The following is a 56478-nucleotide window of genomic DNA, read 5'->3' as shown; positions in this document are numbered from 1 at the left end:
CCGCTTAAATTGTCCTACAAATGGCTGACCCTTTCGGGCTGCCCCGCCCTTGTCGACCAAAACCGCCCGACCCCACCAAAATTGCGAGGATTTGACATGGAATACCGCACGCTTGGCCGTTCCGGCTTGAAAGTTTCGACTCTGACGCTGGGCACCATGACCTTCGGCGGCAGCGGACCGTTCGCCGCCGTCGGAAATTCCGACCTCGCTGAGGCATCACGCATCATCGATACCTGCATCGATGCCGGCATCAATCTCATCGACACCGCCAATGTCTATTCGAACGGCCTGTCGGAAGAGATCATCGGCGAGGCGCTTGGCGGCAAGCGCAAGAACGATGTGCTGATCGCCTCCAAGGCACGCATGCGGATCGGCAAGGGCCCGAACGACGAAGGCCTGTCGCGCCATCATCTGATCCGTGAATGCGAGAAGAGCCTGAAGCGCCTCAGGACCGATGTCATCGACATCTATTTCTTGCACGAATGGGATGGCACGACGCCGCTCGAGGAGACCATGGCGGCGCTCGACACGCTGGTTGCGCAGGGCAAGGTCCGCTATGTCGGCTGCTCCAACTATTCCGGCTGGCAGGTGATGAAGGCGCTCGGCATCAGCGGCAGCCAGCACCAGCCGCGCTTCATCACCCAGCAGATCCACTACACGCTGGAAGCGCGCGAAGCTGAATACGAACTCTTGCCGATCTCGGTAGACCAGGGCCTCGGCGTGCTGGTGTGGAGCCCGCTTGCCGGCGGCCTCTTGTCGGGCAAATACCGGCGCGACAGCCCGACCGCGCGCCAGCTTGCCGGCTGGTCGGAACCGCCGATCCGCGACGAGGACCGGCTGTGGCGGATCGTCGATGTGCTGGTCGATATCGGTGCGGCCCGCGGCGTCTCGGCGGCGCAGGTGGCGCTTGCCTGGCTGCTCGGTCGGCCGGCGGTCAGCTCGCTGGTGATCGGCGCGCGCAACGAGACCCAGTTGAAGGACAATCTTGCCGCCGCAGCGCTCGCCCTCACCGCCGAGGAACGCGACCACCTCGATGCCGTCAGCCGCCCGCCTGTGCTCTACCCCTACTGGCACCAGCAGTTCACGGCGAAGGACCGGTTCGGTCCGGCCGATCTGGTTCTCGACCGCAGCGATATCTGAGGCAAACAGCTAGCCCGAGATAAACCGCCAGACCTCCGGATCGGGTTCGATCTGGCCGCTGAGCACGAAATATTTGTAGAGCACGAGCAGGCTGATCGCCTGCTCGGCCCGCTCGTCGGCGAATTTGCGGCAATAGGCGTTGGCCGCCGCGACGATGCGCTGGGCCTCGGCGGGATGCCGCTCGAGATGGTGCACCCGGTCGGCCAGATCGCTGAAATCGGGCGCCAGCGGCACATAATGGACGTCGGGCTCGAGCTGCCCCTCCGCGAACCATGTCTCATAGGTTGGCGGCGGCATCAGGCAGAGCGAATTCGAGCTCATGATCCATTTCAGATTGGTCGCGACATCGTTGCCTTCGAGCGAGATGATGTAGCGATAGCGTCGCTGCTGATCGATGGTGAGATAGGGCTTTCGGTATTCCGCCGGTGCCGTTGCCCTTGGCGTGCCGACATCGCAGATCGGCAGATCGCGGGCGGCCTCCAACAGCAACGTGCGGATCGGATTGTTGAGTTCGCCGCGCCAGACGACGAGCGGATGCTTGTCGGCGAAGGCGACATCGTCGGCCGGCATGTGGAAATGACGGAACTTGTTCAGCTTGAACAGGACGCCGTTGCCATTGTCGCCGACGATCGGCCGGTCCTTGACGATCGACGGCATCTTCGGCACTTCGATGACGTCGCCGAATTCCAGGTCGATGCGCAGACCCGGATCGAAATAGCGGGTGAACTCCTTCAGGTCGTAATAGTACATGCTGCGGTCCGATGGCAGCCGATTGATCGGCACGGCCTCGGGGCTGGGTGCAAAGGGCTCCCGCAGCGTGTTGTAGTAGTTGAGCCGCTCGCGGACCGATGCATCGGAAAGCCTGGCCTGATCGAGCAGACGGCCGAGCCGGCGCCGGAACAGGACCGGCGGCGCGATGTCGCGCATGGCGTTGCGCGCATAATAGATCAGCTTCTGTGCGTTTCTTTGAAGCGTGGCCATCGGTCGTTTTGATTCGAAATCGGTCGGCGGCGGCTCCAGCAACTGTCCCGCAGCCTTTTCTAAACCATTGTGTTAGCCATCACGCAAGTCCAGAACCGCTGGCATCTGCCCTCCCGGCGCTGTTGTGTTTGCCGGCCAATGCTTCTAGGCAGGATCAGGCACAGCGAAAGGAAACGATATGGCGCGACCACCGAACTACGGCCAGGAACGCAAGGACCGCGACCGGCAGAAGGCTGCCAAGAAGGCGGAGAAGCTGGCCGCCAAGGTCGCAGCCAAGGAGCGTTCCAAGCCTGAGAACGAGGCCGATTCCGAAACCGATACAGAGACTGAAGAATAGCCAGGAAGAATGGCAGACAACCGGCCCGCTACGGGCCGGTGTGGCTGCGATCAGGCCGCCTTGTCGCTGACGAAGACGTTGACTTCGCGCGCCGCGGCAATGAAGGCGCGCCTTGCGATCATCGCCGGCTTGTCGCCGGCCAGCGCATCATGGCAGGCCTGCAGCGCTTCGCGGTGCTTGGGGCTGCGCTTGCCCGGCCAGCTGTTGAGCAGGTAGTCGGAGGCCTCGCGGGCCGTGCGCAGGAGCTGGTTTTCTCCCCCCGCAGCTGCCCTGACGGTCACGGGTGTTTCAAATCGGTTGTTTTCCATGGCCGCTCCTTACGCCATCGGCGCCCATGAAGCGAGGCCGAAAGCAGATGGCGCCGGGCGTTCTGTCACTTTCGTGACCAATATCAAGCGGCGACGACGGCAAATCCCCTGGCGCGCAGACCGCGCCGGTCATTGTGCAGCGACGTCACCAGGCGGTCGCGGCTGCCGACAATATGGGCGGAAAGCCGCGCTGCCGCCGCGTCGGCATCACCCGCCCGCACCGCCGCCAGGATGGCGTGATGTTCGCTCCAGGCGCGGCCGAGCGCTGCCTCGTCACGCACCTCCAGCCAGCGCGCCCGCGACAGCCGCGTCATGGCATCGCGCACCGCCTTGAACAGGAACTCATTGCCGGAGAGCCGTGCCAGTTCGATGTGGAAATCCATGCCAACGCGGTGCCATTCCTCGCGCGGCGTGGCGGTGTCGCACGAGTCCAGCATCGCCTCTATGACATCGACCGCGCTCCTGTCGGCCAGCGCCGAAGTCAGCCTGACGGCCGCAACCTCGACCGCCTCGCGATAGACGGCGATCTGTTCCAGTTCGGCAAGGTTGATCGGCGATACCGTCCAGCCGCGTCCGTCGCGGCAGATCAACCCTTCCGTCTCAAGTCGCAGCAGCGCTGCCCTGACCGGCGTGCGCGAGGCCCCGAAGCGGCTCTCGATCCAGCGTTCCGTCAGTCGCTCGCCGGGACCGACCTCAAGGCCGAGGATCATTTCGCGAAGCGCTTTTTCGACGGTCTGCATCTGTGACATCTTTGCTTCCCTTGCTGCGATCGGCCTCGCATTGAGGTCTGGCCGATCACGTTTGAGAGCGCCGGATTGACAGCAACCGGGCTTTGCGTCCATGAGGATACCAGCTTGGTATCCCAAAACGGTATCCGCAGCAAGCGGACAGGACATGACATGCCGCAAGACAGCGAAAAGCAGGCGATCGAGGCGCCCTCCACCTACAATGTGCACTGGCGGCGCAACCTGTTCGTGTGTTTTGCCGGATCGTTCAGCACACTGGTGGCGATGACGCTGCTCCTGCCGTTCCTGCCGCTCTATGTCGAGCAGTTGGGCGCGGTCGGCCATGCAGCGATCGTGCAATGGTCGGGCATTGCTTTCGGCGCCACCTTCTTTGCCGCTGCCCTCGTCGCGCCGCTGTGGGGCCGACTGGGCGACCGCTACGGCCGCAAGGTGATGCTGGTGCGCGCCAGTTTCGGCATGGCGATCTGCATGTCGCTGACCGGCATGGTGCAGACGGTCTGGCAATTGGTGCTTTTGCGCCTGCTGATCGGCTTTGCCGGCGGCTATTCCTCGGGCTCGACCATACTGGTCGCCATGCAGACGCCGAAAGAGCGGTCCGGCTGGGCGCTCGGCGTGTTGTCGGCCGGTATCACCGCAGGCTCGCTGGTCGGTCCGCTGCTCGGCGGCGCGCTGCCGCCGCTGATCGGCATTCGCGCAACCTTCCTCATTGCCGGTGGCTTCATTTTCCTGGCGGCACTGGCGACGACATTCCTGATCAAGGAGATGCCTCGTCCGCCAACGCAGGCAAAACCGAAGGAGAAGCCGAAGGGCGGCTGGGCGCAGATCCCCGACAAGCGGCCTGTCGCCGCCATGCTGGCCACCGGCATGCTGTTCACCTTCGCCAATATGTCGATCGAGCCGATCATCACCGTCTACGTCCAGCAACTGGTCGTGGACGCCAGCCGGGTGACGCTGATCTCGGGCGTCGTCATGTCAGCGGCAGCACTCGGCGCCATCCTGTCGGCGTCACGGCTGGGCAAGCTCGCCGACCGCATCGGCCACTGGAACGTCATCGTCGCATCGCTTGCCGTCTCGGCGCTGCTGCTGATACCGCAAGCCTTCGTCACCGAGAGCTGGCAGCTTGTCGGCCTGCGGTTCCTGATGGGGCTGGTGCTGGGCGGGCTGTTGCCCTGCATCACCAGCGTCATTCGCCACAATGTTCCCGATGGCGTCGGCGGCAATGTGCTGGGTCTGGCGATCTCGGCGCAATATGTCGGCCAGGTCGCGGGCCCGTTGCTCGGCGGCTTCGTTGGCGGCCATTTCGGCATGCGGACGGTGTTTCTCGGCACATCCGTGCTGATGGCTGGCGGCGCTGTCTACAACTGGCTGGTCCAGTCACGCCGCACGCGCGACATGCTGGCGGTATCCGGAAAATCCTGACAGGTTGCGCCGCCTATCGCCAATCGCAGGAGCCTAAGACATGAGCATCGCCGACCATCCGGCAGAAGGCAGCGCCCGCATTCTGGTCCTCGCCGGCGGCCTGTGTGGCGCAGCCGGCGTGGCACTGTCTGCGGCGGCCGCGCATCTGGGCGGCGCTTTCGTCGGCACCGCCGCATCCTTCCTGCTCATGCATGCGCCGGTGTTTCTGGCCGTCGGCCTCGCCGGCGCAAACCGGATCCTGCGGATCGGCAGCCTGGTGCTGCTGGTCGGGCTTGTTCTGTTCTGCGGCGATCTGCTGGCGCGCGATTTTGTCGGGTCGCGGCTGTTCCCGATGTCGGCGCCGATCGGCGGCAGCTTGCTGATTGCAGGCTGGCTGGCGATCGCGGCCTCGGCGCTGGTGCGTGAGCGTTGAACAGGCAGGCGGGGCAAGAACCCTGCCCCGCCTGGTGTCTTCATACGAGGCTCAGTCCTGCTGGCGTTCCGGCAGCAGTTCCCGCTTGCGCTTTGCAGGCTTCAGCCGCTGCCGTTCCGGGCGTTCCGCAGCCGGCGAGATGCCCCAGTAGTTGCGATAAATGTCTTCGAACAGATGCTTCACGGGATGCATGTTCGGTCTCCTCTTAAAGAAATTTGAATCGATCCAATCAGCCGGCATGAAAATGCCTTGCCGATCAGCCGCGCTTGCGCTCCACAAGGAAGTGCAGATCGCGCTGCCGCGGGCCAGTCCGGCCACGGCGCTTGCGGGTGGCGGCATTCGAGGCGATGCCCAGTCATTTCCGTAGATATCTTCGAACAGATAATTCACGGGATGCATGGCACCCTCCTCTTGAACCGATCCAATGGACAGGTGGTCAAATATCCTTGGATCGATTCAAATATAGGCCTTCACCGGCCTTTGATCAAGGGAAAATTTGAACCGATCCAACGAAAGTGTTAGATGAAACCATTCAGGAGACGAAGATGGCGTCATTGACCACTGGGAAAACAAGGCCGGTAAGGCTGGCCGACATTGCCAAGGCAGCCGGCGTCTCGCACGGCACCGCGTCCAACGTCTTCGCCCGGCCCGAGATCGTGCGCGAAGAGGTGCGCGAGCGGGTCAAGGCGGCGGCCGAAGCCATGGGCTATGCCGGGCCGGATCCCAAGGGCCGACTGCTGCGCGCCGGCAAGGTCAACGCCATCGGCGTGGCGACCGACGAGCCCCTCTCCTATTTCTTCGACGATCCCTTCGCCCGCGTCATGATGGCCAGCATCTCGCAAGCCTGCGACGCGACTGGCGCCGGGATTTCGCTGGTCTCCGCCGCCAACAACGAACAGCTCGCCTGGAACATCCAGAGCGCGCTGGTCGACGGTTTCATCGTGTTCTGCATCGAGGGCAGTTCGCGGCTGGTCGAACTGGCGCGCGAACGCAAGCTGCCTTTCGTGGCGCTCGACCTCGATTCGGAGAATGAGTCGGTCGCGGCGATCGGCATCGACAACGTTGCCGGCGCCAGCCTTGCCGCGCGCCATCTGGCCGAGCTTGGCCATCGTCGCTTTGCCGTTCTGGCCCTGGAATCTGCCGACGCCGGCTTTGGTCCGGTCACGCAAGAGCAGGTCGAGACGTCGTCCCTCTATTCCGGCACGCGCGACCGTCTGCGTGGCTACTTGGGCGAACTCTCCCGCTTCGGCATCGACGTCTCGCAAGTGCCTATCTACGAGACCCTGAACGACGAAGAGAGCGTGCGCGCCGGCCTCGAGCATATTTTCGCGCTGCCACAGCGGCCGACGGCGATCCTGGCGATGTCGGACAGGATGGCGCTGCACGCGCTCGACTGGCTGCGCGAACACGACATAGCCGTGCCGGGCGACGTTTCCATCGTCGGCTTCGACGGCGTACCGGAAGGCGCTGTTTCCAAGCCACCGCTGACCACAATCGCGCAACCGATCGTCGAGATGGGCCGCCTTGCCGTCAAGGCGATCCTGGACAATGACGGCTCGCACCAACGGTTGTTGCTGCCGGTCGATCTTGTGGTGCGGGCGTCGTCCGGTCCGTCCCTCAGCTAGAGCAGCCGAGCCGGGATCACCGCCTCAGCCTTGCCACCACGGGCGACATGCCGAAAGGCTGGCGAGCGGCCGGCGCTTCGGTGCGGACCTGTTTCTTGCCCGACCAACCGACCCCAGACAGCCATTCGAGATAGAAGGCGAGCGCGAACTGCATGGCGATGCCGGCCGATATCAGCAAGGCGTCATAGGCAAAGCCGCCAGGATTGATCAGCCTCATCACCTGCGCCACCATGGCGATCACCGTGCCGGCAAGGAAGACCGGCAGCGACCGCTTGCCGAGCAACGAGAGCGGATGGTCCGGGCTGAGACGGAACAGGTTCGACACGGCCGGCAAGGCGACGATCAGATAGCTCACCGCCAGAACGTGCAGCAGGCGCGGCAGCGACAGGAAGGTCTTGTCGAAGCCGCCGATCACCACAGGCAGATCGAACCAGGTGATCTGGCCCCAGAGCGGGCTGTGCACCCAGACCAGCGCTGCCGCGACATAGGCCGCCGCGGCGCCCACCAGCCAGCGATTGACGGGAATCGTGCCGCCGCGCCGGACATGCAGCATTCCGGCCAGGCCGATGTTGAACAGGAACTGCCAGGACAGCGGGTTGAGGAACCAGAAGCCGGGCTCCGGATAGTTCGGCGGCGCGATCTGCCAGATGCCGGCGACGAACCACAGGGCACCGGAAAAGACCAGTGCCGGCAGCGGCCGGTAGCTGACGAAGAGCAGGAAGAGCGGCGCCATCAACAGCAGCGCCGCATAGACCGGCAGGATGTTGTTGTAGCCGAGCTGGTGGCCGAGCGTGACGATGCCGACCATCACCTCTGGCGTGTTCTTCATCAGCGGTTCGATGTTGATCAGCTTCAGCAGCTCAGGCCGGTGGGCGAAGACCGCGGCTGCGCAAAACATCGCCATCACCGCCATGGTGGTGACGATGTGGGCGGTGTAGAGGACGCCGGCGCGGCGCCACATCTTCAACGTCGCCAACAGCCGGCCACCGGTCTGGAACTTGTTGCCATAGGCGAGCGCCACGGACATGCCCGAGATCAGCACGAACGCTTCCGCCGCGTCCGAGAATCCGAAATTCTTGTAGGTCAGCGTCTCGAAGACGGTGCCCGGCACGTGGTCGATATAGATGGTCAGGAGAGCGAGCGCGCGGAACACATCGATACGGGTATCGCGTTCGGCGCGATCCGGCGGGAGTTGCGTAGTCATCGACAAAAGGCCTCAAAGCGAGAGCAAGGATGCTCGTGTTGTTCATGCCGGGATGCGACCATCGGCGCACACCGCTTCGATTCCTCCCGCAGGAAGCATATCGGCGCAGAAACGGTCTGAAATGGGCCTGGTTCAATCACATTTCGCGGAGCATGAAAATATTCCGTTTTGAAGCCGGCAAATGACCAATATATCTACGAAATCAAAGAGATATGAGCGTGCCCGAATATACCGAAAAGCATGGTGTTCTGCACCAGGATCTGGCCTTCCCTTACCGCCTCCTGAACCCGGAAAATGCCAGCGGCGAATGCCTGTTTTTGCTGCACGGATCGGGTGTTGACGAAACGACGATGCTGCCGATTGCGACGCAGATCGCACCCGACGCCACACTGGTCGCGGTGCGCGGCCGCATTCCCCAGGAGGACGGCTTTCGCTGGTTCGAGCGGATCACCCCGACCCGCTTCGAGCAGGCAAGCATCCGTGCCGAGACGTCAGCCTTTGCCGCATTCGCCAGCGAAGCCGCGAAGCATCATCGGCTCGATCTCACGCGGGCTACATTCCTCGGCTATTCCAACGGGGCAAATCTGGTCTCGAGCCTGATGCTGCTCAACCCGGGCCTCGTGCGAAAAGCGGCGCTGCTGAGAGCGATGCCCGTGCTTGACGATGCGCCGTCAGCCGACCTCAGCGGAACGCGCGTGCTGATCATCGCCGGCGCCGCCGACGAGACCTACGAACCGTTTGCGCCCGCGCTGGTAACGCTGCTCGCCAAAAGCGGCGCCGAGGTCGATGCCCGGATCGTGGCGTCCGGCCATGAAATCGGCGACCCTGATGCCGTGATCGCGAGGCAGTGGATGGCGGAACCGATTGCCGGATAGCAAATCATAGCTCACTGCAACGTGCCGGCAAGCGCGGCCATCCCATCCGAGAGTGGCCAGGATTGAGAGAGCCACCGACGTTCGCGACCGCGCCGCAATCCAGGCAAAGTAAGTCGAGTACCCCACTCGCCGCTGCCCGTGCAAAAAGCGCGGTGGACGAGCTTCTTTGGAGCTATCTAGCGGAATGTGCTATGATTCGTGTCGTGGGCAAGAAGGCAAAGCAGAAAGCCGAACCGCAGGCAGATCGCGAAATGGCGATCGAAGCCGCCTACTTTGCCCGCAAGTTCGGCCTCACCAAAGAGGAAGCGCTCAAAACCCTCCAAGAGGCCAGCGTCGTGAAACTGTTGCCTAGCAGAAATCCGGCAAAAGCCCGATAAGGGCCGGCTTGGGCGACAGGGTTTTTGGCCAGAAAATCAAACGACACTTCAGGGCTCCGCGTCAGCCGCCCAGGCGCGTGACAAAATAGGTGAGCGCCGAAATTGCCGCCGTGGCCGGCAAGGTGACAACCCAGGCGACGACGATGTTACCGGCAATGCCCCAGCGCACGGCCGAGACGCGGCGGGCAGCGCCGACGCCGATGATGGCGCCGGTGATCGTGTGGGTGGTCGACACGGGAATGCCAAGCCAGGTAGCCGCGAACAGGGTGATGGCGCCGCCGGTCTCAGCGCAGAAGCCCTGCATCGGGTTCAGCCTTGTGATTTTCGAGCCCATTGTGTGAACGATGCGCCACCCGCCAAACAAGGTGCCCAGCGCCAGCGCCGACTGGCAGGTGAGGACGACCCAAAGCGGCACGTAGAATTTTTCGCCGAGCATGCCTTGCGAGTAAAGCAACACCGCGATGATGCCCATGGTCTTCTGCGCGTCATTGCCGCCGTGGCCGAGCGAATAGAGCGAGGCGGAGAAGAACTGCAGGACTCGGAAGGTGCTGTCGACGGCGAACGGCGTCTGGCGCACGAACAGCCAGGAAACGGCCAGGATCAGGACCAGCGCCAGAACAAAGCCGGTTGCCGGCGACACGACGATTGCGGCGACCGTCTTGCCAAGCCCCGTCCAGACGATGGCACCGACGCCGGCCTTGGCAATGCCTGCGCCGACCAACCCGCCGATCAGCGCATGCGAACTGCTCGAGGGGATACCGGCAATCCAGGTGACGATGTTCCAGACAATGGCGCCGACAAGCGCCGAAAAGATCACCGCCGGCGTGACAATGGTGACATCAACTATGCCTTTTCCCACGGTCTCGGCGACATGGAGGCCGAAGAACATGAAGGCGATGAAATTGAAGAAGGCCGCCCATAACACCGCATATTGCGGCCTCAGCACGCGGGTGGACACGATGGTGGCGATGGAGTTCGCCGCATCGTGCAGGCCGTTGAGAAAATCGAAAAACAGCGCGACGGCGACAAGGCCGGCCAGCACGGGAAAGGCGATGGTGGCTTCCATTGCCTAAACGTTCTCGATGACGATGCCGCTGATCTCGTTGGCGACGTCCTCGAAGCGGTCGACCACTTTCTCCAGTTGGCCATAAATCTCGCTGCCGATCAGGTAGGCCATCGGATCGCTGCGGCCATGCCGCTTGAACAGGTCCTTCAATCCTTGCTCATGCAGATCGTCGGCGCGGCTTTCGACGCGCATGACTTCTTCCGCGATGGCGTTGAGGCGCACCGTATGCGTGCCGACTTTGCTGAGCAGCGGGATCGCTTCCGCAACCAGCCTGGAGGCGGCAACGATGACGCCACCCATTTCCTGCATCAGCGGGTCGAACTCCTTCTTTTCGAACAGCTTCACCGTCTTGACGGTCTTGTGCATCATGTCGATGGCATCATCCATCGACTGAATAAGGTCCTTGATGTCGCCGCGATCGAAGGGCGTGATGAAGGAACGCCGCACCGCCAGCAGGACTTCGGCCGTGATATGATCGGCCTCGTCCTCGAGATCGATGATTTTCTGGCACCAGCGCTCGATATCCTTGCCCTGGAGAAGCTGCTCGAGCGCCTCGGCGCCACCGACTACGGTACGGGAATGCCGTTCAAACAGATCGAAGAAGCGATCCTCGCGCGGCAGCAGCTTGCGGAACCAGCCCAGCATCTCGATCTCCCGTCGCGCCCGTCCACCCCATCAACTCACATAACGCCGCAACGAGCCACTGAAAACAGTAAGCCGGCTGAAAGATGTGGATTCGGTCGATCGCAGGTGCGGCTGGACAGCTAGACGCGCTGACCAGCCCGAAGCTGCAGGAGCTTGCCTGGTCGGTTTCCGCGGACCGCTGGGCACCGTCGCGGCAGGCGCTGATGCGATCGCCGGGGTGCGCCCGGCGGAGATCGAGGCCGTACTGCCGATGCCCTCGGCCGATGTCATGCTGGCACTGCTCGCCCAGATGGAAGGCTAGCCAAAAACCCTGCCTACCCCTGCCCCATCCGGTTCCAGGCATCGAGGCCGGCGATCTTGTAGGCCTCGGCCAGCGTCGGGTAGTTGAAGGTATTGTTGACGAAGAAGTCGACGGTGCCGCCGAGATTGATCACCGCCTGGCCGATATGGATCAGTTCGGTGGCGCCCTCGCCGACGATGTGGGCGCCGAGCAGCCGGCGTGTCTCGACCGAGAACAGCAGCTTCAGGAAGCCGGTGTTGACGCCCATGATGTGGCCGCGCGAGGTTTCGCGAAAACGTGCCACGCCGACTTCGTAGGCAGCGCCGCTCTCGCGCACCTGTTCCTCCGACTGGCCGACGGTGGAGATTTCCGGCACCGCGTAAATGCCATAGGGAAAGGTTTCCGGCGGCGGCGGCAACTGCACGCCGAAGGCATGGCAGGCGGCCACCCTGCCCTGCTCCATTGAGGTCGAGGCGAGGCTGGGAAAGCCGATGACGTCGCCGGTGGCATAGATGTTGGGCACGGCGGTCTGAAACGTCTGCGGATCGACCTTGATGCGGCCTCTGGAGTCGGCCTCGATGCCCACCACGTCGAGGCCGAGGCTGCCGAGATTGCCGCTGCGGCCGGCGGCATAGAGCACAACCTCGGAGCGGATGGTGCGGCCGTCGGCGAGCGTCACTTCGGCATAGTCGGGTTTTGAGACGATTTCCTTGACCGTGCTGCCGAGGCGAATGGTCATGCCGCGGTCGCGCATCTGGTGGATGAAGTCGTCGACGATCTCGCGGTCGACGAAATCGAGGATGGTGTTGCGCGGCTCGACCAGCGTCACCGGCACGTCGAGGGCAGAAAAGATGGTGGCATATTCGACGCCGATGACGCCGGCGCCGATCACCGTCAGCGTGCGCGGCAAACGGTCGAGTTCCAGCATCTCGTCGCTGTCGAAGACGCGGACCTTGTCGAAGGGCACGTCGCGCGGCCGGTGTGGCCGGGTGCCGACCGCAATCAGCGCATTGGCAAAACCGACTTCCGAGTAGTCGCCATTGTCCGCCGTCAGGCTGATTTTGTTGGGGCCGAGGAATTTCGCCGTGGCGCGCGCGCTTTTCACCGCATTGCGCATGAACTGGTGCTGCAGCACCTCGACCTCGTGGTCGAGCGTCTTGTGCAGGCGATCGACCAGATCGGCGATGGAAATGTCCTGCTTGACCCGGTAGCCGCGGCCGTAAAAGCCGCGCTCGCGCCAGCCGGAGAGGTTGAGCACCGTCTCGCGCAACGTCTTCGACGGGATGGTGCCGGTGTGCACCGAGACGCCGCCGAGGCGCCGGCCCCTGTCGACCACCAGCACCGATTTGCCGAGCTTGGCCGATTGCACCGCGGCGCGGCGGCCGGAAGGGCCGCTGCCGATGACCAGCATGTCGTAATCCATGTAACCCCGTCCCCTCGGCGTCTTGTTGCGCCGCAGCAAGCTAAACTGGGAAGAGTGTCATGTTCAACTGCCCAGACCGCAAACTCGTGCGGTTCGGCCCAACTGCGGCGAATCTTCCGGCGTAATGTGACAAGTGCTCAAGAAAGCTTAACCCGACGGCAACGGCTTGCGTGCAATGGTCACTCTCGAGGGGATCATCGGGGTGACTGATTTGAGCATTTTCAAGAGTGAGACGCTGCCTGGCGCAGAGGCGCGTTTCTGGTCCAGTCCGCGCAACCGCGAAATCCTCGCCGATCTGCGCGAGGGACTGTTCCGTTTCATAGCCCTGGCTGTCGCCGCGCTCTTTGTCTATCGCGGGGTGAGCCATCTGGTTGTCGATCCAGCGCGTCTCAACGTGTTGCTGCTGATGATCTCGGACTCATTGACTTTCATCTGGTTGCTGACGGCGCGGCGACCCTTGGTGCGCGACTGGAACCCCTTCACCGTCTTCATCGCACTGGCAGCCGGCTTCGGCGCCGGTTTCATCTCGATGGAGGCCGGCGTTCCAATCATCCCGCTCTATATCGCGGCGCCGATCCAGTTCATTGGGCTTTGGATCGTCATCTGGGGCAAGATTTCGCTTGGCCGCTCCTTCGCCATCCTGCCCGCCAATCGCGGCGTGGTAACCGGCGGCGCCTACCGGTTCGTGCGGCATCCAATCTACGCCGGCTATTTGATCGGACACATTCTGTTCCTGCTGTCGAGCTTCTCGATCTATAACTTCACCGTCTATGCCATCATCACGCTCTTCCAGATCCATCGCATCCTGCGGGAGGAAGCTATCCTGGCAAGGACGGAGGAATACCGCGAGTATATGGACAGGGTCCGCTACCGTCTTTTCCGCGGCATCTTCTAGGGAAGTTGCGCCGGACGCCGAAGTGTCCGTTTCTTGAATTCGCCGTCGCCCTCACCATTTGAAAGGGCGACGGGCATTCCCATCGGGATGCCATGGCGAGGACATGATATGAACGCGCGCGTACTTATCGGCGAAATCATCACCAGCAGGCTTGACGACGTCAGGGCCTATGACGGTGTGCGCACGCGGCGCAGCCTCGCCTTCATCATCGACTATTGCATCGTGGCGCTGCTCACCATTCCGTTCGCGATCCTGGTGGCCGTGCTCGGGCTTTTGACATTCGGTCTCGGCTGGGCGCTATACTCCATCCTCGTACCGGCGGTCGCCATTCTCTACATCTGGAACACGCTGGGCGGTCGCAACCAGGCCACGTCGGGCATGAAGATGATGGGCATTCGGCTCGATCGCCTCGACGGCAGCCGTATCGACGGGCTCACCGCCGTCGTCCATTCGGTGCTGTTCTGGGCGAGCACCGTCATCCTGACGCCGCTCGTTCTCCTGGTGACGCTGTTTTCCGATCGCAAGCGCACGCTGCACGACCTGCTGCTTGGCACGGTTGTCAGCCGCAGCGACCGTTGAACCGGCGCTCAAATGGTCCCAAAAAGCATTTGTGCGCAAATGTGAAGGCGTCCGTTCACCTGCGCCTTCACAATCCTGTTGAATTTTTCGCCAGCCGAGCCAAAGGTAGAGCGATTCGCAGGAGTGTTCCCAAGGTTCGATGACGCAGCATCCGACCCAGTCGCCGCAGTTCTTTCTGACCGCGCCGTCGCCGTGCCCATATCTTGAGGGCCAGTTCGAACGCAAGGTGTTTACGCATCTTGTCGGCGACAAGGCGCCGGAGATGAACGACCTGCTGACGCAAGGCGGCTTCCGGCGCTCGCAGAACATCGCCTACCGGCCGGCCTGCGAGACCTGCCGCGCCTGCGTCTCCGTGCGCATCCTGGCGCAGGAATTCACCGCCAGCCGCAACATGAAGCGGGTGATCCAGCGCAATTCCGATCTCATCGGCGCCATGCATGACGCGCAGCCGTCAACCGAGCAGTACTCGCTGTTCCGCGGCTATCTCGACGCCCGCCACCGCCGCGGCGGCATGTCCGACATGACGGTGCTCGACTACGCCATGATGGTCGAGGACACCCATGTCGACACCAAGGTCATCGAATACCGGCGCCGCGGTCCCGACACTTTCATCACTGGCAAGGGCCAGGGCGAGTTGATCGCCGTGGCGCTGACCGACAAGATGGCCGACGGCCTGTCGATGGTCTATTCCTACTTCAATCCCGAGTTCGAGGACCGCTCGCTCGGCACCTTCATGATCCTCGACCATATCGCCCGCGCCAGGGCCATGGGCCTGCCCCATGTCTATCTCGGCTATTGGGTCAACGGCTCGCGCAAGATGAACTATAAGATGCGTTTCATGCCGCAGGAGCATCTCGGCCCGAAGGGCTGGGAACGCTACGACCACGAAGCGGTCACGCGCTAACTGCTCTTTCCCCAAGTCTGGGCCTAAACATTTTCAACTGAGATGATGCTGGTCTTTCCGCCTGTTGGCGGAGAGTGTGCGATCGCGCCGGGCCGGCCATCGAATTCATTGCGAAAGTCGCTTCATGTCATCCCACGATGCTCACACCAAAGGACTTCTGCTCACCGCGCTTGGCGGTATGACGCTGACCGTCGATATTCCGCTGATCCGGCTCGCTCATGGCGAGCCATGGACGATCCTGCTGTTGCGCGCCGGGTGCACCCTCATTGCCGGGCTTCTCATCTGGGCGGTGTGGCGCTCGTTGAGCAACAAGGCGCCACAGCTCGTTCCGGGACGGCTGGGGCTGGCGGTGGCAACGCTCTACGGCCTCGGCTCGATCGCTTTCATCACCGCCGTCTACAACACCTCGACCGCCGACCTCGTCTTCATCCTTGCCTTCACCACCATGTTCTCGGCGTTACTGTCCTGGGTGTTCCTTAGGGAAAGGCCACAGCCGCTGTCGCTGGCGGCGCTGGCATTGATGATCATCGGGATCGCCATCATCGTCGGCGACTCCATCGGCAATGGCTATCTGTTCGGTGACATCATGGCCTTGTGCTCGTCGCTCTGCGTCGCCTGCGCCATCACCATCTCGCGCGCCAGCGGCAAGGATATGGGTTTTACCGCGCTGATCGGCGTCATCTTGCCCTTGGTGCTGGCGGTGTTCATGGTCTCCAGGACCGGCTTTCAGGTCGAAGCGCCCTGGTGGATCATCTTCAACGGCGCCGTCATCATGCCGATCTCGTTCTTCTGCCTGGCCAACGGACCAAAATACATTTCGGGCCCCGAAGTGGCGATGTTCTATCTGCTGGAAACGGTGCTGGCGCCGGTCTGGATCTGGATGATCTTTGCCGAGACGCCGTCACGCAACAGCCTGATTGGCGGCGCGATCTTGATCGTCACGCTGGTCGCGCATTCGCTGTGGCAATTGCATGAGGGACGCAAGCGCCGCGCGGCGCTCGCGGTTGCCTACCCGGCCTAGACTTATTCGAACGTCGCGGTTGCCGATCCCCATCATTGCCCCTATTTAGTTTTTTCTAATGGGCAATCCGGGGGCGGAATGCATATCACGCTTGTCTTGAAGGGAGCCATTCCCTGCGTCGGCTATGGCGGTATCCAGCGTCAGGTCAACTGGCTGGCGACCGACCTTGCCAAGCTGGGCCACCGCGTCGTGGTCATCGCGGCGCCGGGTTCAAGCCATCCACTTTGCGAGGTCCGGCACGCATCGACCGAAGACGAGGTCAGAAAAGCCATCCCCGCCGACACCCAGATCCTCCATACGCATAGCTGGCCGTTCGATCTCGGTATTCCGACCGTGAACACCATGCGCGAGATCCTGCCGGGCTTGCCCGCTATGCCCAACTGGAGTTTCATCAGCGCCAATCATGCCCGCTTCTACGGCTACAAAACCTTCGTCTACAACGGCTTCCCGGTGGACGAATACCGGCTGTCACCGTCAAAGGGCCGCAACGTGCTTTTCCTCGCCGGCATTGCACGCTCCAGCAAGGGGCTCAACCGGGCGGTCGATCTTGCCAGGAAATTCGATTTCCAACTCGACATCGCCGGCGGGGCACGATGGAAGCTGCTCGGACGCAGCCAAACACGCCGCGATGGCGTGTTCTTCAAAACCCTCGGCAGTCGTTATCGCTTTCACGGTATCGTCGATGGCGAGGTAAAGCTGCGCCTGCTGGGCGAAGCGAGAGCCTTCCTCAATCCCATCGCCTGGGAAGAGCCGTTCGGCAACGCACCTGTCGAGGCCATGCTTTGCGGCACGCCGGTCCTCAGCACTCCGAGGGGCGCTCTACCGGAGACGGTTGACGCCGATAGCGGCCGGCTGTTCGAGACCGACGAAGAATTCGGCAAGGCTCTGGATGCCGTTGCGTCCCTTACGCCTGAGCAATGCCGCGAGTCTGCGGCAACGCGCTTCCCCATGAGAAAGGCCACGCTCGGCTATATCGAGCTTTACAAGCGTGTGCTGGATGGCGAGACGCTCAACTGAGTCTACGTCAGGCGCGAGCCTGCTATTTCCCCGGATCGGTTTCTGCGACAATCTCGATCTGCGTAATCCTATCGTCGCGTTAGTCCGCAAGTAACAGGTATCCTTCAAGATAGGTCCAAATTTAATTGGGCCTGCATTCAATGAAGCGCATCGCGGCGATAATTTTCGTAGTTGTTGGTCTAGCGCTTTGCTTTACTGGCCCAGCGATCTTCTCCCGCCCCATGGACGGACTTTCCGTAGCGTGGTTTGTCGTCCTGGGGCTGACTTCGGCCGCTGCCTCGGTCGGCGCGATAGCAGCGCTAATATTGCAGTACACACGCTTTCAAATGCGAACCACGCTGGACGGATTCTTTTGGATCGTTTTCGTCGTACTGCCGATTTCGGTCACACTATGTGCCTCAGCAGCGTGGACGCTCGGCTGGTACTTTCTTGGCTGGGAGTGATCTGACCTCAAGGAACCTTAACGCGACCGGGACTGCGGATCAGGCGCTGGCTTTCTTCGCTACGCCGGGTGCAGGCAGAACCTCGACCTGTGGGTCGGCTTCGATTTCGACCGGCGAACCGGGCTGAATTTCCTCGGCCAGTTCCACCTCGCGCAGCCATTCGCGCCAGATCGCGACCAAGAGCGCCATCAGCACAGGGCCGATGAACAGGCCGAGAAAGCCCATGGTCTTGACGCCGCCGATCAGGCCGAAAAAGGTCGGCAGGAAAGGCAATTTGATCGGCCCGCCAACCAGTTTCGGGCGCAAGGTCTTGTCGACGATGAAGAGTTCCACCGCACCCCAGATGAACAGCGCCAGTCCCGCCATCGGCGAGCCGCTTGCGGCGAGGTAGATCGACACCAGCGTAAAGGACAGCGGCGCGCCGCCGGGGATCAGCGCCATCACGCCGGTGAGCGCGCCCAGCGTCACCGGCGACGGCACGCCGGCCAGCCAGTAGGCGACGCCGAGCACCAGCCCCTCGCCGATGGCGATCACGGTCATGCCGGTGACGGTGGACGAGATGGTTGCCGGCACGACGCGCGAAATCCGCTCCCAGCGCGTAGGCAGGATGCGTTCGCCGAGCCGGTCGATCTGGCCGGCAAAGTGCTCGCCGTCGCGATAGGCAAAGAACAGGGCGATCATCATGAACAGCAGCGTCAGCAACAGGCCGAAGGCGCTGCCGCCGGCCGCCAGCACGCCGCGATAGATGCTGCCTATATTGGCGCCGCTGACCAGCTGGATGAGTTCGCCGATGCCGCCTGGGTGGCCGAAATTGTCTACCCACTGTTCGTTCAGCCACTCGCCGATCACCGGCAGCGTGGCGATCCAGTGCGGGGTGACCGCGCCGTGCCGGTTGGTCTCGATCGCCCAGCCGACCCATTCACGGACTTCGTTGATGGCATAGGTGCCGGCAAGCGCGATCGGCACCACCAGGAAGGTCAGGATGAACAGGATGGCAAGGGTCGCGGCAATCGTGCGGTTGCCGCCGACGCCGGCAAGCAGCCGGCGGTAGAGCGGCCAGCTGGCGAAGGCAATGACGAGCGCTGCCAGCACCGGAAACAGGAAGCCGTGGAAGAAATAGACGCCTGCGGCGACGATCAGCACCAACAGCCAGCGCGCCGCCGACAGCGGCGGGATGACGGCGGCCCTCAACGGCGTCGACAGGCCGAACAGGCGCTGCTGACGCTCCGGCTTCTGGATCTTGGCTTCCTTCAAACGCCCATCTCTCCCCGGCCAATCAAGCGTTTATGCACTGTTATAGTGCCGCAATCGTGACGATAGTCCAAATGGTAGCTAATCTCCCCCCTCGAGGGGGAGATGGCCGGCAGGCCAGAGGGGGTCGCCGCGCGTGGAGCGCCAGCCTCCTCGGCCGGCAAAGGGGTGTCGCGTCTGGACGTACCGACCCCCTCTGTCGCCTTCGGCGACATCTCCCCCTCAAGGGGGGAGATCAGCTACCCAAACTTCCCCGTCCGCGGAAATCCCTTCGGCACCATCCGGCCCGCCGATGCTCTGGCGCCGATCCACTCCGCCAGCTCCTCGCGCGAGCGTGTAAATGTGCGTTCGGCCGAATCCTGCCATGACAGGCCACTCGCCAGCGTGAAGGGTTTCAGGTCGAGCAGACCGCCATCCTTGTATTTCTGCAGGCGAACGCCCTTGCCGCGGCCCATTTCGGGGATTTCGGAGAGCGCAAACACCAGCATCTTGCGGTTCTCGCCGACGATGGCGAGGTGATCGCCGGAAACCGGGACGCAGGCCTTGGCCTCGTCGGGCGCCTTGACGTTCATCACCTGCTTGCCCTTGCGGGTGTTGGCGACGACCTCTTCCTCCGGCACGATGAAGCCGTTGGCATCGTAGGAGACAAGCAGCAGCTTGCGCTTCGGGTCGTGGACGAAAGCGGTGACGATGTCCTGGTCGTTGTCCATGTCGACAATGATGCGGATCGGCTCGCCATGGCCACGGCCGCCCGGCAGCCGGTCGGCGCCGATGGTGTAGAACTTGCCGCCGGTGGTGAAGACCAGGATCTTGTCGGTGGTCTGGGCATGGAAGGCAAGCTTGAGGCTGTCGCCTTCCTTGAAGGTGAGCGTGGAATGGTCGGCCAGATGGCCTTTCATGGCCCTGAGCCACCCCTTCTCCGAGACCACCACGGTGACCGGCTCGCGCTCGATCATGGCGTGCGCAATGTCGGTCAGATCATGTTCCGGCGCGTCGGCGAACTGGGTGCGGCGCTTGCCGAGCTCAGTGTCCGGGCCAAACTTGTCGCGAACCTGGGTGACTTCCCATTTGATCGTCGACCATTGCTTGGCGTCGGATGCGAGCAATGCCTCGATCTGCTTCTTTTCGGTGGTGAGACCGTCGAATTCCTTGCGGATCTCGAACTCTTCCAGCTTGCGCAAGGCGCGCAGCCGCATGTTGAGGATGGCTTCGGCCTGGGTGTCGGTGAGCGACCAGCGGGCCATCATCACCTGCTTGGGCTCATCCTCCTCACGGATGATCCTGATGACCTCGTCGATGTTGAGATAGGCGATCAGGTAACCGGCAAGGATTTCCAGCCGCTTCTCGATCTCGCCAAGCCGATGCTTCGAGCGACGGATCAGCACATCGCGCCGATGGTCGAGCCACTCCTTCAGCACGCCCTTCAGCGAAAGGACGTTGGGCACCTTGCCACGAGACAGCACGTTCATGTTGAGGGGAAACCGGCTTTCGAGCTCGGTCAGCTTGAACAGCGATTCCATCAGAATGCCGGGATCGACGGTACGGCTCTTCGGCACCAGCACGATGCGGACGTCCTCGGCGCTTTCGTCCCTGATATCCTCGAGCAGCGGCAATTTGCGCGCGATCAAAAGCTCGGCGATCTTTTCGATCAGCCTGGCCTTCTGGATGCCGTAAGGAATTTCAGTGACGACGATGCTCCAGGTGCCCCTGCCCTGATCCTCCTGGCGCCATTTGGCGCGCACGCGAAAACCGCCGCGGCCGGTCTCATAGGCCTCCAGGATGGAAGCGCGGCTGTCGACGATGATGCCGCCGGTGGGGAAATCCGGTCCCTGGACGAACTCCATCAACTTGGCCACCGGTGCGTCCGGTTGCTCGATCAGATGCAGCGCTGCGTTGCAAAGCTCGGCGGCGTTGTGCGGCGGGATGGACGTCGCCATGCCGACCGCAATGCCTGAAGAGCCGTTGGCGAGCAGATTCGGGAAGGCGCCGGGGAGCACCACAGGCTCCTCGTCCTCCTCATTGTAGGTCGGTCGGAAATCGACGGCATTCTCGGTGATGCCGGCAAGCAAATCGCTCGCCACCTCGGTCATGCGCGCCTCGGTATAGCGCATGGCGGCAGCGTTATCGCCGTCGATATTGCCGAAATTGCCCTGCCCGTCGACCAGCGGATAGCGCATGGAGAAATCCTGCGCCAGGCGCACCAGCGCGTCGTAGATCGACTGGTCGCCGTGCGGATGGAACTTGCCCATCACGTCGCCGACGATGCGGGCGCATTTGGCAAAGCCCTGGTCGGGGTTGAGCCTGAGCAGCCGCATGGCATGCATGATGCGGCGATGCACGGGCTTCAGCCCGTCGCGCACATCCGGCAGAGCCCGGTGCATGATGGTCGACAGCGCATAGGCGAGATAGCGCTCTTCCAGCGCCTTCTTCAGATCGACCGGTTCGATGTGGTCACCGCCGCCATCTTCAGGCGGCAAAAGCCTTTTTCCCATGCGGCTGGACTAGCCGAGCGGGTGATTCGCGGCAAGGCGCCGGTGTCAGTATCCGCAATTTGCGCGGTCCTGGCTGTAAAAGGTGATCAGTCCATCGCACGGTGTGATGGATTTCATGTCCAACGTGCCGTCCCTGTGCAACAGCACCGGTAGCAGTGCTGTTGCCAACCAACATCAATCTGTTACACGCCCTCTCTAAGGCAGGAGATGGTACGCAGGGGAGCCCGACCTTCATGACATATTCACCGCATCGAGCGAAGGCTCCCGCTCCGATTTGCCTTTCGCCGTGATTTTCGACAAATCTGGGGGAAAGTGCCTTTTTCCCGTCCAGTTCGTCACGGAATGGTGACGGCGTAGAATTCAGAAAACACTTTTCAGGACTCTCTCAGGGAACTCGCGATGACAATCCAACGCTCGACACTCAAGACACTCGCTTTTTCGACCTTTTTGCTGACCCTGCCGCTGAATGCCGCCTTTGCGCAGGACGCTGCGGTTGCCGACCGGCTGAAGGCCGCACTTGCCGCCCAGGGCGTCGATATCTCCTGGACCGGGGTTACCGGCGACAATTCCAGCATGGTGCTGCAGGGCGTGTCGGTTAAGCCGGCGGCCGAAAAGGAAGCGCTGCCGATCGGCGACGTCAAGCTTGAAGGCGTGACCGAAGCCAATGGCGGCTTCGATATCGCAACCATCTCGACGTCCGCATTCGAGCACAGCAAGGACGGCGTCACGCTCAACCTCACCCCCTTCGTCATCCATGATGCCAACATCCCGGCCGAGGGCGCTACAGGCCCGCTCGGCTCGATGATGATGTACAAGTCGGCCGAACTCGAAAACCTGACGGTCAAGGTTGCCGACAAGACCGCCTTCTCGGTAGATGGCGTTGCTGTCCAGATCACGCCTCCGGCCGACGGCAAGGCGATGGAATTTTCCGCCACCACGGAAAAGTTCAACGCCGATCTGACCCTGGTCGACGATCCGAAGTCCAAGGAAGCCATCGACGCCTTGGGCTACCAGAACATATCGGGCAATATCGACATCGGCGGCACCTGGCAGCCGAGCGACGGCAAGATGGACCTGTCGAAATACGACATCTCGGTCGAGAATGCCGGCACGCTCGGCATGACCTTCGGCCTCGGCGGCTACACGGTCGACTTCGTCAAGTCGATGCAGGAGATGCAGAAGAAGCTGGCGGCGCAGCCCGAAGGCGCCGACAATTCGGCGCAAGGCATGGCCATGCTCGGCCTGTTGCAGCAGCTCTCCTTCAACGGTGCTTCGGTCCGCTTCGATGACGATTCGCTGACCGGCAAGGTGCTTGAGTATGTCGGCAAGCAGCAGGGCATGTCGGCCAAGGACATCGCCAACCAGGCCAAGGCGATCGTGCCGTTCGGCATGGCGCAGCTCAACAATCCCGAACTGACGGCCGAAGTGACGGCAGCGGTGGGCAAATACCTCGACGACCCGAAGAGCCTCGAGATTTCGGCAGAGCCGCCGGCAGCGGTGCCGTTCGCATTGATCATGGCGGGCGCGATGTCCAACCCGCTCGACCTGCCGAAGACGCTCGGCGTCCACGTCAAGGCCAACGAAGACTGATCGAGCGAAACGCTCAAAAAAGCAAAAGCCCGGCAGTGATGCCGGGCTTTTTTGTTGGATTGTCTATCCGAAAGAATCGGTTCCGGCAGTTTTTTAAAGAACTGCCGGAACTTTGGGGATCAGGCGTCCTTCTTTACCGCCGCGACGCGCAATGAGAGCTCGCGCAGCTGCTGAGGCGTGGCTTCCGAAGGCGCGTTCATCAACAGGTCGTAGGCCTGCTGATTCATCGGGAACATGGTGATCTCGCGCAGGTTCTTGGCGCCCACCAGAAGCATGACGACACGGTCGACACCGGCCGCCATGCCGCCATGCGGCGGGGCGCCATACTGGAAGGCGCGGTAGAGGCCGCCAAAGCGCTCCTCGACCGTGGCGCGATCGAGCCCGACCGTCTCGAACGCCTTGACCATGGTCTCGGGCAGATGGTTGCGGATACCGCCCGAGGCGATCTCGAAGCCGTTACAGACCATGTCGTACTGGAAAGCCTTGATGCCGAGCAGGTCGTCGCCACCGAGCGCCTCGATACCGCCCTGCGGCATCGAGAACGGGTTGTGGGCGAAATCGATCTTCTTCTCTTCCTCGTTCCATTCGAAGAACGGGAAATCGACGATCCAGCAGAGCTCGAAGCGTTCGCGGTCGACAAGGTTCAGTTCCTCGCCGGCGCGCGTGCGCGCGGCACCCGCGAAGGTGACGAATTTCTTGGGGTCGCCAGCAACGAAGAAGGCGGCGTCGCCATCGGCAAGGCCGAGCTGCTGACGGATTGCCTCGGTGCGCTCCTCGCCAATGTTCTTGGCCAGCGGACCGGCGCCTTCGAGTTTTTCTCCCTCCTTGCGCCAGAAGATATAGCCTAGCCCAGGCTGTCCCTCGCCTTGCGCCCAGGAGTTCATGCGATCGCAGAAGGCGCGGCTGCCGCCGGTCTTTGCCGGGATGCCCCACACTTCGGCCTTCGGGTCGTTGGCCAGGATGTTGGCGAACACCTTGAAGCCGGAATCGCGGAAATGGTCGGAGACGGCCTGCATCTCGATCGGGTTGCGCAGGTCTGGCTTGTCGGAACCGTATTTGCGCATCGCGACGTCATACGGGATGCGCTGGAATTTCTGCGTCACCGGCTTGCCGTTGGCGAAGGTCTCGAAGACGCCGCGCATCACCGGTTCCATGGTCGACAGCACGTCGTCCTGCTCGACGAAGCTCATTTCGAGGTCGAGCTGGTAGAATTCGCCGGGCAGACGGTCGGCGCGCGGGTCTTCGTCGCGGAAGCATGGCGCGATCTGGAAATAGCGGTCGAAGCCGGAGACCATGATCAGCTGCTTGTACTGCTGCGGCGCCTGCGGCAGCGCGTAGAAGGTGCCGGGATGGATGCGCGACGGCACCAGGAAGTCGCGCGCGCCTTCCGGCGACGAGGCCGTCAGGATCGGCGTCGAGAATTCGGTGAAACCGACATCCGTCATGCGTTTGCGCATCTCGGCGATGATTTTCGTCCGCGCCACGATGTTTCTGTGCAGCGTCTCGCGGCGCAGGTCGAGGAAGCGGTATTTCAGGCGGATGTCCTCGGGATAGTCCGGCTCGCCGAACACCGGCAGCGGCAATTCCTTGGCCGCCGACAGCACCTCGATTTCGCGGGCAAAGATTTCGATCTCACCGGTCGGCAAATTGGCGTTGGTGGTGTCAGGCAGGCGCGCCTTGACCTCGCCGTCGACGCGGATCACCCATTCGCCGCGCAGCGTCTCGGCGGCCTTGAAGGCGGGCGAATCCGGATCGGCGACGATCTGGGTCAGGCCGTAATGGTCGCGCAAATCGATGAACAGCAGGCCGCCATGGTCGCGCACGCGATGCACCCAGCCCGACAGGCGGACGGAAGAGCCGACATCGCTCTTTCTCAACTGGGCACAGGTGTGGCTGCGGTAACGATGCATGGTCATATCAAAAGTCCGGGGTGCTGGGTTGCGGGCCGAGCGTCAAAGCCCGGTCCAAAATTTGCGCGAAAAGCGCATGGGAGGCCTGATTTGTCAAGGCAAGCCGGGCGATCGGGCGCGGGCCTGTTGTTCAGGCAAAGTGGATTTCGGCGCCCTGGCGTTCGAAGTCGGCGAGGATCGCAGCCGGCGCGGTCTTTTCGACCACAAGATGGCGGATCGCCTCGGGACTGGCGACCCGGAAGGGTGCTGCGGTGGCCAGCTTGTCATTGGTGACGGCGATGACGATACCGGCGCTGTTCTTGGCCATGGCCCGCTTCACCTCGGCCTCCGCCGAATCGAAGGCCGTCACGCCGCGCGTGGCGTCGAGGCCACAGGATCCCAGAATAAACAGGTCCGCGCCAAGCTGCGCGACGGCCGCAAGCGTGTCGGCGCCGACGCAGGCGCCGAGGTGGCGGTCGAACCGCCCCCCCAGCACAATCAACTCGATCAGGGTATGCTCTGACAGCGCCGTGGCAACTTCGAGCGAATTGGTGGCGACGGTCAGATCGAGGTCGCGCGGGATGGCCCTGGCGATCGCGGCATTGGTCGAGCCGCTGTCGATGAACAGGGTCTGTCCGCGCGAAAGCAATACCACGGTCGCGCGGGCCAGCCGCGTCTTTTCTTCGACCGCATGGCTGGCGCGCAGACCGACCGGCGTGGCGGCGAACGGTGCGGCCGCAACCGCGCCACCATAGACGCGGCGGCATTGGCCGGCCTTCGCCAGTTCCCTGAGGTCGCGGCGAACCGTGTCTTCCGAAACGCCGAAGCGGCTCGCCAGTTCGCCGGCCAGCACCCTGCCCTCGACGGCAAGGCGGTCGCGGATGATTTGATGCCGCTCATCGGTCAGCATTGCATGATCCTGTTTTTCTTTGTGCACGTTCTTGCACGATTTGCATGTTTGTGCAAGATACAGGGCATACTAGGCGGCGACAACCGCCGGCTTTCCTCTCTTGAAAGCCTCTCCTGTGTTGAAAGCACCGACATGACCTTTGGCCTCAGCCTCGCTCCGCAACACCGGGTCTATGCCGGGTTTGCAATCTATTCGTTCGGCATGGGCAACATCTTTCCGCGGCTGCCCGACATCAAGCATGCCATGGGCATCGAGGACGGCACGCTCGGGCTCAGCCTGATCGGGACGCCGATCGGCACCTTGACCGCGCTGACGCTGGCTGCGCCGATCCTGGAGCGCGTCGGCTTCCGCCGCGCATTGCTCGGGCTGGTTCCGCTTTTGTCGGTAGCCTATGCCCTTGCCGTGCATGCGCCTGGGCCGCTTGCGCTGTTCCTGATGCTGATTCCGGTCGGCCTGATGATCGGCAGCGTCGAGATCATCCTCAATGTCGAGGCCGACAGGACCGAATTCCTGCTCAAGCGCCGGATCATGAACCGGGCGCATTCGTTCTGGAGCATAGGCTTTTTCGGCGCCGGCCTGTTCGGCGCCGCCCTTGCGCATCTCGGCATATCGCCGCAACTGCACCTGGCGATCGTCGTACCGATGGTGGCGATGGGAATGGCGTTGTTTCTCGGCGGCTACGAACCGGCGCCGAGCCGCTTCGCCGGCAATGACGAGACGGCGCCAAGGCTGGCGCGGCCGACGCTGCCGATCCTCGTCCTCGTCGCGGTAACGCTGTCGGCGATGCTGATGGAAGGCGCCAGCATCGACTGGTCCGCGATCTACATGCGCACCGTATTCGATGCAGGCCCGTTCGTCGCCGGCTTCACGGTGGCGCTGTTTGCATTCTCGCAAGCGAGCACGCGCTTCTTCGCCGACAGCTTTGTCGAGCGCCACTCGCCGAGCGGCGTGGCGCGGGTGCTGCTGGCCACAATGGCGGTAGGCGTGCTGCTTGTCTTCTTCTCGCCTGTCCCGCTTGTGTCGATGCTGGGCTTTGCCTTGCTGGGCATCGGCAGCAGCGCGATCTTTCCGCTGGCGATCTCGGCGGCCGCCCAGCGGACGGACCGCTCCGCGGCAATCAATGTCGCGGCGCTGTCGCAAATCTCCTTTGTCGCCTTCCTGCTCGGCCCGCCACTGCTCGGCTTTGTCTCCGACCATTGGGGCATCCGCTCGGCCTTCGGCATCGGCATCCCGTTTATCATCCTCAGCCTGCTGACCGCCGGCTCGCTTGGCCGAAAGGCCGCCCCAAGCAGACCTGCACCGGCGGGTGAAGCGTTGGCGAGAGCCCACGAAGCCTGAGCGGCTGTCGACCGGCCTCCTGAGGCGGGCGGCTGGACAACAGCCGCGACCTGACGCCTACACACTGTTGGCGGTCGGATATGAAGCTGGCAATGGCCGCACCAATGGTTCAGAACTGCGGAGCCATCTAGATGAGTATGACGTTTCGTTGAATCGTCATACTCATCTAGCTCTTTGTCGAAGCATGATCTTTTCCGAAAACCGGTTCCCACTTTTCGGGATCATGCTCTAAACATCGGTTCCGCATGTCCTCCATCCGCCCGCTGATCCCGCTCCTCATCGCCGCCGGCATCCTGCTTGGTGGCAACGGGCTGCAGGGCACGCTGATCGCGCTGCGCGGCGCGCAGGAAGGGTTTTCGGCCTCCGACATCGGCCTGATGGGCACGTTCTATTTCGCCGGTTTTCTGCTGGGATGCCTCGCCGTCACCCGCATCCTCAAGGCGGTCGGCCATGTCAGGACGTTTTCGGCGCTGGCCGCCACCGCCTCGGCCGGCACGCTGCTCCTGGTGCTGGTCATCGATCCGGTGATGTGGTGCGCGGTGCGCTTTGCCGGCGGCTTCTGCTTTGCCGGCCTGTTCACCGTCATGGAAGCCTGGCTGAATTCCGGCGTCGAAAACAAGGATCGCGCGCGGGTGCTGGCCATCTACCGCATGGTCGATATCGGCTCGGTGACCGGCGCGCAGTTCCTGATCCCGATCTTCGGCCCCGGCGGCTTTGCCATTTTCGCCATCATGTCGATGATGATCACGCTGTCGCTGGTGCCGGTGTCGCTTGGCGACCGCTCCAATCCGACGCCTCCGGAAGACGTCAAACTCGACCTTGCCCGCGTCTGGCGAATCTCGCCGCTCGGCTGCTTCGGCTGCATGTGCGTCGGCGTCACCAACAGCGCCTTCCGCACGCTGTCGCCGGTCTATGCCGAACAGATCGGCATGTCGGTGGCCGATGTCGTCACCTTCGTCAGCGTCGGCATCTTCGGCGGCGCCCTTATCCAGTATCCGGTGGGCTATCTCTCCGACCGCTGGGACCGGCGGGCGGTGCTTTTGGCAACGACATGCGGCGCCCTGCTGGCGGCGCTGGCACTGGCGTTTATTGCCGGCTCCAATCCGACCCTCAATTTGATCATCGTCTTCATCTTCGGCAGCTTCGCCATGCCGCTTTATTCGCTATCGGCGGCACACTCCAACGACCGCGCCGACAAGGGCGAGTTCGTGCTGATCAACGCCGCTTTGATGCTGTTCTATTCTTTCGGCGCCATTGGCGGCCCCTTCGCGGCGTCGACGGTGATGCAGTATTTCGGACCGGGCGCCCTGTTTGTCTTCAGTGCTATGGTCTACGCCATCCTCATCGCCGTCATTCTCTACCGCATGCAGGTGCGCGGCAGCGTGCCGGCGGGCAAGCGCAGCCGCTTCACGGCACTGCTGCGCACATCGACTGTGTTCGCGCGGCTGGCGCGCAGGAATGGCGATTCCGACGGATCGACGGATACTTGACTGAAGGGCGGCTTGACGAAAGCGCCCACGGCTGAAATTGAAAGAGAACCTTACCCGTTACTAAAAAGCGATTTGATGCACGTCATCACCACCCAAAATGAGCTCGAGTCCGTTCTCGCCGCTTTTGAAAAGTCGGATTTCGTCACCGTCGACACCGAATTCATCCGCGAAACGACGTTCTGGCCGATCCTGTGCCTGATCCAGATGGCGGCGCCCGGCGTCACCGCGCTGATCGATCCGCTGGCGCCCGATATCAACCTCGCCCCGTTCTTCCGGCTGATGGCCAATGAAGCGGTGGTCAAGGTCTTTCACGCCGCGCGCCAGGACATCGAAATCATCGTCCATCTCGGCGATCTGGTGCCGCATCCCGTCTTCGACACCCAGGTCGCGGCCATGGTCTGCGGCTTCGGCGACAGTGTCTCCTACGACCAGCTGGTGCAGCGCATCACCGGCGCCCGGCTCGACAAATCCTCGCGTTTCACCGACTGGCGCCACCGGCCGCTGTCCGACAAGCAGCTCGACTACGCGCTGGCCGACGTCACCCATCTGATCGACGTCTACAAGCACCTCAGCGCCGAACTGGAGCGGGAAAACCGCGCCCATTGGCTGAACGAGGAGATGGAGGTGCTGACCTCGCGCGAGACCTACGATCCGCACCCCGAAGACGCCTGGAAGCGGCTGAAGATGCGGTTGCGCAAGCCGCAAGAGTTGGCGATCGTGCAGACGGTGGCGGCCTGGCGCGAGCGCGAGGCCAGGGAGCGCGACGTGCCGCGCGGCCGGGTGCTCAAGGATGACGCCATATACGAGGTCGCCCAGCAGGCGCCGCGCGATGCGGCCGCGTTGGCCAAGCTGCGCACCACACCGAAGGGCTGGGAACGTTCATCGACAGCAACCGCATTGCTTGGCGCGGTCAACACGGCGCTCGCCTTGCCCCGGGAAGAGATGCCGAAGCTGCCCAAGAGCTTTCAGCCCCCCGAGGGTTCGAGCGCGGCTGCGGAGCTGCTGAAAGTACTGTTGCGGATCGTCGCCGAAAAGGAAGGCGTCGCCTCGAAAGTGCTGGCGTCCAGCGACGACATCGACCGCATCGCCGCCGAAGGCGAAGCCGCCGACGTGCCGGCCCTGCAGGGATGGCGGCGCGCCGTGTTCGGCGAGGCCGCGTTGAAGCTGGTGCGCGGCGAAATCGGCATCAAGTTCGACAAGCGCAAGATCGCGGTATTCGATCTGTAACCCTTCTTTGAGCCCTATACGGCTCCGAGCAGGTGCAGCGCGAACCATATCCATGCCAGCAAGAGAATGATCGCGCCCGCGTAGAAGGCTCGGCTGCGAAACCGCAGATTGTTGCTGGTCAGGTGGACCCAGGCATGGCCATAGCGGGAAATCACGAAAATCCACATCAAGGCCAAGGTCAGATAATTGACGCCATTGGTCGCGTGCAGGGCCAGGCACAGCACGTAGAAAAGCACCGGCAATTCGAACTGATTGATGAGATTGTTTGCGACCGTGACGCTGGACACAGGCTCGGTCGTGCGCATCTTGTATTGACCAACCTTGGCCTCGCCCGATTTGACCGCACCGTAGCGGCGCCGGCCCATCACCACATAGACGATATAGACCAGCAGCACCTGCGCCAGCATCGGCCAGAATATTGCGGTCTGGCTCATGGCGCTGCCCCTGCTTTGTTGTTCATGCCTGTGGACGCCGCTGGCTGGCGACGATGAAGGCCGCGATGACGGCGACAGGTATCGCCAGAAGTACGAATTTGGTGACGATCAGCGACGAGGCGAAGGACAACGAATCCGGATTGGCCGACAGCGCATCGGACAAAAGCCGTGCCACCGCAATGTTCTGGGCATAGTCGGCGCAGGTGTAGGGCAGCACGACGACCAGCGCCAACAGCGACTGAACCTGCACCGGCAGGGCGCGAAAGGGCTTTAGCCGCCGCCCCGTGGCGAGGATCAGGCTGACCATGGTCACTGACAGCAGCGCCGGGAACAGAAGGTCGAAGGTCAAATAGTGCCAGACCAGGATGATCTCGCTGCCGCGTCGGCCGAGTGCCGTGAGCCAGGCCATGCCCTCATCCGGCGTGAAACCGCCAAAGCGCACATCGAGCGACGGCAGGCCGCCGCTCAACTGGCGGAAATAGAAGAATTCCAGCAGCGTCATGGCGACGAAAACCGCGATTGATGCAACGCATAGCGCGCCGGCATGACGCGACAGCCGCAGCACGATCGCCGCCTGGTTGCGCCAGAGCATGTGCCGCTCCGGCTGCTGGTCAGGCTCCGCCGGGATAGTTCGGGCTTTCGCGGGTAATCGTGACGTCATGGGCGTGGCTTTCACGAAGTCCGGCGTTGGATATGCGCACAAAGGTGGCGCGCTCGCGGAAATCGGCAAGATCGCGGCCACCGACATAACCCATAGCGGCTTTTAGCCCGCCTGCAAGCTGGTGCAACACGCCAGACACAGGTCCTTTGTAGGGCACCTGCCCTTCAATGCCTTCCGGGACCAGTTTCAGCGTGTCGCGGACCTCGGCCTGGAAATAGCGATCGGCCGAGCCGCGCGCCATGGCGCCGACCGAACCCATGCCGCGGTAAGCCTTGAAGGAGCGGCCCTGGTGCAAATAGACCTCGCCGGGGCTTTCGTCGGTGCCGGCCAGCAGCGAGCCGATCATGGCCGCACTTGCGCCGGCGGCGAGCGCCTTTGCCAGGTCACCGGAATATTTGATGCCGCCATCGGCAATGACCGACACACCGGATTTGTGCGCCGTCTCGACCGCCGACATGATCGCCGAAAGCTGGGGAACGCCGACACCGGCAACGATGCGCGTGGTGCAGATCGAGCCTGGGCCGATGCCAACCTTGACGGCGTCGGCGCCGGCATCGATCAGCGCCTGAGTGCCTTCGGCGGTGGCGACGTTGCCGGCCAGGATGCGCACGGAGTTGGAAAGCTTCTTGGCCCTGGTCACGGCATCGAGCACACGCTGTGAATGGCCATGCGCGGTGTCGATGACCAGGAGATCGACGCCGGCGTCGATCAGCCGCTCGGCGCGCTCGAAGCCGTCATCGCCGACGCTGGTGGCGGCGGCGGCGCGCAGCCGGCCCTGCGCATCCTTGGTGGCGTGCGGGTTGAGCTGCGACTTCTCGATGTCCTTGACGGTGATCAGGCCGACGCAATTGCCCTTCTTGTCGACGACGACGAGCTTTTCGATGCGGTGCTGGTGCAGCAGCCGCTTGGCCTCGTCCTGGTCGACATTCTCCTTGACCGTGATCAGGTTCTCACGGGTCATCAACTCATAAACCTTCTGCGAAGGATCCGAGGCGAAGCGGACGTCGCGGTTGGTCAGGATGCCGACCAGCCGACCGATCTTCTGGCCGCCGGTGCCGCCATTCTCGACCACCGGAATGCCCGAAATGGAATAGGTGCGCATCAGCGCCAGTGCGTCGGCCAGCGTGGCGTCGGGACCGATGGTGACCGGGTTGATGACCATGCCGGATTCGAATTTCTTGACCTGGCGCACCTGCTCGGCCTGTTCGGCCGGCGAGAAATTGCGGTGGATGACGCCGATGCCGCCGGCCTGCGCCATGGCGATGGCAAGCCGTGCCTCCGTGACGGTGTCCATGGCCGCCGACAGGATCGGCACGTTGAGGTCGATGTCGGTGGCGATGCGGGTGCGGATGTCGGTCTCGCCGGGCATGACCTCGGAATGACCGGGCTGCAACAGCACGTCGTCAAAGGTCAGCGCCAGCGCGCCGGTGGACGTTTCGATGATTTTTGCCATGGCCAGTCCTTCAGGTACGAAAAAGCGATGGGAGAATACAAAAAAGCGCTGGACCGCAATGGACAGCGCCGACTCGTTTCTTCCCTTTCAGGATTGGCGCTGGCTGGTAACACGTCACGGTGACGTTGAAAAGACGATGATTGCATGTCACCGCAAAGTGTTGGGGTTGCCTCGACAGCCGCCACCAAGGGTTGCGGTCGCACAAAAGTGACAGCAAATTAATGCGACATCCGGCCGAAGGCGTGATAACCGCCCTTTCGTATCGCTTGCCCCCGGGCGACGCACGATTTTTGACCAGTTCGGACGCGTTCGTTGAACCGCATCATTCCGCTCATCCTGGCGGTCGCTTTGTTCATGGAAAACATGGATTCGACCGTCATTGCGACATCGCTGCCGGCGATCGCCGTCGACATCCACACCAGCCCGATCGCGCTCAAGCTGGCGCTGACCGCCTATCTGGTGTCGCTGGCGATCTTCATCCCGATCAGCGGCTGGATGGCCGACCGGTTCGGCGCCAAGAACGTGTTTCGCGCCGCGATCGGCGTGTTCATCCTGGGCTCGGTCGCCTGTGCCATCTCCAATTCGCTGCCGGCCTTTGTCGTCTCGCGCTTCCTGCAAGGCATAGGCGGCGCCATGATGACGCCGGTCGGCCGGCTGGTGCTGGTGCGCGCGACGCCGAAGAGCGAGCTCGTCGCCGCCATGTCCTGGCTGACGGTGCCGGCGCTGGTCGGGCCGCTTGTGGGGCCACCGATCGGCGGTTTCATCACCACCTATTTCACCTGGCACTGGATTTTCCTGATCAACGTGCCAATCGGCCTGATCGGGATCTGGCTGGCGACGCGCTTCCTGCCGCAGACGGACTCGATGGAAACACCGCCACTCGATTTCGTCGGCTTCGTGCTAAGCGGGCTGGCGGCCTCCGGCGTCGTCTTCGGCCTGTCGGTGGTCAGCCTGCCCTACCTGCCGCCGGCGATCGGCTTCATCACCGTGGCGGTCGGCCTGCTCTCAAGCGTGCTCTATCTCCTGCATGCGCGGCGCGCCAAAAACCCGTTGCTGGCGCTGGAACTGTTCCGCAACCAGGTGTTCCGCTCTTCCGTGCTCGGCGGCTCACTGTTTCGCATCGGCATCGGCGCGGTGCCGTTCCTGTTGCCGCTGATGTTCCAGATCGGCTTCGGGCTGACGCCGTTCCAGTCGGGCATGATCACCTTCGTCTCGGCCATCGGCGCCATCGGCATGAAGTTCGTGACCGCGCTGATCTTCCGGCTCGCCGGCTTCCGCCGGGTGCTGATCTGGGGCTCGCTGATCGCCGCCGCATCGATCGCCATCTACGGCCTGTTCACGCCGGAGACGCCGTATGCGCTGATGTTGGCCATATTGCTGGTCGGCGGCTTCATCCGCTCAATGTTCTTCACCGGCGTCAACGCGCTGTCCTATGCCGAGGTGTCGGCCGAGGACACCAGCAAGGCAACGCCGATCACGGCGGTGTTCCAGCAGCTGTCGATCGCGCTCGGCGTGGCGCTGGCCGGCGGCATCCTGGAGGTCTCGACCTCGATCCATGGCGGCCCGCTGGTGCTCGGCGATTTCCACATCGCGTTTTTCATCGTCGCGGCGGTCTCCGCAGCGGCGTCAATATCATTCATGCGGCTGGCGCCGGATGCCGGCAACGCGGTGTCGGGGCATGGCCGGCTGACGACGCCGAAGACGCTGGAGCCGGTGAGTACAGCTGGGAAGTAGGGGCGGCCTTCCCTTCTCCCCTTGTGGGAGAAGGTGGATCGGCGCGCAGCGCCGAGACGGATGAGGGGTGCTGGAAGAAATGAGGCGGTGGCGATTTCAAACGTATCGCCAAGCTGGAACACCCCTCATCCGACCTCGCTTCGCGAGGCCACCTTCTCCCACAAGGGGAGAAGGAAAGGCGCTACTCGCCGCCCGTCTCTCTGCCTTTAAAATCCTTCGCCAGCAAATACAGCTCCACCGACTCGTCCCGCGAGGCCGGCGGCTTGACGTGATGCACGGAGCGGAAATTCTTCTTCAGCATCGACAGCAGCTCGTTCTCAGCGCCGCCCTGGAAGGTTTTGGCCAAAAAGTGTCCGCCCGGCTTCAGCACCGATAGCGCAAAATCGGCGGCGACTTCGCACAGATGCATGGTGCGGATGTGGTCGGTTCGCTTGTGGCCGGTGGTGGGTGCTGCCATGTCCGACAGTACGACATCGGGGTCGCCGCCGAGCGCCTCGGCGAGCTTTTGCGGCGCATCAAGGTCGAGGAAATCCATCAGCAGCACCGGCGCGCCGGGCACCGCATCCATTTCGAGATAGTCGATGCCGACGACATGCGGGTTTTCGGCCGTCGACTTCGTCCTCGCTGCTGCCACCTGGCACCAGCCGCCGGGGGCAGCGCCGAGGTCGATGACCTTCATGCCGGGCTTCAAAAGATGATGCTTGTCGTCGATCTCGATCAGCTTGTAGGCAGCGCGCGAGCGGTAGCCGTCGGCCCTGGAGCGCTGGACATACGGGTCGTTGATGTGGCGCTGCAGCCAGCGGCGCGACGATTCCTTCAGGCCGCTCTTTTTCTTGATCCGCGTTTTGAGGACACGAATGCTAGCGGAGCCCGGCTTTTCTGGCTTCTTGGTCATGGCCTGATTTCTTGCCCGAGAATGGTCTTTTGCGGATACTGATAGCCGCTATTCGCTGTGGCTGGTCTTCGGCGACTGCGGATCTCACAAGCGCCGCCCCCCACTCCGTCGCCGCTTCGCGGCGCCACCTCTCCCCCCTCCGGAGGGAGAGGAAAGGAGCCAGTCCGCATATGCTCGCGCCCTTCCTCTCCCCCGTCGATCGGGGGAGAGGTGTCGAGCGAAGCTCGACGGAGCGGGGGTCGACTGTTCACCAACATGGCGGAGCTAGCTTTCATGCCCGGCCTCGCCCGCTGTTGCGCCAGACGCCGTCATCGGCCATCAGCTCGCTCAAAATACCTTCGCGCAGGCCGCGGTCGGCGACGCGCAGCCGCTCTGACGGCCATACCGCGCGGATGGCTTCGAGGATAGCACAGCCGGCCAGCACCAGGTCGGCGCGGTCCGCACCGATGCACGGGTTGGCGCAGCGCTGCTGGAAATCCCAGCCGACCAGCCTTTCGACCATGCGGTCGACGCTGTCGCGGTCCATCCACAAACCGTCGACACGGCGGCGGTCGTAGCGCTCGAGGTCGAGATGGACGCCGGCCAGCGTCGTCACCGTTCCAGAGGTTCCGAGCAGATGGAATTTCGGGCTGGCGAGCACATGGCTCAGCCGGTCGCGGCCGTCGAAGGCCCTCAGCCGCACCGCGACGTCCTCGACCATGGCGGCAAAGATTTCGCGCGTCACCGTGCGGCCGCCAAAACGCTCGGCGAGCGAGACGACGCCAACCGGCAGCGAGGTCCACGACACGATGTGGTTGGCCAGCCGCGGCGAGCGCTGGCCGGTGAGGTCGATCAGCGCGATTTCGGACGAGCCGCCGCCAATGTCGAACAGCACCACGCCTTGGGTGTCGCGCTCGACCAGCGAGCCGCAGCCCGACACCGCAAGGCGGGCCTCGGTCTGGCGGTCGATGATCTCGAGTTTCAGTCCCGCCTCGCGCTCGACACGCTCAAGGAATTCGACGCCATTGTCGGCGGTGCGGCAGGCCTCTGTGGCGATCAGTCGGGCCTTCCTGATCTTGCGGTTGCGCAATTTGTCGCCACAGATTTTCAGCGCCTCGACGGCGCGGTCCATCGCCGCCTGGCTCAGGCGGCCATTGGCGGTCAGCCCCTCGCCCAGCCTGACGATGCGCGAGAAGGCGTCGATGACGCGGAACTGGCCATGGCGCTGCGGCACCGCGACCAGGAGACGGCAGTTGTTGGTGCCGAGATCGAGCGCGGCAAACACCGGCAGTTCCTGCATCGGCGGCGGCCGATGCATTGGCTGTTCCAGCCTTGGCTGCGGAACCGGAGGGGCGACTACGGGGCTCGGGGCAGCGGTGTTGATGGGCGGCGGGCCGGCTGCAACGAGATGGGCTGATACCGCCAGCTCATCGCGTGCAAAAACCTTGCGTCCGCGTCGGCGCTTGCGCCGCTTTCTCGCTTTGCCGCGCTGATGCTGGGCGTCGCCGGCCTGTCCGTCACCGGACTGAGGCCCCGCCTGGCGGGGCCGCCCGGCGGATGGGCTTGGCCCGCCTGATGGCGGCGAAGCCCTGGACACGCCCACTTCCGGCGCGCCTGCGCCGGTGTCGTGGTCTTCCACTTCGGGTCCTTCCGGCGCCGCGCGAACCGGAAACCGGACGCAGCAGGCACCTAAATGTTTTAAGTTGCCACCAGAGTAGCAGTGCGGGACCGGATCACCAAGAGCAGAGCGGCAAATTTTGCCGCCATCATGCAGCGGCAATGCTTGTCGGTTGGAATAGCGGGGTATGTCCGGTTGAATAGCCGGCTTCAATGAGGCATTCCTGAAATAATGTTGGTGAATCGCGGATTTTTTCGCGCCGGCCTGGGCGATGGGCAGCAACGCATGACGAGAACTCCATGAACTGGAGGCGCTATCTGTGGCCGGTCATCGGCATTGCGGCGGTCATCGTTTCGCTGCTGCTGCTGTGGCATGAGCTGCGCGGCATCTCGCTCGACGATGTCTGGGACGGCATCGTCGCCATCCCGACGCGCGGCTGGGTGCTGGCGGCGCTGAGTTCGGTCGTCGCCTACGCCTCGCTCGCCGGCTACGACCACATTGCGCTGCTGCATATCGGCAAAAAAGTGTCGTGGCTGTTCGTCACCTTCTGCTCCTTCACCACCTATGCGCTGTCGCACAACATCGGCGGCTCGGTGTTTTCGGGCGCCGTCATCCGCTACCGCGCCTACGGCACCAGGGGGCTCACCGGACAGGATGTCGGCATCCTGGTGGCGATCTGCTGGATCACCTTCGTGCTCTCCAGCATTCTGGTCGGCGGCCTGGTGCTGGTGTTCGAACCAGAAATCATCGACCGCTTCTCCGGCGCACCCCACCACGGTCTGGCGATCGCCGCCGGCCTCGCTTTGCTCATTCTGGTCGGCGCCTACATCTTCGGCAGCTGGCTGCATCTGAAACCGCTGAAAATCGCCGGCTTTCAGCTGCACTATCCGGCGCTGCCGATCGTGGCGCGGCAATTGCTGATCGGCCCGATCGAACTTCTGGCGGCGGCGGCGATCATCTTCTTTGCCCTGCCCGTGGCCGGCAATCCCGGCTATTTCGTCATCCTGGGCGTGTTCCTGGTGTCGTTCTCGGTGGCGCAGATTTCGCATGCGCCGGGCGGGCTCGGCGTGTTCGAGGTGGTGTTCCTCGCCGGCCTGTCGCAGATGGACCCGGTCGGCGTGCTGGCGGCACTTCTGGTGTTTCGCCTGTTCTACCTGATCATCCCGCTGCTGATCGCGCTGGGCGTGGTGCTGTTTTTCGAGCATTCGCAATACAGCCGCGGCGAGACATAGCGCCCTGCCCGTGCGCATCGACGCAACAAAACAAAGGCCACGATTGAAACGCAACGCAGGCTTGACTATTTTCCGGCGGCGGCTACAAGGCACGCGCGGCTGCTTCGGCGGCCCACCAGCGCGACAGCGCCTGCTGGGGAATAGGTTAACGGTAGACCCACGGACTCTGACTCCGTTAGTCCTGGTTCGAATCCAGGTTCCCCAGCCAACATTTTCTAAAGTAAAAACAGTCGGTTAGCCATAGATTGGGCAGCCTATGCGTGTTGCAGCCGTTTTTCCGGCCCTGTGGCACGCAAACCCTTGCAATCCGGGCACGTCCCGCCGCATCCCCTTGCTATCATCGCAACATGACTGCAACACTAGAAAGGGCGGTTTGTTCTCTCGATGTCCGACCGTCGACCGCAACGGAAGCCGCCCTTCACGGCCGCCAATTGCGGCGCCAATCCTTTCCTGCGATTGTCGGCGCTCCGAGCGACAACGGTGGGGCGATGGCGTGGCGGGCTAGTCCATACGGCTTAATTGCGCGATTGCTAATATACTCATAGGGTAATCCGCGCGGGGACCAAACTCACCCGCAGTGGCCGGCATGACATCAGCCCCACAAGGCAACCCAACCCTGCCGGCCACTCATCTGTGGCAGGGCGCTATGGCTTGCACCTTTGTGCCCACCGACCTTTGGCACTCAGTCGCCCTTGCGAGATTGCTAATATTCAATAGGATGCGTTCAGAGCCGGGTTTTCTTGGCTCGCTTGGCCGGTGCAGTGGGGTTGGGTTGAACGCCTGCACCGGTCACGACTTGTTCTGGCCTTACAGCCATCCGCAATCGGGCGGTCGTGGCCCCGCCAAATCCTTGGCTTTGTCAGCGATAGAATTGTGACGGTCGACGCCGAGCATGTCCGCCTGGTGGAGAGCTACGTGCTACCGACGCGGAAAACGCCGCTGGTCGGCGACCCATCCCGAAAATGACCAAGCTCTCTGACCTCGGCCCGCCCGTCTCCGGCGCCGAGCCTGCCGATCCGCGGGGGACGATATTGTCACGAAGGAGGAGCGGTGTAGGGCACAATCGCTCTCTCGCTACAGGAAGGTTCTACTCAGCCCAATCGCTTCCGCGACGCTGCATCATATCGAGAATGACTTCGAATACGCTGCCAACTTCCTCGCTGATCTCGTCGGCGCTTATACCCTGCTCTTTCGCCGCTTCAATAACCTGATCAGCCAGGTCGACGGCCGTGGCTGGATCATCGTTGGTGGCGTGCAGAAGGTGTTCTGCCATCCATTCGTCCAGGAAGAGAATGCCGCGATCGCTCATGAACGAATAGTGCTTAACGCACGTATCAGATGGAATGCGCGAAACCTGCGGTTGCGTTTCCAAGTTTGGATACACAAGCACGCGCTGCGGCTTGGCCCGACGTCTCGCGGTCTGTCCTGACCGCAGCAGGCCCGCCGGTGCGTGTTTCGGTCAGCGTGTCTTTCGGTCAGGTAACGGATACATCCGAAGCTCGTAGATATCGACGGACAGCGTTGTAATCCCTCTAACATCTTGACCTTCAAATGCATGAACCTCTCGCCTTAAATGTGGCTTAAAGTGGCATCGGAAAAGGTTACGTGCGTAGGGAGTGCTTGATATGAATTTCCCGAACTTTATCAAACGTTATGACAAAGTGGAAAAGGCTGCCGAGGAACTCCAGACAGAGCTAGCCGAGGCTTTGAACAACTCCCTGAGCCTCGACGATATGGCCTCGTCGCAGGACGATAGTGTCCCGAAAGACGACCTCGCGATGGAGGCCGACGCTCCACTTGAGGGCGTTTCCATTGAAGGTCCGCGACAGCTGACTTCGCATACGCAGAGCCGGCTCGATGCTTTGGGCTCTTTTGAGAGGCTGTTCCACGATGCGGAAGAGCATTTGGAGGAAGTCAAAGCGAAGCTTCTGGAGGTTGCAACCTCACACCACTACACACGCGAATTCTTCCACATCCTTCAAGCAGACTTCTTTCGCGCCAACGAACTGGAAATGGCAAATGCCAACCTGACGACGGAACTGAAGGTCCTGTCTGAACAACTGCACGATGCGATGAGGAAGCAGCGCGAGCACGACAGCGCGTTCGGTGCCATGCAGCAGCACGAGGCAGGGCTGATTCAGGATAGGGACGCTCTTCGCAGTGCGCTGGCTGCGGTAAGGCTGGAACTGGTAGAGGCAGCCAATGCCAGCGCCAAGCGAGAAGCGGAGTTCAGTGAGGTTGCCGAAGCTCTTTCGGCCAGAACGGCCGAGGCCGACAGGCGCTCGCGAGAAAATGACGCCTTGCGAGAAAAGCATGTCAGGCTTTCGATCGACCTAGACAAGGCACAAAAGCGTGAAGCTGAGACCCGGCGCAGGCTCGATGAGCTATCGACCATCCATGCCAACGATGCGGCACGGCATTCGGAACTGCTGGCAGCGCTTGGCAAGAGCGAGAAAGAGGAAACGCGGCTGCAGAAGTCTCTTGAGATCGCGCAGGCGAAACTGTCGGAAATGACGGAAGCCACACGCATCGCGGACGATGACAGGGAGGCCGAACTTGCGCGCAGCCTTGCGGAGACGCGCGGCTTGCGTTCTGAAATTCAAAGCCTTCAATCGCGACTGGATGTGGCGCTGAGCAAGGCAAGCGAAGCATCCGGTGAGATCGCCAGGCTGACGGCTCAATGGAGCGATACCATGGCCGAAAAGCAGGTTGCAGATGAAAGGTATTCTGATCTCATGAAAGAGAGCGAAGCTGATAAGATGAGCCTTTCGAGGTTGACTGCGGACCTCTCGCAGCTCTCTGTTCAATACGCCTCCGAACAGATGCAGTCCGATGTCCAGAGGCAGGAATGCGAGGACATGCGAGGAGAAATCGCTGCGCTCAGTGCACGCGTCAAAGGGTTGTTGCCATATGAGCGCTTGCACAAAGTAGCGAGTGCAAGGGAACGTGAGGGCGCCATTAGTGTCGGCAGCGTGACAGCGGAACCGGCCCGACCCAGGACCAGGCGACGTTCGCGCACCAGCCTGCGTGCAGTGTCATAGACGTGGCGACGGCGTTACTGATGTTGGCGGGCATAAGCGATCAGTGGTAACGCGATCGGAGCACTCTACCACGAATCGGTATAGGTTCCTCACAAGAAAAAGCCCGCCAGGGGGCCAGCGGGCGCCAGAGATTGACGAGGGTAAGGGTTTGAATCCTCTCGTCGCAAGATAATTTAGCCGAAGCTTACATTTGGGACAACTAGTCCTTACGGCTTATCGGCGTCCGTGACAGAAACTGACGTCTCCGCCAGGGCCGCCACCAGCGCTCAGCACCGTGTGCGTCTCCTAGTGCATCGCTGTGGCCTGCAGGCAGCGTTTTCTGCACCCTCTCCCCAAACAGGTCGAACTCGCGCTGTTTCTCTGCTCCACAGGCCAGCCTGCACACGTCCGGCAACGGCTGCAAGTCGGCCGGCTTGAGCTCATGCACCATTTTCTCGTGGCCATATCCCCCAATGAGAGATGCCGACGATCTCGCTGCCGTCGAACCAGGTCGAGCACGCGCGCCGGCCATCACACCCTTTCGATGTCGTGATCGCCTGGACCCTTCGCCCAAGGTGTCCAGCCTTCGCCCAAGGTGTCCAGCCTTTGCCTGGGCGTTCAGTCATTTCGCTGTCGAACATTGCCGTGCCTGACCGCTACAGCAGCGACCTGCATGCCCTGTTGTCGTTGGATTCCGACCTAACGGGACCGCGATACCGCCGAGGTGGCGCAGCGCCTAAGAGGTCGCGAGTGTGCGGCGGCTGCTCAACTGGGCGCTCTTCCACCTCGACCGACTTTCTCACGAGCCAAGCGGGCAGAAGCTTCCTGAGTACCGATTTGAGGTAATCGACCATCGAAGGACAACGCATCTTGCACTCGGTGGTTCCGCCCGCTGCGCCGCTTCGCGGTTAATGTCGCGCTGTCGAAGCGGCATTGGCTTCAGCCAGCTTCGCCAGATCTTTCTCGACCTGCTGGGCCGCCGCATCGGTGTCGTCAAAGCTCCACGAGTTCATGCTGGAGCAATGCGAGTCGAGCTTGGCGATATATTGGCCCACCACTGGCGATTTCAGGGTGAGCGGAAAAGTCGTGTCATGTACTAGACTCCTATGCCCAGCCGACGCGGCTCGTTCTCGGAGCTGGGCCTGCAGTGGACGGAAATCAGTTCTGGACGATGACGTGACGATGGCGATGCAGCAATTCGTTGGGGCGGTCGAGAGAACGTTCGGCACGCTTCACGCGCAGCCGGGCCTTCGCCATAGATTTCGACCATCTTCCCGTTACCTCCCGAGGTGAGGTCCCTTCAGAAGATGAACCCCCATCGGTGGCGATGGTTCCGTGGTTGCGGCATCCTGGCAAGCGGGTGCCACATGATTGGCAATGCCACCGGGCATCGAGATAGCGAGTGGATAGAGGAAGGCGACGACGAGCGGGAGCAGCGTTTGGTCGTCAGGATCGTGCGCCAACGCGGATTGTCGAAGACGCTGACCATGTAGGTGGTTCGCGCCGGCTCAGGCTCGGCTGGCATATTTCACCTTGCCCCACTGACTGCATTGAGGACACAAAGGATGGAGATAGGCCAACTTGTCGCCCGGAATATTTCCCGAACTGGTGATCGTCAGGCTGACGCCCTCGAAACCCTCCAAGCTGTAGGATTCCCAGGTGCCGCTGAGGGGCTGATTGTCTTCTCGTAGTTTCAGATATCCGGTGCGACCGCATTCGCAAACCAGCTTTTCCCGCAATACAGCTGAGAGCACTTAGGACAGCCTTCCAACAATGCGGCGAACAGCCCCGATGCTACCGTGGACATTTGGTATTCGGGTTTCCCGCAACGCCCAAGCTACAGGCGCATTAGCGATAGCTCAACTAAGACTGAAGTCCCCTAAACCCTCTCTCGAAGGTCGGCTTCCACTCGCGATTGCTCTTGGCCTCGATGCCCGTAATCAGGAACCACCGTGAAAAACACCGCCGGCGATCCCTGCCCTTAGTCTTGCAATCCGAGCAGCCGAACAGCCCGACCCGATCCTGATGCATCGAACCGTGGTTAAGCCCGAGCCGGTCGATCAGCGCGTGAGTATCGAGCTTTGTCGACTTGCAGCACATCGGATGCCCGCAGCGTTTGTTGCTTTCCGGTATCCGGCATGGGCGGACCAAAGTCCGGCTTGTGACTGGGCTCAAGCAAGCGCAACATTGGCAACATTGCTGGAAATCCGATGGTTGAGGGCCTGGATCGCAACAGATAAGGGCGGCCCAGGCTCTTGGTTTTTCGGGGGCGATGTTTGAGGGAGCAGCGCATTGTTCGTCGATTACTACGAACTCTTGGAGATCAGCCCAAACGCCAACTCGGAGACGCTGGAGCGAATATTTCGCTATTTTGCGATGCGCTATCATCCCGACAATCAGCAAACCGGAAATGAAGCCCGCTTCAGTGAAGTCGTCGAAGCACACAACGTCCTGAAAGATCCGGTCAAGCGCGCCCAATACGACATCTCCTATCGAGAGCATGCCGGTCTGCGCCTTCAATTGGTCGAGGAAGCAAGCGACGCCAAAGGCGTTCAGAAGGACGCTGTGGTCCAGGCCAAACTGCTCGCTCTGCTCTATGTGAAGCGACGCCAGGATGTCAGCAACCCCGGCATTGGCGACGTCGAAATCGAACGCTTGTTAGGCTGTCCGCGAGAGCATCTCGAATTCCATCTCTGGTACATGAAGGCGAAGGGTTGGATCGCAAGAATTGAGAACGGAACAATCGCGATCACGGTTGAAGGCGTCGACCGCGCCGATTCCGAACTGCGTCGCGATACCAGCATTCGGCTCCTGGAACACTGAGCCCCTGGGCTATTTGCAGCTCCGACGCTCAAAACCCTGACGCCAGCGCGTTTTGCGGCGCTCAAGCGTCTGCGCAGGCGCCGAGTTCGCAAAGCCTGGCGTCGGCCTCCTCGACGCTCATTTCCACCGGCCAGATCGCCCTGTATTCGACCGGCTTGTCCTGCCAGTCCTTCGACGTGAACGTCCGGCCGGCGAGCTTGAAGATGGCTCGAACCGCTATGCCCGACACGTGCGGCATGTCCGCAGAGCAGATGGCGAACGCGGTGTAGGCCGGCGTCAACCCGCTGCGGGCCGCATCGCGCTCGACATCGCTGCGGCAGCGCGTCACGCCGATCCCGGCAAAATCGCTGCGGCGCAGGATAACCACGCCCTTGCCGGGGAGGCGTGCATAAACGCCTGTCTGGTCGAATGCCTGGCCCAGATAATAAGAGCCGCTATCGCCTTTGAAATCGGGAAAGGTGATCCAGGCGTGCAGATATTGCCAGAAATAGACCATGGTCACGGCTGCGATCGTCAGCGCGGCGGCACCGGCGCGCTGCTGCGACCGTGTCGGCTTCCAGCCGAAAATCCAGCCGCGCTCCCTGATCACACGCGGCGTCGCCAGCAGTGACGCGGACGGGTTGTGGCTGAATACGCGCCAGCGCGTCTCTATTTCCCGCCACAACTCGTCGGCGGTTACGGTCAGCAGGTCGTGGTGGAAGGCGACTTGCACCATCTCGCCCCTGGGAACGAAATGGACGTCCCATCCGGGACCCCGCCCCCACCACGATTTGACTGGATTGCTGGCGTCGAAAAATTCCCGCGACACAAGCGCGGCCGTCACGTCACGGAAGACATGACCCTTCGCCCCCCTGATGTCGATCAGCTCCAGACCATGGATTTCGCTCCAGGGGATGCGGAGTTCCTTGTTCTTCGCGATACGCAAGAGGATACCGGCGGGAGACAGCTCGAGCATAGGCTTTCGCGGGCTGTTGCGACGATGAAAGGCAAAACCGATGTAGACGAGGCTGGCAAACATCACGAACAAGGCGATCACCCTCGCCTGGTTGTCGTCGCTGCTGTCGCCGCCGCGCGCAAGAAACAGGACCAGGATGGCAAGAGCCATGAACCCCAGCGCCCAGGGGATCTTCTTGAACAGATATTTTTCGATGCCGAAGACCCGCGTTGCGGTGGCGTCGACCTCTTTGCTGTTCGCGCTGGCGTCGTTCATGGGTCGCCATCAAGGCTGTTCCTGCCCGATACTACAGCACCGGGCGAAATGCTGCGTCAATGAGGTGTGTCACAGAACGAGCAGCCGCAAACCGGCCGCTCGGGGCGAGATTCCCGGAGCGAAAAAGATTGATGACGGCTGGTTTGTGCTACTGGCTAAGCTTCGTCAAAGGTTCCTGAACAAGGCCGCGTCATGCCTACCGATAGCCAGTTCATTCTCGAACGCATCCGCCAAGGCTGCGTGGCGCTTTCCGAGGACGAGTTCGTTATCGACCGGCTGGTGAAGTATGTCGGCAATGGCAGGATACGGTGGCATGTCGAATTGCGTGGACATCGCATCGAGCTGACGACCGGCCAGATCAAGAAGCAGCCGACCTTCCGCAGCAAAATTCTCGAACAGGCCGGTGTGCTGCCGCCGCAGCGTGCCGGGGCGGACTACAGGCGATGGGCGCTTGATCTCCGGAGGAACGCAATCGAGCTTCCCTGGCGCGACAGGCCGGTCGATGCCGGTTTTTCCATCGACAGGCTCACCAGCCACGGCGATGGGCGCTGGACGGTTGAATACCAGGGCAAGGCCATCAAGTTCACAACGACCAAACTGCGCCGGCAGCTCAGTTTCCGCAAACGCATGCTGGCCAAGGCCAAGGTGCTGCCGCCCAAGTTGGCCCCGGCTGCCTACCGCAAGTGGATGGACTGGCTCATTCAAAACGCCACCGAGGCAGCTCCTGTGGCCGGCGAAGCCACGTTGACAGAGAAGAGCTGGCTTGACGACCTGCCGGAGCTGGCCGGGTGGCAAGATGAAGCGCCCTCCCGACGGACAGACCAAAGCGATGACAGTCAATAAAGATTTATCCGCATTTTAACTAATGTAGGCGATGCTCACAGGCGGTGTTCTCCCGACTGATGGGCAGAGTGGAATGACTGACGTTGTGGATGAGGATGAGCTTCCGGCACCCAGCCGATCAGGCCGCTGGCGCGCAATAGCTATGACGACACTGCATATCGTCCCGCCGGTCATTTCGGTGGGATGCGCCATCGTGGCCGGCTATTTCGCCTTTGCGACCGCCAGCAAAAAACCGCCCGCGGACATGGCCGCTTTGGCTGTGTCGATCATGAAATCGGGCGATGCTTCACCGGAACTGCGTGATTGGGCAGCGGATGTTCTGGGGATACAGACCGACATCGGCATGCCTGTCAAAACCGCCCAGCAATAACCGCCTAGCCTGATTTCCCTGCCGCAGGAATTTGGTCACCGGCCCAACTCGGGCGGCCGGCGCCGCTCATCAAGAGATTGCCCGAGTAGGCGCCGGCCAGGCGGGCATTGGGGTACCCGCCGTCGCTACATTAGCACTGGCGCATGGATCTGAAATGGCGCGAACGCGGAAGGCTGGCGGCCGCGGCATTACAGCAATTTTTCCCAAGACCAGGGATCCGCAACGCTGCGATGGTTGTGGGCCAATGTTCGAGCGTTTGGCGCGGCTTGCCCTGGAGACCATGATGACGACTTTTCTCACCGCTCTCGCATCTGAAGGTCCCCCGGCCGACCGGGCGAAAGACGTGGACCTCTATAGATGGTTGATTGGCAGTTGGGACATGGAGACGGTCCACCACCGCGACGGCGGCACAATTCAGAAATGGGATGGCGAATGCCATTTCGGCTGGGTGCTCGAAGGCCGCGCCATTCAGGACATCTGGATCAGGCCCAGGCGCCCTGCCCCGTCCACCATGTATGGCACGACCTTGCGCGTCTTCGATCCCGGGATCGGTGGCTGGCACATCATCTGGAGCGATCCGCTCAACCAGGACTATTCGCGCCAGATCGGGCGGGCCGAGGGCCAGGACATTGTCCAGATCGGCGCCGACTCGCGCGGCCTGCAGGCCCGGTGGCGGTTCACCGAGATCACCGCCGACAGCTTTCACTGGATCGGCGAGGAGAGAGCGGCCGCAAGCGGCCCCTGGCGGGTGACCTATGAACATTTCGCGCGCCGGACGAGTTCCTGAAGCACGCCTGCGCATTTGATTCCAGCCTCCGGTATCAGCCGGGCATCTAGTGTCCCAGCACCTTGGCCTTGCAAGCCGGCTGAGGTCGGAGAGGTACGACCATAGATTAGCGTGAGCTTAATCAACACCAAGCCAGTATCTCAGAAATCGCCGAAACAAGCGCACCAAATAATCTCATATGTACTAAGCACGAACAGAGGCTAGACAAGCGAAGATTCCAATAGCATTGTTGGCACTGGGACGGGGCTCGACCGGCAAGCGCAAACGATGCTTGTCGGTGGTTGGCAACAGCTAAACCGTACAGCCGTAATTGCCACGGTTGCGAGACAAGGAGTCCCAAGGATGCCGAACCCGAGCCAGACCAGCGATCAATGGTGGGTCAACGACCAGACGCCCGATAACCCTTACGGCAAAAGCGAAGATTACGAGTCCTACCTCGACTACCTTGGAGCGCTGGACCGCTCGCTGACGCCGGCGATCGCGGCGGGAACGCTAAGGATTAATGTCTCCGAACTCAACGGCCATCCCGAGTACAAGGCCGCCGCGATCGGCGCCTTGCAGATGTGGGCTCTTGTCACGCCTTTGAAGTTCGAAATCGTCGACAATGCACCCTACAACAGCGCAACGGACTGGATGCAGGTTGTCAGCCCAGAACTGGGCGAGCAGGACGACGGCAGCGCCTACTCCAACGACCGCTATGTCAGCATAGGTCAGCGCTTCCACGACACCGAGCACAACAAGACGGCCATCGGCGGTTATGTCTTCGATTCCTTCATCCATGAATTCGGCCACGAGTTCGGCCTGAACCATCCTGGCCTGTACAATTACAGCGGTCCCGGCGGCGTCCAGATCAACTATCTGAACAACGCGACCTGGACGTACGACCGTCAGCAATACAGCGTCATGTCCTATTTCGACGGGATCGATGTCGGTGAACCCACCCGCTGGTCGGCATCAACGCCGATGATGGCCGACATTGAGGCTGTCATCCGCCGCTTTTTCTCGACCGTCGACGCGAATGGTGATCGCACCTATCAGCATATCGACCTCAACACGGGCGACAATGTCTACGGCTTCGGCAGTACTGTGGATGGCTACCGGCTCAGCGCCTCGGGCATGCAGCACGACATCGGTTTTGTGATCCATGACACCGGCGGAACCGACACGATCGACTTCTCCGGCTCGACAGCGGGCACTATCCTCGACCTGCGCGCCGGACAATTCTCCAGCGTCAACGGCCATAGCAACAATGTGTCGATCTTCGCCGGGCACAACGCCGATGGCACCGACTATTACATCGAGAACGGCATCGGCAGCCGCTATAATGACATCCTGATCGGCAATGACGGAAACAACGTGCTGGATGGCCGCGGCGGCGGCGACCGCATGGCCGGCAATGGCGGCGACGACATCTATTTCGTCGACTCCCTCGACGACATCGTGCGCGAAGAAGCCAATGGCGGCAATGACACGGTCGTTCTGCTGAACCGGAACCTGCATATCCGGAATATCGCCAACGTCGAACACATCATCTATGCCGACGAATCGACACTCCAGCCTGGAGGCGGTGGTACCGAAACCCCACCACCGATCATCGGCGACAACACGATGACCAGCATCATCTTCGGCGACAATGGGAACAATACGCTCGACGGCGGCGCCGGCAACGACACGATCTTCGGTCAGGGCGGCGATGACCTCATCATCGGCGGCCGCGACTCGCTCGCCAGCCGCGACATCAACAACACCATCGATGTCGCCGATCTTCCAGACCAGACCGAGAGCGACGACGGCAATGACACGCTCTATGGCGGCGGCGGCAACGATACGATCCTCGGCGGTCAGGGCAACGATATTCTCGACGGCGGTGCCGGCGACGATACGCTGAGCGGCCAGGATGGCGTCGATATATTCAGGGGCGGCGCGGGCGTCGACACGGTCGACTTCAGCAAGGAGAGCCCCTTCCAGCTGCTCGTCAACCTGGAGACGAACGTTGCCAATGGCGGCACCGCCACGGGCGATACCTTCTACAGCATCGAGAACCTGATCGGGTCCGATGACCGTATCGACCGTTTCATCGGCACGTCGGCGGCCAATCATTTCTGGGGCCGCGGCGGCGGCGACTATTTCAACGGCGGCGGCGGCAACGACATACTGGATGGCGGCAATGACGGCGACATCCTTTACGGTGAAGCCGGCAACGACACCATCATCGGCGGCGCCGGCCAGGACTATCTGGATGGCGGCGCCGGTATCGATACGGTCGTCTACGACGGCAGCTCCGCCGGTGTAACGATCGACCTCGCCAATGGCACGGCCAATGGCGGCGACGGCGATGGCCCGGTGCAGATCGTCGGGCGCGGCACCGTTATCCGGCACGACATCCTCGTCGGTTTCGAAAACGCCGTCGGCTCCTTCTTTGATGACCATCTCATCGGCAATGCCCAGGCCAACAAACTTTCCGGCGGCGCCGGTAACGACACGCTGACCGGCGGCGGCGGCGCCGACATATTGAATGGCGGTGCCGGCAGCGATACCGCCGACTATGCCGACGCGACCAGCGGGCTCAGCCTCAAACTGGGTGGCGGCAAATCCGGCGGCGACACCTATATCTCGATCGAAAATCTGGCCGGTTCGGGCTTCAACGATCACCTGACGGGCGACGGCTCGGCCAACGTGCTGACCGGCCAGGGCGGCGCCGACAAGATCGACGGCGGCGGCGGCGATGACACCTTGCTCGGCGATTTCGCCTATCAGGGCGATGCTCCGCCACGCCCGGGCATGGGCACCGGCTACGCCACGCTCGGACCCGATGCGACGAACAATTCGGTCGCAACCGCCTTCGACATATCGAACAACTTCTCGCTGACGGCCGACCCCGACATCTTCGATTCGACGACCACCCTTCACACCACCGTCAATGCTACCGGAAACGGCCTCGGCGGATATTACAGCGTCGACCTGGCTGCCGGCACGATCATCACCATCGACATCGATGGCATTGCCGACCCCAATGTCCATGACAGCATCGTCAGGCTGCTGGACAGCGATGGCAATGTCGTCGCCCAGAACGACGATGGCGGCGACGACCCCGGCTCCACAAACGGTCGGGATTCGAGCACGAGCTTCATCGTTCAGGAAACCGGAACCTACTATATTCTGGAAGGCGAATGGTCGGCCTCGGCTCCCGGCGATGGCTGGGTGGAATCCGTGCCGGCGGGCTCGACATACAAGCTGAACGTATCGGTCGAATTCCCGCCAGCACCCGCGCAGCCCGGCGTCGCGGGCGCCGATACGCTCAACGGCGGCGGCGGCAACGATCTGCTGGATGGCGGGCTCGCTGCCGACACGCTGACCGGCGGCGCCGGCCAGGACTATTTCCGCTTCTCGACAGAACTCGGGAACGGCAATATCGACTGGATCAAGGACTTCAAGGTCGCCGACGATACGATCCTGCTGGACAACCTGATCTTTGCCAGCGTTGGCGGCGACGGCGCCCTCGCCCTGGGCTCATTCTACAAGAGCGCAGCCGGTGCTGCTCATGATGCCGACGACCGCATCATATACGATACCGACAATGGAATATTGTCTTACGACGCCGATGGTTCCGGACAGGGCGCAGCCATTCAATTTGCGCACCTGAACACAAATCTGGATCTTTCGGCTGCAGACTTCATTGTCATCTAACGCGCTACCGGGAGGGGGGCTTTCAGGCTCCCCTCCTGCCTCAGATCCGGCAGGGTGCCGCAGCGAAAAAGGGAGAGCAGGCGATGACCGACCGCCGTACAGTGTTGATGGCCGCCGGAGTTGCGGCTGTCGCCGCCGCCACCGGGGCAGCCACTGCGCAATCGACTGATATTCACGGCGCAGTCACCTTCGTCGGCGGCAAGGCTATCCCGGAAGGTCAGCTCAAGATCTATCTCGAGGACCCCGCCATTCAGGACAGTGCGCGCCGTCGCGCCGCGAAAACCAGCCTCAAAATCGAGGGCGGCGCAAAGACGATAGAATTTTCCTTGCCCCTGCCCGCAAGTTCAACCGCTTCACCGACGCTGCAGGTCGTTGCACGCCTGGAGCGTGCGGACGGCTGGCTGGTGGCGCGGGGCAGCGCCCAGTTCGAGGCGGGCTTGCCCGTCCATATCACACTCAAGGCCGTTACATATTGAGGGGCGAGATGCCACATCCTGATTGCGAGCCTGCATGCAGCTGACTCGGTCGCCGCCGCTTACGCTGGTCGGAATTCTGTCGTCCTTTCGACGGGCTTTCTCGGGCATTGTCCTGATGAGCGGGGTCGTCAACGTGCTGACCCTGACCGGCTCATTCTTCATGTTGCAAGTCTATGACCGGGTCGTTCCGGGTCGCAGCGTGCCGACGCTGGTCGGCCTGGCGGTGCTGGCGGCAACGCTGTTCGTGTTCCAGGGGGTGCTGGAGCTGATCCGCTCCCGCCTCATGGTGCGTCTGGGACAGGGGTTGGACGCGAAGCTGAGCCCGTCGGTCTATTCGGCGCTGATGCGCCTGCCGCTGCGCGCCAAGGCTTCGGGTGACGGACTGCAGCCGTTGCGGGACCTGGATCAGGTTCGCGCCTTTATCGGCAGTGCCGGACCGACCGCGCTGTTCGACCTGCCATGGATGCCGCTCTATATCGGCATCTGTTTCATCTTTCATTTCTGGATCGGCGTTACCGCGCTTGCCGGCGCCGCCGTGCTGTTTGCGCTGACGCTTCTGGCCGAATTCCGGACCCGCGGCCCGACAAGGACCGCCGGACAGCACGCAGCCGTCCGCAGCACCTTGGCCGAGGCGACCAGGCGCAATGCCGAAGCCATGCAGGCCATGGGTTTTGGCGGCCGTATCGCCGAGCGATGGCATGCCGTCAATGCCGAGTACCTGAACGCCCATGCGGCAGCCAGCGATGTTGCGGGAACGCTTGGCACGATTTCCAAGATCCTGCGGTTGATGCTGCAATCGGCCATGCTGGCGATCGGCGCTTATCTGGTCATCCAGCAAGAGGCGACAGGCGGCATCATGATCGCAAGCTCGATCATGATGGGCAGGGCGCTGGCTCCGATCGAACTGGCGATTGCGCATTGGAAGGGTTTCATTGCGGCGCGGCAGAGCTGGGCGCGCCTGAAGCAGCTGTTGTCCGATCTGCCGGAAGGCGCAACCGGCGTAACCCTGCCTGCGCCTGTCAGCGGGTTGGCGGTTGAGAATGTCAGCGTCGCGCCGCCGGGCGAGCGCACGCCCGTGGTATGGGATGCAACTTTTTCACTGGCCAAGGGATCGGGCCTGGGGGTCATCGGCCCGAGCGCTTCCGGTAAGTCGTCGCTGGTGCGTACGCTTGCGGGTGTCTGGCTGCCGGCGCGGGGCGCCGTGCGGCTGGACGGCGCGACGCTTGACCAATGGCCGACCGACGAGCTGGGCAAGCATATCGGCTATCTGCCGCAGGATGTGCAGTTGTTCGACGGAACGATTGCGCAGAACATCGCCCGCTTCGACCCGGATGCGCCATCCGACATGGTGCTCGCGGCAGCCAAGGCCGCCGGCGTGCATGATCTCGTCGTGCATCTGGCCGACGGTTACGACACCAGGGTTGGCGAAGCCGGCGCGTCGCTGTCGGCGGGACAACGGCAGCGCATTGCCCTTGCGCGCTCTCTCTATGGCGATCCGTTCATGGTCATCCTGGACGAGCCGAATTCCAATCTCGATGCGGAGGGTGAAGTGGCCTTGTCCGCCGCCATCCAGGGCATCCGGGACCGCGGCGGCATCGTTATCGTCGTCGCACACCGATCCACTGTGCTCGCCAATGTCGATACCGTGCTGGTGATGGCCAATGGGCATGTGCAGGCCTTCGGTCCCAAGGATGAGGTGCTGAACAAGGTTTTCCGAACGGCAGCACCGCTCAAGGTCGTTGCCGCCACGGAGAGAGGCGTTCCGGCATGAACGAGGGCAGGAGCGCTTTGCATCACAAGCAGGTCCGCCGCTATCTCGTGGCTGGGGTTGCTACCTGTCTGCTGCTTGTCGGCGGTGTCGGCGGCCTAGCGGCAGTGACCAAAATGTCGGGTGCAGTGATCGCGGCTGGCCGGCTGGTGGTCGATTCCAACGTAAAGAAGGTTCAGCATCCGACTGGCGGCGTGGTCGGCGAGATCCGGGTGCGTGAAGGCGACCGGGTCAAAGCGGGCGATATTCTGGTGCGCCTGGATGAGACGACAACGCGCGCCAACCTGGCGATCGTCTCAAAAGGTCTGGATGAGTTCTATGCGCGGTTGGCGCGCCTGGAGGCGGAACGTGACGGCAAGGACACGATCAGCTTCCCGGAGGTTCTGACATCGCGGCGCGACGAAGCGGGTGTCGCCGCATCGATGGCCGGAGAACAATCGCTGTTCGATTTCCGGCGCCAGGCGCGATCCGGCCAGCGATCGCAATTGCGCGAACGGATCGCCCAGTTGACGCAGGAGACTGCCGGCCTGACCGAGCAGCTGCAGGCCAAACGCCACGAGATCGAGCTGATCCAGATCGAGCTGGAAGGCGTGCGGTCGCTGTGGCATCGCAAGCTGATAGGAATCGAGCGCATGACGGCGCTGGAACGGGACGCGGTGCGGCTCGAAGGCGAGCATGGGCAGTTGACCGCGGGAATTGCCCAGGTGAAAGGCAAGGCGTCCGAGATCGAACTGCAGATCATCCAGATCGACCAGGATCTTCGCAGCGAAGTCGCAACCGATTTACGCGAAGCGCAAGGGAAGATCTCCGAGTTCGTCGAACGCAAGGTGGCGGCCGAGGATCAGTTGAAGCGCATCGATCTGCGCAGTCCGCAGGATGGCGTGGTGCTGCAATTGGCCGTGCACACGATCGGCGGGGTCATCACGCCCGGCGAACAAGTGATGCAGATCGTACCGGTAACGGACGATCTGACCGTTGAAGCGCATATTGCGCCGCAGGATATCGACCAGGTGACGATGGGCCAGAACGCGATTTTGCGTCTGTCGGCCTTCAATCGGCAAACCACGCCGGAACTGACCGGGACGCTGTCGCGTATCTCGGCGGATCTCACCACCGAAGAGCGCACCGGAGCAGCCTTCTATGTTGCGCGGGTGACGCTGCCGAAAACCGAGGTCGCCAAGCTGCGCGGGCTGGCGCTGGCGCCGGGCATGCCGGCCGAGGTGTTCTTCCCGACGGGCGATCGGACGATGCTTTCCTATCTGGTGAAGCCACTGTCGGATCAGATCCAGAAGGCTTTCCGGGAAGAATGAAGTCGAACCTTTGAGAAGCAATTCTAGGAAAAGCGCGTAGCGGTTTTCCGCCTGCGTCACTTCATAAAAGTCGTCCAAAGCCACCAAGCGAAGCGCTTCAAGGACAGGATGTCGGTTCTTGTGAGGCGCAGTAAGTGGACGGTCTGTACCGCCAAATCGAAAGACTCCATTGCGCGTGCAGGATCAGCCCGTCGGTCTGGGCTCTCGAAATTGCCTCCGGTTGCTGTTTCATAGACAGCCTGACTCAGGCGCTTGTATTCTTGTGCCCGCCGCCCGCAGATTTCGACGATCGTTGGATAAAGTAGGGTTGTGGCGGCGTGATGGGCTTTCACCCTCCCGGCGACCAGTACTTCCTCTTCTGGGTCCTTCGGCTGTTTGAGCCAATAGGCCTGTGAAGAGTCTGCCAGTTTTTCGATATCTTTGATGTGCTCGTTAATGAGAGCGACCTCTTCTGATCGCATCAGACGATATTGCTGCAAAAACCAGCCAATCATCGCGCCAATAAATGCGAACGCGAGCTTCTCGAGCACTAACAGGCCCCGCTAGTGAGTGTTGCTAACTACCCTAGCCTCTTTAATATAGGATTCTATCATCTCTTTGAAAAATCTCAGATGTGGCTTGCTGCACCGGATTTCGAGATGCCTAAGTAACTCTTGCTGAGTAAACGCACCGGTTCGCACTAGACCACCGAAAGCTTCTTCCAAAAAAGAGGACCCGAACGATCTAACACCATCGATGTCGATGATTAACTTTTGCGACGAGCCAATTTCAATGGCGGCCCTAAGGGCCGGCACCAATACCTCTTTGCGAAAACGCTCACCGTTGTAGGTGCCATCAGTCGGCACCCTCCCAGATGGGTAAGGGCTAAACTGCGTCGCAACGTCAATCGTCTTTTGCATCATGTTCTCAAACCAGACAGTTCGACGGACCACTCCACCAAGGTTCCACCGATGGAACACGGTAAAGCACCGGACCTCAATCGTCTATCTTGCGTGGTCTGGCGGCACCAACCGCCACGACTGTAGACGGTCAAACTTCCAGGGCCGATCTTTTGAAGCGTTTCAAACATCTGAGGAAGGCCCTTGCCTCGATGTTTTTCGTCCGTCCGCGAGCCACCATACCTCATCGCCGCTCTTATGTAGGTACCGTCATCCTCATACTCAAATTGCCTATTGGGCTTAAGCGCACGCTCCAAGAAGCGAACCACCTTCTTCAAACGATCCAATCGCGGATAAGTTGCAGGTATCGACGCGCCTTGATCATACACCACTACCGTTAACGAGTTCGCGGCGCGGTCGGCCGTAGCGGCCACCCACAGGCTATTGATGTGGTCGTACCCCAATTCGATATCATCAGGATATGCGTGATTTGTGACGTTACTAATAGCCTCGCTTAGTCCAGTTAGAAATTCAATTATTATACTTTCGGGAATATCTTGATCCGGGCTAAGGAATTTTCCAAGCTGCTGCAACGAACGATCTATCGTTCCTAAGTCATCAGAATTTTTTGAGCTAACTATTCGCATCGTCTGAGTGAGTTTTTCTTCGGAAACCGGGTTTTCTCGCTTTGCGGACAACCCAACAATTTCAAAAAACCCAATCTGATATAGCTTATTAAACACTGAGTCTTGCCATTTGTCCAATTCCACGGTTGGCGGCACTATGCCGAGCAATTTTCCAACGCGCTCATATTCAGCCGCGAGAACCACGGCGGCAGCGGTAGATATTTCCTTCAGCTTGGAAAAATCAAAATACCCGACGATCTGAGGTAGCGCGCCCGGTCGCTCTGATCTCTTAACGAAAGGCTGACCTTTGTTGATCGAGCGTTGGAAGGCACGACGAAGGGATTCGAACCAAGCTACACTTTCTGTTCGGTTTTTATCTAGACATAGTGGGGAAGGAGGGGCGACTGGTGCACGAAGACAGATAGCCCATTCTGGGTCGCCGCCTTCCCATATCTGGACGCGCCTTACTGCCCGCATGTTCGGGGTGCCATATTTTTGCACCCAGCGTGAGGCTACATAAGTTCGCCCACGCCGCCTCGCCTCGTTGCGCGCTCGCAAGAAATGCCACTTACGGTGTGAGGTGTAGAGCTTTTTCAATCTTCGCTTATTTTGCAGAATCAAAGGCTCGGATAAATATCCGGAGCGACTCGTTACCAGAATCCCCTCATCCATGCGACTGGCATATTGCGCCTCGTGCAGTAGTTCATTCCCTGCCACAGCGCGGCTCTTCCTCTCTTCGCAATGATTCTCTGCCGAAGTCACAGAATTACGAGCACTCATCCGACACCCA

Annotated in this window: 50 protein-coding genes, 1 tRNA gene and 1 pseudogene; 29 read left to right on the top strand and 23 right to left on the bottom strand. The window is 61.8% G+C overall.

All coding sequences use genetic code 11. The annotated features are described in order from the left end of the window. Nucleotides 1–96: 96 nt before the first annotated feature. Complete coding sequence (locus tag AC1DZ8_RS15630; protein ID WP_477307542.1) at nucleotides 97–1140, top strand: aldo/keto reductase; 1044 nt, start codon at nucleotides 97–99, stop codon at nucleotides 1138–1140. A gap of 9 nt (nucleotides 1141–1149) precedes the next feature. On the opposite strand, the gene AC1DZ8_RS15625 is transcribed toward AC1DZ8_RS15630, so the two are convergent. Then, nucleotides 1150–2121 (bottom strand): glycosyl transferase family 90, encoded by a 972-nt coding sequence (locus AC1DZ8_RS15625; protein WP_477307544.1) that lies wholly within the window; start codon nucleotides 2119–2121, stop codon nucleotides 1150–1152. A gap of 178 nt (nucleotides 2122–2299) precedes the next feature. Here AC1DZ8_RS15625 and AC1DZ8_RS15620 point away from each other — a divergent pair, with 178 nt between their 5' ends. After that, nucleotides 2300–2458 (top strand): hypothetical protein, encoded by a 159-nt coding sequence (locus AC1DZ8_RS15620; RefSeq protein WP_477307546.1) that lies wholly within the window; start codon nucleotides 2300–2302, stop codon nucleotides 2456–2458. Between the two features lie 50 nt (nucleotides 2459–2508). On the opposite strand, the gene AC1DZ8_RS15615 is transcribed toward AC1DZ8_RS15620, so the two are convergent. Both AC1DZ8_RS15615 and AC1DZ8_RS15610 read right to left on the bottom strand, forming a co-directional pair. Beyond that, a complete protein-coding gene (locus AC1DZ8_RS15615; RefSeq protein ID WP_477307548.1) occupies nucleotides 2509–2766 on the bottom strand; it encodes a DUF982 domain-containing protein in 258 nt (85 codons plus the stop codon). 83 nt (nucleotides 2767–2849) lie between these two features. Continuing rightward, entirely contained in the window at nucleotides 2850–3515 is a 666-nt protein-coding gene (locus tag AC1DZ8_RS15610) for a GntR family transcriptional regulator (protein WP_477307550.1), read from the bottom strand. Nucleotides 3516–3665: 150 nt separating this feature from the next. On the opposite strand from AC1DZ8_RS15610, the gene AC1DZ8_RS15605 reads away from it, so the two are divergent. Both AC1DZ8_RS15605 and AC1DZ8_RS15600 read left to right on the top strand, forming a co-directional pair. Continuing rightward, nucleotides 3666–4931 (top strand): multidrug efflux MFS transporter, encoded by a 1266-nt coding sequence (locus AC1DZ8_RS15605; RefSeq protein ID WP_477307552.1) that lies wholly within the window; start codon nucleotides 3666–3668, stop codon nucleotides 4929–4931. A 40-nt stretch (nucleotides 4932–4971) separates the two neighbouring features. Further along, the gene (locus tag AC1DZ8_RS15600; RefSeq protein ID WP_477307553.1) at nucleotides 4972–5343 is read left to right on the top strand and encodes a DUF423 domain-containing protein; all 372 of its coding nucleotides are present in this window, start codon (nucleotides 4972–4974) and stop codon (nucleotides 5341–5343) included. Between the two features lie 51 nt (nucleotides 5344–5394). Here AC1DZ8_RS15600 and AC1DZ8_RS15595 read toward each other — a convergent pair whose 3' ends face one another. Then, a complete protein-coding gene (locus AC1DZ8_RS15595) occupies nucleotides 5395–5742 on the bottom strand; it encodes a hypothetical protein (RefSeq protein ID WP_477307555.1) in 348 nt (115 codons plus the stop codon). Between the two features lie 146 nt (nucleotides 5743–5888). Here AC1DZ8_RS15595 and AC1DZ8_RS15590 point away from each other — a divergent pair, with 146 nt between their 5' ends. Next, nucleotides 5889–6968 (top strand): LacI family DNA-binding transcriptional regulator, encoded by a 1080-nt coding sequence (locus AC1DZ8_RS15590; RefSeq protein ID WP_477307557.1) that lies wholly within the window; start codon nucleotides 5889–5891, stop codon nucleotides 6966–6968. Between the two features lie 16 nt (nucleotides 6969–6984). Here AC1DZ8_RS15590 and AC1DZ8_RS15585 read toward each other — a convergent pair whose 3' ends face one another. Beyond that, complete coding sequence (locus AC1DZ8_RS15585; RefSeq protein WP_477401156.1) at nucleotides 6985–8172, bottom strand: OpgC family protein; 1188 nt, start codon at nucleotides 8170–8172, stop codon at nucleotides 6985–6987. Nucleotides 8173–8390: 218 nt separating this feature from the next. Here AC1DZ8_RS15585 and AC1DZ8_RS15580 point away from each other — a divergent pair, with 218 nt between their 5' ends. Beyond that, on the top strand, nucleotides 8391–9047 hold the full coding sequence (locus AC1DZ8_RS15580; RefSeq protein ID WP_477307561.1) for an alpha/beta hydrolase: 657 nt from the start codon (nucleotides 8391–8393) through the stop codon (nucleotides 9045–9047). Nucleotides 9048–9238: 191 nt separating this feature from the next. Further along, nucleotides 9239–9424, top strand: a complete 186-nt coding sequence (locus AC1DZ8_RS15575; protein WP_477307563.1) for a hypothetical protein — start codon at nucleotides 9239–9241, stop codon at nucleotides 9422–9424. Between the two features lie 61 nt (nucleotides 9425–9485). On the opposite strand, the gene AC1DZ8_RS15570 is transcribed toward AC1DZ8_RS15575, so the two are convergent. Next, complete coding sequence (locus AC1DZ8_RS15570) at nucleotides 9486–10490, bottom strand: inorganic phosphate transporter (protein ID WP_477307565.1); 1005 nt, start codon at nucleotides 10488–10490, stop codon at nucleotides 9486–9488. Nucleotides 10491–10493: 3 nt separating this feature from the next. Beyond that, nucleotides 10494–11135, bottom strand: a complete 642-nt coding sequence (locus AC1DZ8_RS15565) for a DUF47 domain-containing protein (RefSeq protein WP_112397070.1) — start codon at nucleotides 11133–11135, stop codon at nucleotides 10494–10496. Nucleotides 11136–11254: 119 nt separating this feature from the next. On the opposite strand from AC1DZ8_RS15565, the pseudogene AC1DZ8_RS15560 reads away from it, so the two are divergent. Next, nucleotides 11255–11436 (top strand): annotated as a pseudogene (locus AC1DZ8_RS15560) (hypothetical protein); the annotation flags it as partial. Nucleotides 11437–11449: 13 nt separating this feature from the next. Here the strand turns inward: AC1DZ8_RS15560 and sthA are convergent. Beyond that, entirely contained in the window at nucleotides 11450–12838 is a 1389-nt protein-coding gene (gene sthA / locus AC1DZ8_RS15555; RefSeq protein WP_477307568.1) for a Si-specific NAD(P)(+) transhydrogenase, read from the bottom strand. A gap of 202 nt (nucleotides 12839–13040) precedes the next feature. Between sthA and AC1DZ8_RS15550 the strand changes: the two genes are divergently transcribed. From AC1DZ8_RS15550 to AC1DZ8_RS15530, 5 genes are all read left to right on the top strand, one after another. Further along, a complete protein-coding gene (locus AC1DZ8_RS15550) occupies nucleotides 13041–13733 on the top strand; it encodes a methyltransferase family protein (protein WP_477307569.1) in 693 nt (230 codons plus the stop codon). A gap of 108 nt (nucleotides 13734–13841) precedes the next feature. Continuing rightward, nucleotides 13842–14312: an RDD family protein gene (locus AC1DZ8_RS15545; RefSeq protein ID WP_477307571.1), complete on the top strand. Its 471-nt coding sequence runs from the start codon at nucleotides 13842–13844 to the stop codon at nucleotides 14310–14312. 139 nt (nucleotides 14313–14451) lie between these two features. After that, nucleotides 14452–15216, top strand: coding sequence for an arginyltransferase (locus tag AC1DZ8_RS15540; protein WP_192253163.1), 765 nt, complete (start codon nucleotides 14452–14454; stop codon nucleotides 15214–15216). Nucleotides 15217–15340: 124 nt separating this feature from the next. Further along, nucleotides 15341–16237: a DMT family transporter gene (locus tag AC1DZ8_RS15535; protein WP_477307573.1), complete on the top strand. Its 897-nt coding sequence runs from the start codon at nucleotides 15341–15343 to the stop codon at nucleotides 16235–16237. A 189-nt stretch (nucleotides 16238–16426) separates the two neighbouring features. Further along, the gene (locus AC1DZ8_RS15530; RefSeq protein WP_477307575.1) at nucleotides 16427–17254 is read left to right on the top strand and encodes a glycosyltransferase; all 828 of its coding nucleotides are present in this window, start codon (nucleotides 16427–16429) and stop codon (nucleotides 17252–17254) included. Between the two features lie 482 nt (nucleotides 17255–17736). Here AC1DZ8_RS15530 and AC1DZ8_RS15525 read toward each other — a convergent pair whose 3' ends face one another. Beyond that, nucleotides 17737–18951, bottom strand: a complete 1215-nt coding sequence (locus tag AC1DZ8_RS15525; protein ID WP_477307577.1) for an AI-2E family transporter — start codon at nucleotides 18949–18951, stop codon at nucleotides 17737–17739. 236 nt (nucleotides 18952–19187) lie between these two features. After that, the gene (gene parC, locus AC1DZ8_RS15520) at nucleotides 19188–21440 is read right to left on the bottom strand and encodes a DNA topoisomerase IV subunit A (RefSeq protein ID WP_477307579.1); all 2253 of its coding nucleotides are present in this window, start codon (nucleotides 21438–21440) and stop codon (nucleotides 19188–19190) included. Nucleotides 21441–21839: 399 nt separating this feature from the next. Between parC and AC1DZ8_RS15515 the strand changes: the two genes are divergently transcribed. After that, entirely contained in the window at nucleotides 21840–23030 is a 1191-nt protein-coding gene (locus AC1DZ8_RS15515; RefSeq protein ID WP_477307581.1) for a hypothetical protein, read from the top strand. A gap of 119 nt (nucleotides 23031–23149) precedes the next feature. On the opposite strand, the gene aspS is transcribed toward AC1DZ8_RS15515, so the two are convergent. Next, a complete protein-coding gene (aspS, locus tag AC1DZ8_RS15510) occupies nucleotides 23150–24940 on the bottom strand; it encodes an aspartate--tRNA ligase (RefSeq protein ID WP_477307601.1) in 1791 nt (596 codons plus the stop codon). 130 nt (nucleotides 24941–25070) lie between these two features. Next, on the bottom strand, nucleotides 25071–25829 hold the full coding sequence (locus AC1DZ8_RS15505; protein WP_477307583.1) for a DeoR/GlpR family DNA-binding transcription regulator: 759 nt from the start codon (nucleotides 25827–25829) through the stop codon (nucleotides 25071–25073). Between the two features lie 132 nt (nucleotides 25830–25961). Here AC1DZ8_RS15505 and AC1DZ8_RS15500 point away from each other — a divergent pair, with 132 nt between their 5' ends. The 3 genes from AC1DZ8_RS15500 (at nucleotide 25962) to rnd (ending at nucleotide 29884) form a co-directional block, all read left to right on the top strand. After that, nucleotides 25962–27167, top strand: coding sequence for an MFS transporter (locus tag AC1DZ8_RS15500; protein WP_477307585.1), 1206 nt, complete (start codon nucleotides 25962–25964; stop codon nucleotides 27165–27167). 245 nt (nucleotides 27168–27412) lie between these two features. Beyond that, complete coding sequence (locus AC1DZ8_RS15495) at nucleotides 27413–28657, top strand: MFS transporter (RefSeq protein ID WP_477307587.1); 1245 nt, start codon at nucleotides 27413–27415, stop codon at nucleotides 28655–28657. Between the two features lie 75 nt (nucleotides 28658–28732). Beyond that, nucleotides 28733–29884 carry a ribonuclease D gene (gene rnd, locus AC1DZ8_RS15490; protein WP_477307589.1) on the top strand — a complete coding sequence of 384 codons (1152 nt, stop codon included), beginning with the start codon at nucleotides 28733–28735 and terminating at the stop codon, nucleotides 29882–29884. A 14-nt stretch (nucleotides 29885–29898) separates the two neighbouring features. Here rnd and AC1DZ8_RS15485 read toward each other — a convergent pair whose 3' ends face one another. Genes AC1DZ8_RS15485 through guaB form a run of 3 tightly spaced genes read right to left on the bottom strand, consistent with a single transcriptional unit; the run spans nucleotide 29899 to nucleotide 32432 of the window. Further along, nucleotides 29899–30318, bottom strand: a complete 420-nt coding sequence (locus AC1DZ8_RS15485) for an MAPEG family protein (protein ID WP_477307591.1) — start codon at nucleotides 30316–30318, stop codon at nucleotides 29899–29901. Between the two features lie 22 nt (nucleotides 30319–30340). Continuing rightward, the gene (locus AC1DZ8_RS15480) at nucleotides 30341–30910 is read right to left on the bottom strand and encodes a hypothetical protein (protein WP_477307593.1); all 570 of its coding nucleotides are present in this window, start codon (nucleotides 30908–30910) and stop codon (nucleotides 30341–30343) included. A gap of 19 nt (nucleotides 30911–30929) precedes the next feature. Next, complete coding sequence (guaB, locus tag AC1DZ8_RS15475; RefSeq protein ID WP_477307595.1) at nucleotides 30930–32432, bottom strand: IMP dehydrogenase; 1503 nt, start codon at nucleotides 32430–32432, stop codon at nucleotides 30930–30932. Between the two features lie 312 nt (nucleotides 32433–32744). Between guaB and AC1DZ8_RS15470 the strand changes: the two genes are divergently transcribed. Beyond that, nucleotides 32745–34166 carry an MFS transporter gene (locus tag AC1DZ8_RS15470; RefSeq protein WP_477307597.1) on the top strand — a complete coding sequence of 474 codons (1422 nt, stop codon included), beginning with the start codon at nucleotides 32745–32747 and terminating at the stop codon, nucleotides 34164–34166. A gap of 181 nt (nucleotides 34167–34347) precedes the next feature. On the opposite strand, the gene AC1DZ8_RS15465 is transcribed toward AC1DZ8_RS15470, so the two are convergent. Further along, complete coding sequence (locus AC1DZ8_RS15465) at nucleotides 34348–35061, bottom strand: RlmE family RNA methyltransferase (protein WP_477307599.1); 714 nt, start codon at nucleotides 35059–35061, stop codon at nucleotides 34348–34350. Nucleotides 35062–35332: 271 nt separating this feature from the next. Further along, on the bottom strand, nucleotides 35333–36679 hold the full coding sequence (locus AC1DZ8_RS15460; protein ID WP_477304363.1) for a Ppx/GppA phosphatase family protein: 1347 nt from the start codon (nucleotides 36677–36679) through the stop codon (nucleotides 35333–35335). Nucleotides 36680–36957: 278 nt separating this feature from the next. On the opposite strand from AC1DZ8_RS15460, the gene AC1DZ8_RS15455 reads away from it, so the two are divergent. Together AC1DZ8_RS15455 and AC1DZ8_RS15450 are read left to right on the top strand one after the other, a co-directional pair. Next, nucleotides 36958–37890, top strand: a complete 933-nt coding sequence (locus tag AC1DZ8_RS15455) for a lysylphosphatidylglycerol synthase domain-containing protein (protein WP_477304364.1) — start codon at nucleotides 36958–36960, stop codon at nucleotides 37888–37890. A 134-nt stretch (nucleotides 37891–38024) separates the two neighbouring features. Continuing rightward, a tRNA-Gln gene (locus AC1DZ8_RS15450) sits at nucleotides 38025–38098 on the top strand. Nucleotides 38099–38977: 879 nt separating this feature from the next. On the opposite strand, the gene AC1DZ8_RS15445 is transcribed toward AC1DZ8_RS15450, so the two are convergent. Beyond that, entirely contained in the window at nucleotides 38978–39199 is a 222-nt protein-coding gene (locus tag AC1DZ8_RS15445; protein ID WP_477304366.1) for a hypothetical protein, read from the bottom strand. A gap of 316 nt (nucleotides 39200–39515) precedes the next feature. Between AC1DZ8_RS15445 and AC1DZ8_RS15440 the strand changes: the two genes are divergently transcribed. Then, nucleotides 39516–40931, top strand: coding sequence for a coiled-coil domain-containing protein (locus AC1DZ8_RS15440; RefSeq protein WP_477304368.1), 1416 nt, complete (start codon nucleotides 39516–39518; stop codon nucleotides 40929–40931). An 887-nt stretch (nucleotides 40932–41818) separates the two neighbouring features. Here AC1DZ8_RS15440 and AC1DZ8_RS15435 read toward each other — a convergent pair. Beyond that, on the bottom strand, nucleotides 41819–41968 hold the full coding sequence (locus tag AC1DZ8_RS15435; protein ID WP_477304370.1) for a hypothetical protein: 150 nt from the start codon (nucleotides 41966–41968) through the stop codon (nucleotides 41819–41821). A gap of 1234 nt (nucleotides 41969–43202) precedes the next feature. On the opposite strand from AC1DZ8_RS15435, the gene AC1DZ8_RS15430 reads away from it, so the two are divergent. Continuing rightward, nucleotides 43203–43733, top strand: a complete 531-nt coding sequence (locus tag AC1DZ8_RS15430) for a J domain-containing protein (RefSeq protein WP_477304372.1) — start codon at nucleotides 43203–43205, stop codon at nucleotides 43731–43733. Between the two features lie 61 nt (nucleotides 43734–43794). On the opposite strand, the gene AC1DZ8_RS15425 is transcribed toward AC1DZ8_RS15430, so the two are convergent. Further along, nucleotides 43795–44943, bottom strand: coding sequence for a hypothetical protein (locus AC1DZ8_RS15425; protein ID WP_477304374.1), 1149 nt, complete (start codon nucleotides 44941–44943; stop codon nucleotides 43795–43797). A gap of 192 nt (nucleotides 44944–45135) precedes the next feature. Between AC1DZ8_RS15425 and AC1DZ8_RS15420 the strand changes: the two genes are divergently transcribed. The 7 genes from AC1DZ8_RS15420 (at nucleotide 45136) to AC1DZ8_RS15390 (ending at nucleotide 54184) form a co-directional block, all read left to right on the top strand. Continuing rightward, nucleotides 45136–45786 (top strand): hypothetical protein, encoded by a 651-nt coding sequence (locus AC1DZ8_RS15420; RefSeq protein WP_477304376.1) that lies wholly within the window; start codon nucleotides 45136–45138, stop codon nucleotides 45784–45786. 73 nt (nucleotides 45787–45859) lie between these two features. Continuing rightward, nucleotides 45860–46156, top strand: a complete 297-nt coding sequence (locus tag AC1DZ8_RS15415; protein WP_477304378.1) for a hypothetical protein — start codon at nucleotides 45860–45862, stop codon at nucleotides 46154–46156. A gap of 283 nt (nucleotides 46157–46439) precedes the next feature. Then, nucleotides 46440–46943, top strand: a complete 504-nt coding sequence (locus tag AC1DZ8_RS15410) for a hypothetical protein (RefSeq protein ID WP_477304380.1) — start codon at nucleotides 46440–46442, stop codon at nucleotides 46941–46943. A 342-nt stretch (nucleotides 46944–47285) separates the two neighbouring features. After that, a complete protein-coding gene (locus AC1DZ8_RS15405) occupies nucleotides 47286–50630 on the top strand; it encodes a M10 family metallopeptidase C-terminal domain-containing protein (RefSeq protein WP_477304382.1) in 3345 nt (1114 codons plus the stop codon). A gap of 83 nt (nucleotides 50631–50713) precedes the next feature. Continuing rightward, complete coding sequence (locus AC1DZ8_RS15400) at nucleotides 50714–51106, top strand: hypothetical protein (protein ID WP_477304384.1); 393 nt, start codon at nucleotides 50714–50716, stop codon at nucleotides 51104–51106. Between the two features lie 34 nt (nucleotides 51107–51140). Beyond that, nucleotides 51141–52877, top strand: coding sequence for a type I secretion system permease/ATPase (locus tag AC1DZ8_RS15395; RefSeq protein ID WP_477304386.1), 1737 nt, complete (start codon nucleotides 51141–51143; stop codon nucleotides 52875–52877). Continuing rightward, nucleotides 52874–54184: an HlyD family type I secretion periplasmic adaptor subunit gene (locus AC1DZ8_RS15390; protein WP_477304388.1), complete on the top strand. Its 1311-nt coding sequence runs from the start codon at nucleotides 52874–52876 to the stop codon at nucleotides 54182–54184. Before AC1DZ8_RS15395 ends, AC1DZ8_RS15390 begins: the two co-directional genes overlap by 4 nt. 56 nt (nucleotides 54185–54240) lie before the next feature. On the opposite strand, the gene AC1DZ8_RS15385 is transcribed toward AC1DZ8_RS15390, so the two are convergent. Genes AC1DZ8_RS15385 through AC1DZ8_RS15375 form a run of 3 tightly spaced genes read right to left on the bottom strand, consistent with a single transcriptional unit; the run spans nucleotide 54241 to nucleotide 56405 of the window. Then, nucleotides 54241–54714, bottom strand: coding sequence for a hypothetical protein (locus AC1DZ8_RS15385; protein WP_477304390.1), 474 nt, complete (start codon nucleotides 54712–54714; stop codon nucleotides 54241–54243). 12 nt (nucleotides 54715–54726) lie between these two features. After that, a complete protein-coding gene (locus AC1DZ8_RS15380) occupies nucleotides 54727–55083 on the bottom strand; it encodes an STAS-like domain-containing protein (RefSeq protein ID WP_477401146.1) in 357 nt (118 codons plus the stop codon). Next, on the bottom strand, nucleotides 55083–56405 hold the full coding sequence (locus AC1DZ8_RS15375) for a hypothetical protein (RefSeq protein WP_477304394.1): 1323 nt from the start codon (nucleotides 56403–56405) through the stop codon (nucleotides 55083–55085). Before AC1DZ8_RS15375 ends, AC1DZ8_RS15380 begins: the two co-directional genes overlap by 1 nt. Nucleotides 56406–56478 lie beyond the last annotated feature (73 nt).

The organism is Mesorhizobium sp. P2_F7 (assembly GCF_056403695.1).
Note: the sequence above shows the minus strand (reverse complement) of the source record. Positions and strands in the feature narration are given on the sequence as shown.

Excerpts from the sequence above, each read along its gene's own strand:
- rnd (WP_477307589.1), top strand. The coding sequence starts at position 28,733 with ATGCACGTCATCACCACCCAAAATGAGCTCGAGTCCGTTCTCGCCGCT.
- AC1DZ8_RS15600 (WP_477307553.1), top strand. The coding sequence starts at position 4,972 with ATGAGCATCGCCGACCATCCGGCAGAAGGCAGCGCCCGCATTCTGGTC.
- sthA (WP_477307568.1), bottom strand. The coding sequence starts at position 12,838 with ATGGATTACGACATGCTGGTCATCGGCAGCGGCCCTTCCGGCCGCCGC.
- guaB (WP_477307595.1), bottom strand. The coding sequence starts at position 32,432 with ATGGCAAAAATCATCGAAACGTCCACCGGCGCGCTGGCGCTGACCTTT.
- AC1DZ8_RS15505 (WP_477307583.1), bottom strand. The coding sequence starts at position 25,829 with ATGCTGACCGATGAGCGGCATCAAATCATCCGCGACCGCCTTGCCGTC.
- AC1DZ8_RS15590 (WP_477307557.1), top strand. The coding sequence starts at position 5,889 with ATGGCGTCATTGACCACTGGGAAAACAAGGCCGGTAAGGCTGGCCGAC.
- AC1DZ8_RS15395 (WP_477304386.1), top strand. The coding sequence starts at position 51,141 with ATGCAGCTGACTCGGTCGCCGCCGCTTACGCTGGTCGGAATTCTGTCG.
- AC1DZ8_RS15565 (WP_112397070.1), bottom strand. The coding sequence starts at position 11,135 with ATGCTGGGCTGGTTCCGCAAGCTGCTGCCGCGCGAGGATCGCTTCTTC.
- AC1DZ8_RS15545 (WP_477307571.1), top strand. The coding sequence starts at position 13,842 with ATGAACGCGCGCGTACTTATCGGCGAAATCATCACCAGCAGGCTTGAC.
- AC1DZ8_RS15605 (WP_477307552.1), top strand. The coding sequence starts at position 3,666 with ATGCCGCAAGACAGCGAAAAGCAGGCGATCGAGGCGCCCTCCACCTAC.
- AC1DZ8_RS15535 (WP_477307573.1), top strand. The coding sequence starts at position 15,341 with ATGTCATCCCACGATGCTCACACCAAAGGACTTCTGCTCACCGCGCTT.
- AC1DZ8_RS15630 (WP_477307542.1), top strand. The coding sequence starts at position 97 with ATGGAATACCGCACGCTTGGCCGTTCCGGCTTGAAAGTTTCGACTCTG.
- AC1DZ8_RS15420 (WP_477304376.1), top strand. The coding sequence starts at position 45,136 with ATGCCTACCGATAGCCAGTTCATTCTCGAACGCATCCGCCAAGGCTGC.
- AC1DZ8_RS15405 (WP_477304382.1), top strand. The coding sequence starts at position 47,286 with ATGCCGAACCCGAGCCAGACCAGCGATCAATGGTGGGTCAACGACCAG.
- AC1DZ8_RS15575 (WP_477307563.1), top strand. The coding sequence starts at position 9,239 with ATGATTCGTGTCGTGGGCAAGAAGGCAAAGCAGAAAGCCGAACCGCAG.
- AC1DZ8_RS15465 (WP_477307599.1), bottom strand. The coding sequence starts at position 35,061 with ATGACCAAGAAGCCAGAAAAGCCGGGCTCCGCTAGCATTCGTGTCCTC.
- AC1DZ8_RS15620 (WP_477307546.1), top strand. The coding sequence starts at position 2,300 with ATGGCGCGACCACCGAACTACGGCCAGGAACGCAAGGACCGCGACCGG.
- AC1DZ8_RS15380 (WP_477401146.1), bottom strand. The coding sequence starts at position 55,083 with ATGCAAAAGACGATTGACGTTGCGACGCAGTTTAGCCCTTACCCATCT.
- AC1DZ8_RS15445 (WP_477304366.1), bottom strand. The coding sequence starts at position 39,199 with ATGAGCGATCGCGGCATTCTCTTCCTGGACGAATGGATGGCAGAACAC.
- AC1DZ8_RS15500 (WP_477307585.1), top strand. The coding sequence starts at position 25,962 with ATGACCTTTGGCCTCAGCCTCGCTCCGCAACACCGGGTCTATGCCGGG.
- AC1DZ8_RS15410 (WP_477304380.1), top strand. The coding sequence starts at position 46,440 with ATGACGACTTTTCTCACCGCTCTCGCATCTGAAGGTCCCCCGGCCGAC.
- AC1DZ8_RS15610 (WP_477307550.1), bottom strand. The coding sequence starts at position 3,515 with ATGTCACAGATGCAGACCGTCGAAAAAGCGCTTCGCGAAATGATCCTC.
- AC1DZ8_RS15585 (WP_477401156.1), bottom strand. The coding sequence starts at position 8,172 with ATGACTACGCAACTCCCGCCGGATCGCGCCGAACGCGATACCCGTATC.
- AC1DZ8_RS15415 (WP_477304378.1), top strand. The coding sequence starts at position 45,860 with ATGACTGACGTTGTGGATGAGGATGAGCTTCCGGCACCCAGCCGATCA.
- AC1DZ8_RS15595 (WP_477307555.1), bottom strand. The coding sequence starts at position 5,742 with ATGCATCCCGTGAATTATCTGTTCGAAGATATCTACGGAAATGACTGG.
- AC1DZ8_RS15455 (WP_477304364.1), top strand. The coding sequence starts at position 36,958 with ATGAACTGGAGGCGCTATCTGTGGCCGGTCATCGGCATTGCGGCGGTC.
- AC1DZ8_RS15390 (WP_477304388.1), top strand. The coding sequence starts at position 52,874 with ATGAACGAGGGCAGGAGCGCTTTGCATCACAAGCAGGTCCGCCGCTAT.
- AC1DZ8_RS15495 (WP_477307587.1), top strand. The coding sequence starts at position 27,413 with ATGTCCTCCATCCGCCCGCTGATCCCGCTCCTCATCGCCGCCGGCATC.
- AC1DZ8_RS15485 (WP_477307591.1), bottom strand. The coding sequence starts at position 30,318 with ATGAGCCAGACCGCAATATTCTGGCCGATGCTGGCGCAGGTGCTGCTG.
- AC1DZ8_RS15515 (WP_477307581.1), top strand. The coding sequence starts at position 21,840 with ATGACAATCCAACGCTCGACACTCAAGACACTCGCTTTTTCGACCTTT.
- AC1DZ8_RS15480 (WP_477307593.1), bottom strand. The coding sequence starts at position 30,910 with ATGCTCTGGCGCAACCAGGCGGCGATCGTGCTGCGGCTGTCGCGTCAT.
- AC1DZ8_RS15570 (WP_477307565.1), bottom strand. The coding sequence starts at position 10,490 with ATGGAAGCCACCATCGCCTTTCCCGTGCTGGCCGGCCTTGTCGCCGTC.
- AC1DZ8_RS15440 (WP_477304368.1), top strand. The coding sequence starts at position 39,516 with ATGAATTTCCCGAACTTTATCAAACGTTATGACAAAGTGGAAAAGGCT.
- AC1DZ8_RS15400 (WP_477304384.1), top strand. The coding sequence starts at position 50,714 with ATGACCGACCGCCGTACAGTGTTGATGGCCGCCGGAGTTGCGGCTGTC.
- parC (WP_477307579.1), bottom strand. The coding sequence starts at position 21,440 with ATGGGAAAAAGGCTTTTGCCGCCTGAAGATGGCGGCGGTGACCACATC.
- AC1DZ8_RS15615 (WP_477307548.1), bottom strand. The coding sequence starts at position 2,766 with ATGGAAAACAACCGATTTGAAACACCCGTGACCGTCAGGGCAGCTGCG.
- AC1DZ8_RS15625 (WP_477307544.1), bottom strand. The coding sequence starts at position 2,121 with ATGGCCACGCTTCAAAGAAACGCACAGAAGCTGATCTATTATGCGCGC.
- aspS (WP_477307601.1), bottom strand. The coding sequence starts at position 24,940 with ATGCATCGTTACCGCAGCCACACCTGTGCCCAGTTGAGAAAGAGCGAT.
- AC1DZ8_RS15540 (WP_192253163.1), top strand. The coding sequence starts at position 14,452 with ATGACGCAGCATCCGACCCAGTCGCCGCAGTTCTTTCTGACCGCGCCG.
- AC1DZ8_RS15425 (WP_477304374.1), bottom strand. The coding sequence starts at position 44,943 with ATGAACGACGCCAGCGCGAACAGCAAAGAGGTCGACGCCACCGCAACG.